General features: G+C 69.0%; 47 protein-coding genes and 1 pseudogene (1 of these 48 cut by a window edge). 17 read left to right on the top strand and 31 right to left on the bottom strand.

Going from position 1 to position 41,000, the window contains the following annotated elements; translation table 11 throughout:
* The 3 genes from H2041_RS12685 to H2041_RS12695 all read right to left on the bottom strand — a co-directional run.
* Nucleotides 1-436, bottom strand: partial view of a BON domain-containing protein gene (locus H2041_RS12685; RefSeq protein ID WP_293413156.1) — the 5' portion only. It extends 242 nt beyond the left edge of the window; 436 of the gene's 678 nt are visible here — the first part of the coding sequence; its start codon is at nucleotides 434-436; its stop codon lies off the left edge, out of view.
* A gap of 116 nt (nucleotides 437-552) precedes the next feature.
* Complete coding sequence (locus H2041_RS12690) at nucleotides 553-846, bottom strand: glutaredoxin family protein (protein ID WP_293413158.1); 294 nt, start codon at nucleotides 844-846, stop codon at nucleotides 553-555.
* Nucleotides 847-858: 12 nt separating this feature from the next.
* On the bottom strand, nucleotides 859-1,587 hold the full coding sequence (locus H2041_RS12695; protein ID WP_293413160.1) for a peroxiredoxin: 729 nt from the start codon (nucleotides 1,585-1,587) through the stop codon (nucleotides 859-861).
* Between the two features lie 188 nt (nucleotides 1,588-1,775).
* On the opposite strand from H2041_RS12695, the gene trxC reads away from it, so the two are divergent.
* Entirely contained in the window at nucleotides 1,776-2,213 is a 438-nt protein-coding gene (gene trxC, locus H2041_RS12700; protein WP_293413162.1) for a thioredoxin TrxC, read from the top strand.
* Nucleotides 2,214-2,231: 18 nt separating this feature from the next.
* Here trxC and H2041_RS12705 read toward each other — a convergent pair whose 3' ends face one another.
* Genes H2041_RS12705 through H2041_RS12715 form a run of 3 tightly spaced genes read right to left on the bottom strand, consistent with a single transcriptional unit; the run spans nucleotide 2,232 to nucleotide 5,333 of the window.
* A complete protein-coding gene (locus tag H2041_RS12705; protein WP_293413164.1) occupies nucleotides 2,232-2,531 on the bottom strand; it encodes a hypothetical protein in 300 nt (99 codons plus the stop codon).
* Between the two features lie 10 nt (nucleotides 2,532-2,541).
* Complete coding sequence (gene lon, locus H2041_RS12710; protein ID WP_293413166.1) at nucleotides 2,542-4,920, bottom strand: endopeptidase La; 2,379 nt, start codon at nucleotides 4,918-4,920, stop codon at nucleotides 2,542-2,544.
* Entirely contained in the window at nucleotides 4,917-5,333 is a 417-nt protein-coding gene (locus H2041_RS12715) for an Hsp20/alpha crystallin family protein (RefSeq protein ID WP_293387368.1), read from the bottom strand. Before H2041_RS12715 ends, lon begins: the two co-directional genes overlap by 4 nt.
* A gap of 108 nt (nucleotides 5,334-5,441) precedes the next feature.
* On the opposite strand from H2041_RS12715, the gene H2041_RS12720 reads away from it, so the two are divergent.
* Nucleotides 5,442-5,720, top strand: coding sequence for a DUF5961 family protein (locus tag H2041_RS12720; RefSeq protein WP_293387370.1), 279 nt, complete (start codon nucleotides 5,442-5,444; stop codon nucleotides 5,718-5,720).
* A gap of 52 nt (nucleotides 5,721-5,772) precedes the next feature.
* Here H2041_RS12720 and H2041_RS12725 read toward each other — a convergent pair whose 3' ends face one another.
* Nucleotides 5,773-6,666 (bottom strand): diacylglycerol kinase family protein, encoded by an 894-nt coding sequence (locus tag H2041_RS12725; protein WP_293413169.1) that lies wholly within the window; start codon nucleotides 6,664-6,666, stop codon nucleotides 5,773-5,775.
* A gap of 37 nt (nucleotides 6,667-6,703) precedes the next feature.
* Here H2041_RS12725 and H2041_RS12730 point away from each other — a divergent pair, with 37 nt between their 5' ends.
* On the top strand, nucleotides 6,704-7,156 hold the full coding sequence (locus H2041_RS12730; RefSeq protein WP_293413171.1) for a hypothetical protein: 453 nt from the start codon (nucleotides 6,704-6,706) through the stop codon (nucleotides 7,154-7,156).
* Here H2041_RS12730 and H2041_RS12735 read toward each other — a convergent pair.
* Nucleotides 7,142-7,927, bottom strand: a complete 786-nt coding sequence (locus tag H2041_RS12735; RefSeq protein WP_293413173.1) for a ZIP family metal transporter — start codon at nucleotides 7,925-7,927, stop codon at nucleotides 7,142-7,144. The genes H2041_RS12730 and H2041_RS12735 overlap by 15 nt on opposite strands.
* A gap of 117 nt (nucleotides 7,928-8,044) precedes the next feature.
* Between H2041_RS12735 and H2041_RS12740 the strand changes: the two genes are divergently transcribed.
* Genes H2041_RS12740 through H2041_RS12755 form a run of 4 tightly spaced genes read left to right on the top strand, consistent with a single transcriptional unit; the run spans nucleotide 8,045 to nucleotide 11,550 of the window.
* On the top strand, nucleotides 8,045-8,749 hold the full coding sequence (locus tag H2041_RS12740; RefSeq protein WP_293387376.1) for a 2,3-diphosphoglycerate-dependent phosphoglycerate mutase: 705 nt from the start codon (nucleotides 8,045-8,047) through the stop codon (nucleotides 8,747-8,749).
* Between the two features lie 49 nt (nucleotides 8,750-8,798).
* Nucleotides 8,799-10,133 (top strand): ATP-grasp domain-containing protein, encoded by a 1,335-nt coding sequence (locus H2041_RS12745; RefSeq protein ID WP_293413175.1) that lies wholly within the window; start codon nucleotides 8,799-8,801, stop codon nucleotides 10,131-10,133.
* 4 nt (nucleotides 10,134-10,137) lie between these two features.
* The gene (locus H2041_RS12750; RefSeq protein WP_293392245.1) at nucleotides 10,138-10,902 is read left to right on the top strand and encodes a gamma-glutamyl-gamma-aminobutyrate hydrolase family protein; all 765 of its coding nucleotides are present in this window, start codon (nucleotides 10,138-10,140) and stop codon (nucleotides 10,900-10,902) included.
* Between the two features lie 48 nt (nucleotides 10,903-10,950).
* Nucleotides 10,951-11,550 (top strand): NADPH-dependent FMN reductase, encoded by a 600-nt coding sequence (locus H2041_RS12755; protein ID WP_293392243.1) that lies wholly within the window; start codon nucleotides 10,951-10,953, stop codon nucleotides 11,548-11,550.
* Nucleotides 11,551-11,701: 151 nt separating this feature from the next.
* Here H2041_RS12755 and H2041_RS12760 read toward each other — a convergent pair whose 3' ends face one another.
* Complete coding sequence (locus H2041_RS12760) at nucleotides 11,702-12,088, bottom strand: response regulator (RefSeq protein ID WP_293392240.1); 387 nt, start codon at nucleotides 12,086-12,088, stop codon at nucleotides 11,702-11,704.
* A 484-nt stretch (nucleotides 12,089-12,572) separates the two neighbouring features.
* Between H2041_RS12760 and H2041_RS12765 the strand changes: the two genes are divergently transcribed.
* Nucleotides 12,573-13,028 carry a helix-turn-helix transcriptional regulator gene (locus tag H2041_RS12765; RefSeq protein ID WP_293392238.1) on the top strand — a complete coding sequence of 152 codons (456 nt, stop codon included), beginning with the start codon at nucleotides 12,573-12,575 and terminating at the stop codon, nucleotides 13,026-13,028.
* On the top strand, nucleotides 13,025-13,273 hold the full coding sequence (locus H2041_RS12770) for a hypothetical protein (protein WP_293392236.1): 249 nt from the start codon (nucleotides 13,025-13,027) through the stop codon (nucleotides 13,271-13,273). The genes H2041_RS12765 and H2041_RS12770 overlap by 4 nt, the downstream gene beginning before the upstream one ends.
* Here H2041_RS12770 and H2041_RS12775 read toward each other — a convergent pair.
* Together H2041_RS12775 and H2041_RS12780 are read right to left on the bottom strand one after the other, a co-directional pair.
* On the bottom strand, nucleotides 13,270-13,638 hold the full coding sequence (locus tag H2041_RS12775) for a response regulator (protein ID WP_293392233.1): 369 nt from the start codon (nucleotides 13,636-13,638) through the stop codon (nucleotides 13,270-13,272). The two genes, H2041_RS12770 and H2041_RS12775, sit on opposite strands and share 4 nt — an antisense overlap.
* Nucleotides 13,639-13,647: 9 nt before the next feature.
* Nucleotides 13,648-15,195, bottom strand: coding sequence for an RAD55 family ATPase (locus H2041_RS12780; protein WP_367133738.1), 1,548 nt, complete (start codon nucleotides 15,193-15,195; stop codon nucleotides 13,648-13,650).
* Between the two features lie 91 nt (nucleotides 15,196-15,286).
* On the opposite strand from H2041_RS12780, the gene H2041_RS12785 reads away from it, so the two are divergent.
* Complete coding sequence (locus H2041_RS12785; protein WP_293413179.1) at nucleotides 15,287-16,450, top strand: ATP-binding protein; 1,164 nt, start codon at nucleotides 15,287-15,289, stop codon at nucleotides 16,448-16,450.
* A 191-nt stretch (nucleotides 16,451-16,641) separates the two neighbouring features.
* On the opposite strand, the gene H2041_RS12790 is transcribed toward H2041_RS12785, so the two are convergent.
* Nucleotides 16,642-16,794, bottom strand: a complete 153-nt coding sequence (locus H2041_RS12790; RefSeq protein ID WP_293413181.1) for a hypothetical protein — start codon at nucleotides 16,792-16,794, stop codon at nucleotides 16,642-16,644.
* A gap of 247 nt (nucleotides 16,795-17,041) precedes the next feature.
* Between H2041_RS12790 and H2041_RS12795 the strand changes: the two genes are divergently transcribed.
* The 4 genes from H2041_RS12795 (at nucleotide 17,042) to H2041_RS12810 (ending at nucleotide 21,163) form a co-directional block, all read left to right on the top strand.
* Nucleotides 17,042-17,461 (top strand): hypothetical protein, encoded by a 420-nt coding sequence (locus H2041_RS12795; protein WP_293392225.1) that lies wholly within the window; start codon nucleotides 17,042-17,044, stop codon nucleotides 17,459-17,461.
* Between the two features lie 87 nt (nucleotides 17,462-17,548).
* The gene (locus H2041_RS12800; RefSeq protein ID WP_293392222.1) at nucleotides 17,549-18,631 is read left to right on the top strand and encodes a glycosyltransferase family 4 protein; all 1,083 of its coding nucleotides are present in this window, start codon (nucleotides 17,549-17,551) and stop codon (nucleotides 18,629-18,631) included.
* Nucleotides 18,632-18,650: 19 nt separating this feature from the next.
* Nucleotides 18,651-20,810, top strand: coding sequence for an amylo-alpha-1,6-glucosidase (locus tag H2041_RS12805; protein ID WP_293392221.1), 2,160 nt, complete (start codon nucleotides 18,651-18,653; stop codon nucleotides 20,808-20,810).
* Between the two features lie 38 nt (nucleotides 20,811-20,848).
* Nucleotides 20,849-21,163, top strand: coding sequence for a hypothetical protein (locus H2041_RS12810; RefSeq protein ID WP_293392219.1), 315 nt, complete (start codon nucleotides 20,849-20,851; stop codon nucleotides 21,161-21,163).
* Here H2041_RS12810 and H2041_RS12815 read toward each other — a convergent pair.
* A complete protein-coding gene (locus H2041_RS12815) occupies nucleotides 21,160-21,390 on the bottom strand; it encodes a hypothetical protein (RefSeq protein ID WP_293392216.1) in 231 nt (76 codons plus the stop codon). The genes H2041_RS12810 and H2041_RS12815 overlap by 4 nt on opposite strands.
* Before the next feature lie 300 nt (nucleotides 21,391-21,690).
* Between H2041_RS12815 and H2041_RS12820 the strand changes: the two genes are divergently transcribed.
* A complete protein-coding gene (locus tag H2041_RS12820; RefSeq protein WP_293413185.1) occupies nucleotides 21,691-22,266 on the top strand; it encodes an Hsp20/alpha crystallin family protein in 576 nt (191 codons plus the stop codon).
* Between the two features lie 445 nt (nucleotides 22,267-22,711).
* On the opposite strand, the gene H2041_RS12825 is transcribed toward H2041_RS12820, so the two are convergent.
* Genes H2041_RS12825 through H2041_RS12850 form a run of 6 tightly spaced genes read right to left on the bottom strand, consistent with a single transcriptional unit; the run spans nucleotide 22,712 to nucleotide 29,477 of the window.
* Entirely contained in the window at nucleotides 22,712-23,818 is a 1,107-nt protein-coding gene (locus H2041_RS12825; protein WP_293413187.1) for an LPD7 domain-containing protein, read from the bottom strand.
* Nucleotides 23,819-23,827: 9 nt separating this feature from the next.
* Complete coding sequence (locus H2041_RS12830; protein WP_293413189.1) at nucleotides 23,828-25,786, bottom strand: type IV secretory system conjugative DNA transfer family protein; 1,959 nt, start codon at nucleotides 25,784-25,786, stop codon at nucleotides 23,828-23,830.
* A complete protein-coding gene (gene virB11, locus H2041_RS12835; protein WP_293413191.1) occupies nucleotides 25,752-26,750 on the bottom strand; it encodes a P-type DNA transfer ATPase VirB11 in 999 nt (332 codons plus the stop codon). Before virB11 ends, H2041_RS12830 begins: the two co-directional genes overlap by 35 nt.
* The gene (virB10, locus tag H2041_RS12840) at nucleotides 26,747-27,973 is read right to left on the bottom strand and encodes a type IV secretion system protein VirB10 (RefSeq protein ID WP_293413193.1); all 1,227 of its coding nucleotides are present in this window, start codon (nucleotides 27,971-27,973) and stop codon (nucleotides 26,747-26,749) included. The genes virB11 and virB10 overlap by 4 nt, the downstream gene beginning before the upstream one ends.
* On the bottom strand, nucleotides 27,970-28,800 hold the full coding sequence (virB9, locus tag H2041_RS12845) for a P-type conjugative transfer protein VirB9 (RefSeq protein WP_293413195.1): 831 nt from the start codon (nucleotides 28,798-28,800) through the stop codon (nucleotides 27,970-27,972). Before virB9 ends, virB10 begins: the two co-directional genes overlap by 4 nt.
* Nucleotides 28,797-29,477: a VirB8/TrbF family protein gene (locus H2041_RS12850; RefSeq protein WP_293413197.1), complete on the bottom strand. Its 681-nt coding sequence runs from the start codon at nucleotides 29,475-29,477 to the stop codon at nucleotides 28,797-28,799. The genes virB9 and H2041_RS12850 overlap by 4 nt, the downstream gene beginning before the upstream one ends.
* 61 nt (nucleotides 29,478-29,538) lie before the next feature.
* Between H2041_RS12850 and H2041_RS12855 the strand changes: the two genes are divergently transcribed.
* Nucleotides 29,539-29,670 carry a hypothetical protein gene (locus H2041_RS12855; protein WP_269079177.1) on the top strand — a complete coding sequence of 44 codons (132 nt, stop codon included), beginning with the start codon at nucleotides 29,539-29,541 and terminating at the stop codon, nucleotides 29,668-29,670.
* A 131-nt stretch (nucleotides 29,671-29,801) separates the two neighbouring features.
* On the opposite strand, the gene H2041_RS12860 is transcribed toward H2041_RS12855, so the two are convergent.
* From H2041_RS12860 to H2041_RS12895, 9 genes are all read right to left on the bottom strand, one after another.
* On the bottom strand, nucleotides 29,802-30,740 hold the full coding sequence (locus H2041_RS12860) for a type IV secretion system protein (RefSeq protein ID WP_293413202.1): 939 nt from the start codon (nucleotides 30,738-30,740) through the stop codon (nucleotides 29,802-29,804).
* 3 nt (nucleotides 30,741-30,743) lie between these two features.
* Nucleotides 30,744-30,995 carry an EexN family lipoprotein gene (locus H2041_RS19115; RefSeq protein WP_367133751.1) on the bottom strand — a complete coding sequence of 84 codons (252 nt, stop codon included), beginning with the start codon at nucleotides 30,993-30,995 and terminating at the stop codon, nucleotides 30,744-30,746.
* Complete coding sequence (locus H2041_RS12865) at nucleotides 30,992-31,747, bottom strand: type IV secretion system protein (protein ID WP_293413204.1); 756 nt, start codon at nucleotides 31,745-31,747, stop codon at nucleotides 30,992-30,994. Before H2041_RS12865 ends, H2041_RS19115 begins: the two co-directional genes overlap by 4 nt.
* Nucleotides 31,744-34,149, bottom strand: a complete 2,406-nt coding sequence (locus H2041_RS12870; protein ID WP_293413206.1) for a VirB4 family type IV secretion/conjugal transfer ATPase — start codon at nucleotides 34,147-34,149, stop codon at nucleotides 31,744-31,746. Before H2041_RS12870 ends, H2041_RS12865 begins: the two co-directional genes overlap by 4 nt.
* Nucleotides 34,142-34,477: a type IV secretion system protein VirB3 gene (locus H2041_RS12875; protein ID WP_293413208.1), complete on the bottom strand. Its 336-nt coding sequence runs from the start codon at nucleotides 34,475-34,477 to the stop codon at nucleotides 34,142-34,144. The genes H2041_RS12870 and H2041_RS12875 overlap by 8 nt, the downstream gene beginning before the upstream one ends.
* 12 nt (nucleotides 34,478-34,489) lie before the next feature.
* Entirely contained in the window at nucleotides 34,490-34,822 is a 333-nt protein-coding gene (locus tag H2041_RS12880; protein WP_293413210.1) for a TrbC/VirB2 family protein, read from the bottom strand.
* 25 nt (nucleotides 34,823-34,847) lie between these two features.
* Nucleotides 34,848-35,519 (bottom strand): lytic transglycosylase domain-containing protein, encoded by a 672-nt coding sequence (locus H2041_RS12885; protein ID WP_293413212.1) that lies wholly within the window; start codon nucleotides 35,517-35,519, stop codon nucleotides 34,848-34,850.
* 18 nt (nucleotides 35,520-35,537) lie between these two features.
* A complete protein-coding gene (locus H2041_RS12890; RefSeq protein WP_293413214.1) occupies nucleotides 35,538-36,248 on the bottom strand; it encodes an acyl-homoserine-lactone synthase in 711 nt (236 codons plus the stop codon).
* 67 nt (nucleotides 36,249-36,315) lie between these two features.
* A complete protein-coding gene (locus tag H2041_RS12895) occupies nucleotides 36,316-37,074 on the bottom strand; it encodes a LuxR family transcriptional regulator (protein WP_293396174.1) in 759 nt (252 codons plus the stop codon).
* A gap of 138 nt (nucleotides 37,075-37,212) precedes the next feature.
* Here H2041_RS12895 and H2041_RS12900 point away from each other — a divergent pair, with 138 nt between their 5' ends.
* Nucleotides 37,213-37,713, top strand: a complete 501-nt coding sequence (locus tag H2041_RS12900) for a thermonuclease family protein (protein ID WP_293413216.1) — start codon at nucleotides 37,213-37,215, stop codon at nucleotides 37,711-37,713.
* Here H2041_RS12900 and H2041_RS12905 read toward each other — a convergent pair.
* The 3 genes and pseudogenes from H2041_RS12905 to H2041_RS12915 all read right to left on the bottom strand — a co-directional run.
* A complete protein-coding gene (locus H2041_RS12905) occupies nucleotides 37,710-38,729 on the bottom strand; it encodes a ParB/RepB/Spo0J family partition protein (RefSeq protein ID WP_293396168.1) in 1,020 nt (339 codons plus the stop codon). The two genes, H2041_RS12900 and H2041_RS12905, sit on opposite strands and share 4 nt — an antisense overlap.
* An 85-nt stretch (nucleotides 38,730-38,814) precedes the next feature.
* Nucleotides 38,815-40,020: an AAA family ATPase gene (locus H2041_RS12910; RefSeq protein ID WP_293396165.1), complete on the bottom strand. Its 1,206-nt coding sequence runs from the start codon at nucleotides 40,018-40,020 to the stop codon at nucleotides 38,815-38,817.
* Between the two features lie 720 nt (nucleotides 40,021-40,740).
* A pseudogene (locus H2041_RS12915) lies at nucleotides 40,741-41,000 on the bottom strand (replication initiation protein); the annotation flags it as partial.

The raw sequence follows: 41,000 nt of genomic DNA on the forward strand, positions 1-41,000 counted from the left end.
GCTTGATCCGGATGATGTTGGAGACCGCGACCACGCCCTTGATGTTGCGGACGGCGCGTTCAGCCCAGTCCTTCTGGTACTTCCATTCCACCTCGCCCTGGAGGCTGAGGTAGCCGTCCTTCACCACCACCTTGACGCGTTCCGAGGCGGCCGGCAGGTCACGCTTCAGCGCCTCGACCGCATCCCGCGCGATGTCGGGGTCGGGTCGGCGGTCCACCTGCGGCAGACGCACCTCGATGTCGTTGGCGACCGCCTTGACGCCCTTCACCTTCTTGGCGGCGTTTTCCGCGGCGTAGAAGTCGGCGTAGCTCTTCACGAAGCCTGCGAGGGTGACGACGCCGTCCCTCACGGCGACGGCGATGTCGTCATCCTTCAGGCCCGGCTCCCAGCTCAGCTGGGCTTCGACGTTCTTCTTGATGTCAGCATCGTTCTGCATGGTTGGCCCTCCTGCCCCGCCGCTCCGGCGGCCGGGGTTTCTCGGGCCAGCCGGGGCGGCGAAGCGTGCAATAAAGTGCACATTCACCTAATCCTGTTCTCGGGCGAGGGTTCCGCTCAGCGGTAGCCCGCCCGCATCAGCGCCCAATCGAGCTCGCGCAACGACGGCTGGACGAGGATCTGGCCGCCGACCGTGACGGTCGGGCTCGCCAGCCGGCCGCCGGCCAGCCACTCGAGCTGGGTCCTCGCCTGCGGGGCTGCGTCCCAATCGACGAAGCGGTAGGGCACGCCCGCCCGGTCCAGATGCCGACGCACCATCATGGTGACGCCGCACCAGCGGCTTCCATAGACGACGACCTCGCCGGCGACCGCGCCGCGGGAGGCGAAGGGACTGTAACCCGCACCTAACATGGCCGCCTCCCCTTAAGCCGCCTTGCGGGCCGCAAGCCCGTCCAGGACCTCGAAGAGTTCGTAGATGTCCGGAACGTGCTGCAGCTTCGGCGAGACATGGGCGTAGCGGATCACGCCGTCCGCATCGACCAGGTAGAGCGCGCGCTCGGAGAACCCATCTCCATCGCGCCAGACCTGATAGCGCCGCGCCACCTCGCCCTTGGGGTTGAAGTCCGCCAGCAGCGGGAAGGTGACGCCCCGCACCGCCGCCCACGCGCCGTGGCTGTAAAGGCTGTCGACCGAGACGCCGACCACTTCGACGTTGCGGCTGCGGAACTCGTCGAGCTCCTGCTGATAGAGGTCGAGCTGCCGGCTGCAGCCCGGGCTCCAGTCGAGCGGGTAGAAGACCAGCAGCACGTTTCGGCCGCGGAAATCGGAGAGCCGGACCACCTGGCCGTTCGCGTCCGGCAAGGCGAAGTCCGGAGCAGGCTCGCCGACCTTCAGCGGCGTGCTGACCGCACCGCCCTCCATGGCCGGGGCGTGCTGGTGCAGATCGGCCACGTCCTGCAAGGTGCGGCCGCCGGCGATCTGCGGCGCGGCGGCCGCGCCGCCACGCCAGACCTCCTGGATCATGCCGTGCAGCAGCGATAGCGCCTGCGTCTGCGCACCCTCGGGCAGCTGCGGCGCCAGGGCGGCGAAATCCTGTTCGAGTTGATCAAGTCGGGTCGGCTGAGCCTGAAGAGGACCCGCATGCGTGTCCATGGCTGTGCTCCCTTGATTGAAGCTGTCCTTTTCCAATGGGTGGATCGTCCGCGGCCGTGGGACCGCGGCTCAGGCGTGAGTTAGGGCGGCCCCTCAACCGCACAAGCCGCTCCGTTCGCCTCTGGCGCCGCGCGCCGCGAGGCCCAAATTGGCCTTCGTCAGAGCAGCAGATCCAAGGAGTCGCCTCGATGGCTGAGAAGCGCCGCGTGGTCTGTCCCGATTGCGACAGCACGAACAACGTGCCCGCCGACCGTCCGGCCGACGCCGCCAAGTGCGGGCGCTGTCACGCCAAGCTCTTCCCCCACGCGCCGATCGCGCTGAGCGGCGAGCGCGCGCGCAAGCACCTGCAGAACTCGGACGTGCCGGTGATCGTCGATTTCTGGGCGCCGTGGTGCGGGCCCTGCCGGGCCATGGCGCCGATCTTCGAGCGGGCCGCCCAGGCGCTGGAGCCGCGGGCGCGGTTCGTGAAGATCAATGTCGATGAGAACCCGGAGCTGGCGGCGCAGTACGGCGTGCAGGGCATCCCCGCCCTCTTCGCCTTTCAGAAGGGCCAGGTCGCGGCGCGGCAGTCCGGCGTCGCCGACGTGAACACCCTGAAGAGCTGGGTGGACCGGCTGGCGGCCTGACCGGCGCGGTCGAGAGACTCAGATCAGCCGCGGCGCCGCGCCGGGGAAGAAGGGCCGCACGAGGATGGATTCGTGCTGCACATAGATGGTGGGCACCTGGTGCTGCGCGGCCAGCTCCTGGGCGGCGTTCAGCGCCGTCTCCAGGCTGGCATAGCCAGGGCCTCCCGGCGGAATCCGTCGGCCGACCTTCGGCTCCAGCGCCGGACTGACGTCGATGAAGTATTCGAAGACGCGGGGACGGCTCAGGCGCGTCACGACCAGGAACTCCCCCTCATCGGGCAGGGTGTCGCCGGCCACCAGCTTCACGACTTCGGCCACCTTCGTCCTCCTAATCGACGGCCCGCACCGAGGGCTTCTTCGCCTGCGGCGGCCGGTCCAACGCCGCCTCGATGGCGTCTTCGATCCGCTCCAGCCAGACCAGCTCCAGCTGCTCGCGGGTCTCCTGCGGAATGTCCCGCTCGTCAGGGCGGTTGCGCGCCGGCAGCAGCACGCGGCGCACGCCTGCGGTGGCGGCCGCGACCACCTTCTCCTTGATGCCGCCGACGGGCAGCACCAGGCCGCGGAGGCTGATCTCGCCGGTCATGGCGGTGTCGCTGCGCACGGTGCGATCAGTGAGGAGGGAGATCAGGGCCATGGTCATGGCGACGCCGGCGCTCGGCCCATCCTTGGGCGTCGCCCCCGCCGGGACATGGACGTGGATGTCGCTGTCCTTGAACAGCGAAGGATCCAAGCCAAGCGCTTCGGCGCGGCTCTTGACGAGGCTGAGGGCCGTCTGGGCGCTTTCGCGCATCACCTCGCCGAGCTGGCCGGTGAGGATCAGACGCCCCTCCCCCGGCGTGCGGGTCGCTTCGATGAACAGGATCTCGCCGCCGACCGGCGTCCAGGCGAGCCCCGTGGCGACCCCCGGCACGCTGGTGCGCATGGCCACCTCGTTCTCCACCCGCGGGGCGCCGAGGATCGGCTCGAGGTCGTCAGGGGTGATCCGGACCGGATCGGCCTGGCCTTCGGCGAAGCGGACGGCGACGTGGCGCAGCACGCGCCCGATCTCGTGCTCCAGGGACCGCACCCCCGCCTCGCGGGTGTAGCGGGCGATCAGCCGCTCCAGGGCGGCGCGGTCGATCTCCACCTGGTCGGCCTTTAGGCCGTTCGCCTCCAGCTGGCGGCGGACGAGGAAGCGCTCGGCGATCTGAAGCTTTTCGCCCGCCGTGTAGCCGGAGAGCTGGATGATCTCCATGCGGTCCCGCAGCGGCCCCGGGATGGTGTCGAGCATGTTGGCCGTGGTGAGGAAGACGACCCGGCTGAGGTCGAACGGCACGGCGAGATAGTTGTCGCGGAAGCTCGCGTTCTGCTCCGGATCGAGAACCTCCAGAAGGGCGGCGGACGGATCGCCGTGCAGCCCCGCGCTCATCTTGTCGATCTCGTCCAGCATCATCACGCAGTCGCGGCGGCCGGCCTTGCGGATCGCCTGGATGATGTTGCCCGGCAGGGCGCCGACATAGGTGCGACGGTGGCCCCGGATCTCGGACTCGTCGTGCACCCCGCCCAGGCTCACCCGCACGAACGGCCGGTGCATGGCGCGCGCGATCGACTGGCCGAGCGAGGTCTTGCCCACGCCCGGCGGGCCGACGAAGCAGAGGATCGGCGCCTTGCCTTCCGGCGCGAGCCGCCGGACCGCCAGATGCTCGACGATCCGCTGCTTGATCTTCTCCAGCCCGAAGTGGTCCTCGTCGAGGATGCGGCGCGCCTCGGCCAAGTCGAGCGGGACGGGTTCGGGCGCTTTCCAGGGCAGCTCGACGAGCCACTCCAGATAGGTGCGCACCATGCCGTACTCGGCCGCGGCCTCGGGGGTGCGGGCGAGACGGCGCAGCTCCTTGCGGGCCTGCTGCACCACTTCGTCCGGCATGCCGGCCGCCTCGATCGCGCTCTCCAGCTCCACCAGCTCTTCGCGATCATCGGTCTCGCCAAGCTCCCGCTGGATGGCGGCCATCTGCTCGCGCAGCAGGGTCTGACGCTGACGCTCGCCGAGCGACTCGCGGGTCCGTTGGGCGATCTCACTGGTGAGGCGCAGGACCTCCAGCCGCTTCGCCAGGAAGGTCGAGACCCTGTCCAGCCGCGCCTGCAGGTCCACGGTCTCCAGGATCTCCTGCTTCTCCGGCGGCTGCAGGTCGAGATAGGCGGCCACGAGGTCGGCGAGCGCAGCCGCGGAGCTGGCGCCCTCGACCGCGCTCACCAGTTCGGCGGGCGGCGATTGCGGCAGGAGCTGCAGCGCTTCCAAGGCCTGGCTGCGCAGATGCAGGAACCTGGCCTCGATCTCGGGCCCGGCCGCCTCCGGCTCGGTGACCCGTCGGCCCCGGGCGGCGATGAAGGGATAGCCCTCCAGCCATTCGGTGATCTCGAACCGCTCGACGCCCTGGCAGGCGACGTGGGGCGCCCCGTCCGGCCCGGTCACATAGCGAAGGACGTTGGCGAGCGTCCCCATCCGGTGCAGCGACCGCGGTCCTGGGTCGGGCGCCTGAAGGTCCTGCTGCAGGACCAGCACCAGCGGGTGCTGTTCGCGCAGGGCGTGCTGGGCGGCCGCCACGGCGCTCGGGCGATCGAGCACGATCGGGAAGACGATCCCGGGAAAGATGACGTTGGACACGGGCACGACGACGACCGCGTCCTCCGGGAAGTCGCGCACGCCGCTGCTGGAGGGATCGCCGCTCATCGGGCCTGGCCTGTCTTGTGCAGCGTCACCGTGAGACAGCCGTGCTCGGCCTGCCAGTCGATGCGGCCGTAGCGGCCGGCCGGCAGCGGGACCCGACGGGCGAACTGGCCCTGCGGCAATTCCAGGCGGTGGATCATCGCCCGCCGCATCGCAGGCGAAGGGTCCCGCCGGCCCGTGATCACCAGGGCGCCGCCCTCATCGATGAAGACCTGCACGCCCTCCGGGTCGACGCCCGGGAGGGCGGCGATGATCTGCACCTCGCCGGCCGTCTCCAGGAGGTCGACCGGCGGCTCCCAGCACGGCGCCCGCGTCGCCGCGGCCGGGCGGAAAACCTGCCGGTGCAGCTGGTCGGCGCGCGCCAGCATCTGCAAAGCGTCGGACCACATCCAGTCGCGCGAGTTTCGGTTGGCCATTTCCCCTGCACTCCCGGCGCATGAACGCCGTCCGCCGTGGCGCCGGTTCCGTGGAAACGGCGCAAGGCGACGCGCGTTCTGCCCGCGCCCTATGGTCGTGATCCGCCGATGAACCGCGTTTCGCCGTCGCATCGCCAACCGGAACCTTGTGCGAGCCCTGCGCCGGGTCGCTTCTACGCCTATGCGACGGACGAGGGCCCCTGCTCCGGCCACAAGGTCCCGGAGGCGGAGAGCTTCACCGATGCGGCGATCGGCTTCCTCGAGTGCTGGGGACCAGACGACGACACAGGCCAGGAGGAGGTCTCCGTAACCGTCATCGACTGCGAGACCGGCGCCCAGGAGTGTTTCAGGATCGCGGTGGCGACCGGCGCGATGAGACCCTGCTGAGGGCGAGCGTTCTTGGGCCTGCGTCCAGTGGCTGGACGTCGGGCGCCCGCCGTCATCCGGGCCGGTCGCCCGGCGTGAGCGCCAGGAAAGCCTCCGGCACGAGCTCGACCCGCAGCGGTCCTTCGAAGATGAACCGCTCGCCGTCCAGCAAGGCGGGCACGGGGCCGGCGCCCAGCACCTCGACCGTCTGGGCCATGGCGCAGCGGACGTCCGGATCGGCGCGCCAGTCCCGGAACGCTGCGGCGAGCACCAGGCGCAAGGCGTCGAGCGGCCCTTCGGGGTGGACCACGGCGGCTTCCAGGCGAGCCTCGGAGGGGGCGAGCCGGGGCGAGGCCAGCGGGCAAAGGACGGCGACCGCCTCCCCCCGCGCCTCGTCGGCGTCGTCCCACAGGCAGATGAGCTCGCGATCGAAGGCGCTGCGCAGAGCCGCCAGGCCCTTGCGGGCCGCCAGGGCGAACTCTCCGTAGCGGACCGCCTCCCGCGCCTCCTGCAGCAGGGACGGCCCGCCGAAGAGCGCCGCGGCGAAGAATCGCTGGCCGGCGACCCGAGCCCCGTTGACCGGGCAGAGCTGAGGCGCGGCCAGCACGTCGTTGATCGCCTGACGCCAGGTCCGGGCGCCGTAGAGCGCGCGCGGCAGCACGTTCATGGTGCCGCCCGGGAGCGGCATCAGCACGGGTCCCGAGGGCTCGCAGCGTTCGGCCGCCGTGCGCACGGTGCCGTCGCCGCCCAGGACGATGAGCACGTCGGGCTTGCCGGCCAGGACCCGGTCCAGCGCCCGGCAAAGATCCGCGCCCAGTCCGCACCAGACCTCCGCCGGCGCAAGGCCGTGCGCCTGCAGGTGCGCGCGCAGCGCCTCGCCGGTCACCCGGCTGCAGCGGCCGCTCGCGGCGTTGACCACGGCCGCGATCTTGGCGGCCTTCAGGTCGAGGACAGGGTTCGGACTCAAGCGCATCGCTGCGGGAAACGGGCGTCCCCGGCCTCTGTTGCAGCGCCGGATCGGCTGGGCCGCTGAAGCGTTACCGCGCGGCGAAAGGAGCTACGCCATGGCCATGGCCGAAGATCGAAAACCAACCCGTTCCAAGGTCAAGGAGACCGGCCGAACCAGCCGGCTGGCGGACGAGGGGCGCGCGATCGCCGAACGCGCCGGCGTCGCGGCGCGAACGCGGGCGGCGGAAGCGGGCCAGGCGACGATGCAAGGCGCCCAGGCCGCAGCCGCCTATGCGCGTCGCCATCCGGTGAAGACGACGCTCGTGACTGCGGGCCTCCTCGCCGGCGCGGGCGTGCTCGCCAACCCGGCCGCGCGGCTGGCCGCGCTTCGCGGAGCCGCAGCGCTCTGGCGATTCGCCCGGCCGAGCGTCACCCGCTCAGCGGCGGCGAAGATCGCCACCATGGGAGCCGCCAGGCTGCGCGACGCCCGGGGATCAGCCGCCCGCTAGCCAGGCGTCGATCACCACCATCAGGATCAGTCCCGCCATCAGCGATCCCGTGGCCACGGCCTGGTGTCCCTTGGCGTGGGTCTCCGGGATGATCTCGGCGCTGACCACCCACACCATGGCGCCGGCCGCGAAGGCCAAGGCCGCCGGCAGCAATCCGTCGATCCACGACACCAGGGCGATGCCGATGAAGCCGCTGACCGGCTCCAGCAGCCCGGTCAGAAGCGCCACCGCAAAGGCGACCTTGCGCGGATAGTTGATGCTGGCCAGGGCGGCGGCGACGGCGAGGCCCTCGGGCAGGTTCTGCACGCCGATGCCCAGGGCCGCGCTCGTGCCGTTGGCGACGTCGGGGCCGCCGAAGCTCACGCCAAGGGCCAGTCCTTCGGGGATGTTGTGCAGGGCTATGGCGATGACGATCAGCCAGATTCGCTGCAGGGACTCGGCGGGTACGCCTTCGATCCTGATCACGAAGTGCTCGTGCGGCGCGAAGCGGTTCACGAGCTGCACGGCCATCGCGCCCAGCGCCAGCCCCAGCACCACCTCGGCGTGGCCGATCGTGGCGCCGAGCGGGTGCTGCGGCGCGAGCTCCAGCGCCGGGGAGATCAGCGAGCGGAAGGCCGCGGTCAGCATGACGCCCGCGGCGAACCCCAAGAACGCCGACTGCACGCGGTCCGAAAGCGTGCGGATAAAGAAGACCGGCAGGGCCCCGACGCCGGTCGCCACGCCCGCCGCCGTGCTTCCCGCCAGGCCGGTCAGCACGAGCGGCCAATCCATGACGCCTCACGATCCGAGAAAGTCGTCGCCATAACGAGAGAAGCGCCGAACGGTGCCTTGGAACCGCATGTGCGCCAACGTGTTGGGCGGGCGGTTTCCCGAAGCCCGAGCTTCGCCATGCGCCGCCTCGTCCTCCTCCGCCACGGCCAGAGCCAGTGGAACGCCGCCAACCGGTTCACCGGCTGGGCCGACGTCGACCTGACGTCTGAGGGCGAAGCCCAGGCCGAGGCCGCCGGCCGGCTGCTCCGCGCGCAAGGCTTGGAGCTCGAGACGGCGTTCTCCTCGGTGCTCACCCGGGCGATCCGGACCCTGTGGATCGTGCTGCAGGCGGGCGGCCAGGCCTTCGTCCCCGAGCACAAGACGTGGCGGCTCAACGAGCGCCACTACGGCGCCTTGACGGGCCTGAAGAAGGACGAGGCCGCGGAACGGTTCGGCGCCGAACAGATCGCCCGCTGGCGCCGCGGCTATTCGGACCGGCCGCCGCCCATGGGGGAATCTGACCATCAGGCGCTGGCGCGGGACCGCCGCTACCGCGGCGTCCCCGCGCCGCGCACGGAGAGCCTGCAAGATGTCCAGGCGCGGTTGAAGCCCTGGCGCGCCCAGCTCGACAGCGCCCTCTCGGCCGGACCGGTCCTGGTGGTGGCCCACGGCAACAGCCTTCGCGCCCTGCTGAGCGACCTCCTGCGCCTTGCGCCCGAGGAGGTCCGGCGGCTCGAAATCCCCCTCGCCAATCCCCTCGTGGCGGAGCTCGACCATGCAAGAGGGACGAGCGCCCTGGCCTACCTGGATGCGAGCCGGGCCGCTGCGCTGCCACCCGCCTGAGGGCCGCTTGCGCGACCGGCGCCTCGAACCATCTTTACCCTGGAAGGACATGGACGCCACGCACGCACAGCTGAAGTCAGGACGGGTGATCGTCACCTACGGGCGCAGCCTCATGGCCCTGACGATCGCCCATTCCCTCGGACGTCGCGGCGTCGAGGTGATCGGCTGCGACGACGTCGGCCTGACCGCGGTGTCCTTCTCCCGTTTCGCCAAGAAGCACTTCACCCACGCGCCGGCGGCCAAGGATCCCGATCGGTTCATCGACGAGCTGGAGGCGGCGATCATCCGGCACAAGCCGAAGGACGGCCGACCTTATGTGCTGATCCCCTGTTTCCAGGAGACGCGGATCATCGCCCGCCACGCCGAGCGGCTGTCGCGGCACATCCAGGTGGCCGCTCCGGCGATCGAGGCGATCGCGGCCGTCGACCCGAAGGACGCGCTGATGCGCACGGCCCATGAGCTGGGCCTGAATGCGCCGCGGACCTGGACCGACGAGACGCTCCGGACCGGCGCGCCCCGTCCGGCGCAGTATCCCCTCGTGGCCAAGCCGGTGCGCGGCGTGGGCGGGCGCGGCGTCCGGCGCCTGACGGACGCCGAGGCGCTGGATGAGCTGCTGTCGAGCCCGACGGAGCCGCTGCTCATCCAGGATTACATTCCGGGCCAGGACTTCTGCCTGACCGCGCTCTACGACCAGGGACGCCGGCTGGCGAGCGCGGCCTATCGCAACCTCTCGCAGTTCCCGCGCGGCGCGGGGGCCGGCGTGTTGCGCGAGACCGTCGACGACAGCCCCTTCCTGGCGACGGCCGACAGCCTCTTCGGCCGGCTTGGCTGGACCGGCGTGGTGGAGGTGGATTTCCGCTGGGACGGGGTCGCCGAACCCTTCCTCATCGAGGTGAACCCGCGCTTCTGGGCGGGGCTGTTCCATACGGTCGAGTCCGGCGTCGACTTCCCCTGGATGCTCTACGAGCTGGCGGTCACCGGCCGGGTCATCACGCCTGCCGCGCCCAAGCTCGGCCAGCGGACCAAGGTGGGCGGCCTTCACCTCCTCTCCGCGATCCAGGAGGTCGCCGACTCCGACGAGGGCTTTGCGGGCCTGCGCGACGCCTGGGGCCAGTCGGTCCACCTCTTCCAGAGCGGACGGCTGCTCGACGCCTCCCGCGAGCTCGCGCGCGGGTTCGGGTCCGGTCTGGATCTCGGCCGCGCCGCCCAGCGGCTTAGGGAGTCGCTCCGCACCGCCCAGAACGCGCCGAACGAGCTCTTCCGCTCGGACGATCCGCTGGTCAGCCTGGGCGCCCTCTTCGTCGTCGCCTCCCTGATCCGGCACGGCAAGCTGCCGCCTGAGCTGAAGTACGACGCCGACGCGCGCGGCCTCGTGGTGGAGTGAGCCGGTGGACCCCCGCCCGACCATCGGCGTCACCCGGCCTTCCGTCGGCGACCTCCTGTCCTTCCTCGCGATCGCCCTCGCTATCCGGCTCGCCGGCGGCCGCGCCGTGCGGCTGGAATCGAGCGGATGGGAGCAAGTGCGGCTCGACGGCCTCGTGCTCAGCGGCGGCTCGGACGTCTTTCCAGGCCGCTTCCAGACCCGGCCGAAGGCCGATTACAGCTACGACCATCCGCGCGAGCAGATGGAGCTCGCCCTCCTCGAGCGGGCGCTGGCCGAAGACCTGCCGACCCTGGGCATCTGCCGCGGGGCCCAGCTGATGAATGTCGCCGCCGGCGGCTCCCTGCACATGGACGTGGCCGAGCGGTTCCATCCCACGCCCTATCCGCAGCACTGGCTGCGGCAGATCCATTTCCGCAAGCAGGTGTCCGTCACCCCCGGCACGCAGCTGCACGCCGTCCTGGGCTGCGAGCGGCTCTGGGTGAACTCGATCCACAGCCAGGCCGTCGACCGCCTCGGCAAGGGCCTGACGGTCAGCGCCCGGGAAGAGAACGGCCTGCCGCAGGCGATCGAGCGCAGCGACCGCGACTTCTGCATCGGGGTGCAGTTCCACCCCGAGCTGCTGCTGCATCGGCGGGTCTTCCGGCGCCTCTTCAAGGCCCTGGTCCTGTCGGCCAGGGCTTACCGCGCCCAGCGGCACGGCGCCGGCGCGGCCGTGAGCGTGCCGGCGGGCTGGCGCGGCGGTCGGCGAGACCTACATCGCTCGGCGTGACGCAAGGCCGGCCCGGCCGGCCCTGAACCAAGCGAAAGAGGTGATGCCTTGGACAAGCCAAAGATCGGCCTCATCGTCGGGTCCGTCCGCGAGAACCGCTTCGCCGACAAGGCCGCGGCCTGGATTTCGGAGCTCGCCGCGCGGCGCGACGACCTGGCCTTCGAGACCGTCGACCTGAAAGACTACGCCCTTCCCTTCTTCTCCGACGCCCTGTCGCCGGCCTATGGGCCTTCGCCGCATCGAGAGTCGCGCCGCTGGCGGGCCAAGATGGCGGAGCTGGACGGCTACCTGATCACGGCGGCCGAATACAATCGCGGCCCGACCGGCGTCCTGAAGAACGCCCTGGACCACGCCTACCGGGAGTACAACCGCAAACCCGTCGCCTTCGTCGGCTACGGCAGCGTCGGCGGCGCCCGGGCGGTGGAGCAACTGCGGCTGATCGCGATCGAGCTGCAGATGGCGCCCATCCGGCACGCCGTGCACATCGGCGGCGGCGACTTCTATGCCGCGATCAAGGGCGAGAAGACGCTGAAGGACATGCCGCACCTGGAGAAGATGGCCGACGCCATGTTCGACGACCTGGCCTGGTGGGCGCGGGCCCTGAAACGGAGCCGCGAGGAATCGGGCGCGGCCTCGCAAGCGGCCTGACCCCCGTCCAATGCTCGGCCCGGGGGGGCCGGGGCCGAGCACCGGACTGGAGTGTCCGCCAGCGGTCGCCGTCGGGTAAGGCGCCGCCGAAGACCAGATTAGTCACGGGCGGCCGATGGACACAATCGACCTCAGGGGAGGCTCGCTGAGGTCAGCGTCCGGCGCGCCCCGGTCCGCCGAGCTCCGTCTGCAACACTTCCAGCAACAGGGTGGGGGCGAAAGGCTTGGCCAGCATCTGGCTGTTGGGAACGCCCCGGTCGGGCCAGGCGTAGGCGCTCCCCCCGCTCATGTAGATCACCGGCAGGGCAGGGTCGCGTTCGCGGGCGTGGGCCGCCACCTCCCAGCCGGAGCACCCGGCGCCGAGGTCGATATCGGTCACCAGGGCCGCGACCTTCTGGACGTCGAGCGCGTCGATCGCCTCGCGGCCCGTCGCAGCCAGGCGCAGCGCAAAGCCGCTGTCCTCCAGGACGGCTTCGATCAGGTCTCTCACCAGGCTTTCGTCCTCGGCGACAAGGACAATGGGGGACTCGTCAAACACGCGCGCTGCTCCGCCTGGCGGGAGCGCTTGCGTCTCTCAGCCCGTCGCGGCCGGATGAGCGACGGATGTCGCCAAGCGTACGCGCCCGGGGCTTGAACGTCGAAAACCTGTCACACCAACCCGTGTTCAAATCTTTCGAGACCGCGCGATGGCCAAAGCTGCGCCGACACTTAAGGCCTAGCTCCGGGGCAGACGGCCGCGTGTATTGCCGATCCCTGGCGCGATCAGCCGTGGCCGCTTCATTCAGGTGAGCAAGTTGTGGCGTGGCGACTCTACTTCATCGATCCAAAGCTGCGGCGGATGTGCTTTGCAGCCTCTGGTACATGGGCAGAACCTGCGATATGGCTTGCGTGTTCCGTGGCGGATAAGTGCGCCGCACGGGCGAACTGCGCTCTGCGCAGAGCAGCGCGGGACCGCCCCCCGCCCGTGCTGCAGCGATTGACACTTCGTCCGGCGAAAAGCCGGCTAGTATGAGGGGATGACTATGGCGCGCGGAGAGGGGCCGGACCCCATAGACGTGCATGTGGGCCTGCGGGTGCGGCTGCGGCGCAAGGCCCTGGGCTACAGCCAGGAGCGGTTGGCCGAAGCGCTCGACCTCACCTTCCAGCAGGTCCAGAAGTATGAGCGCGGCGCCAACCGCATCAGCGCCTCGACGCTCTACCGCATCGCCCAGGTGCTGGAGGTTCCGGTCGGCTATTTTTTCGACGGCCTCCATGATCCGGCGACGCCGTCCGGCGAAGCCTACGCGGCCGCCTACGACAACGTGCTGCAAGGCCTGCTGCTGGAGCCGAACGGACCGGCGCTCGCCGAGGCCTTCCTGAGCATCCGCCGGCGCAGCACCCGCAAGAGCATCACCGACCTGGTGCAGGCGATCGCGGCCAACGACGATGGCGAGGGCTCGGCCGGCGGCGCCTTCACAGAAGGCTCGGCCGCGGAATGAGGCGGCGCGACGGTCTCCTCATCGCGCCGATCCTCCTGGTGGGCGTGTTGCTGGCGAGCCTGATCGTCAGTCCCAGGCCGCTTTCCGAGCCGATGCTCTGGGCGGTGACGGCCCTCTCCGGCGCCGCGATCCTCGCCTATGCAGGCCTTGCCTGGCGTTCGCGCGGCCAGGTGGCGGACGAGGCGCGCGGCGGTCGGCCTTTCGAGCGCCGATCGCGGGGTTCCCCGAATGACGGCGACGCCTAGCCTGCGTCCTTGCCGAGCGCCTTCCCCACGACCTCCACCAGGTCATCGATCCGGAACGGCTTCTGCAGGAAGACCTCGTAGCGGTCGAACCGGGCGCGCAGCGCGGTCTCGGGGACGGCGCTCATCATGATGATCGGCACGTGGGCGAGATCATCCATCGCCTTCACCTGAGCTGCGAAGGTCGGGCCGTCCATGATGGGCATCATGAAGTCGCTGATGATCAGGTCCGGCTTCTCCTGGCCGAGACGCTCCAGCGCCTGGGCCCCGTGCGCGGCCTTGAGGACCCGGTAGCCCTCGTCCTCGAGCGCGGTCAGGATCAGGTCCGCCACGCCGAATTCATCCTCGACCACGAGAACCGTCTTCACGAGGCCGCCTCACGCTCTTGGCGGCAACGGCGCCGGACGCGGTTCACTCGCCGATTCATGGGCGAAGCCGGTCATCAGGGCCTCGGCGCCGACGAACGGCTGGCCGATGTGGATGCCGCTGTCGTCGATCGTATACTCCCGAAGGGCGGGATCGAAGTCGCTGTCGCGCATCTTCACGATGGCGAGGATCCGCGCCATGCGGGACTGCCGCTCGACGAACCGCATGTAGAGCAGGTTCTCAACCAGGCTAGAGATGTTGTCGATCGGCACTTCCACCTGGGCGCCGAACAGGTCGCGCGTCTCCATGGTGTAGAGGGTCGTCACGCCCAGGACCCGCAGCTCGTTGGCGAGGGCGGCGAAGAAGCGCGAGATCCGCGACGGCTCCGAGGCGGCCGCGATGAAACCTCCGAGCCCATCCACCAGCAGCCGCTTCACCTTGCGCCGGCGCACGGCGTCGACCAGCCGATGGCCCAGCGCGTCGAACACCGGCTCGGTCGGCGCCTGCCACAGGATCTCGACGGCGCCGCTCGCGGTGAGGGCGTCGAGGTCGACGCCGATCCGTTTGGCCTTCACCTTCAGGCGCGGCGGCGTCTCGTAGAAGCCGAACAGAAGGCCCGGTTCTTCGGGCGTGCTCGCGCCGATGAACTGAATGCCGATCGTCGTCTTGCCCGCGCCGGAGGGGCCGATCACCGCCGAGGTGGAGGTGGTGCGAAGACCGCCGCCGATCACCGCATCCAGCGACGGCGCACCCGTGGTGTAGCGGTCCTCGCCGACGTCGTCGTGCCGGCTGGGCGTGGCGTAGAGCGCCTCGAAACGCGGATGGACGTGATAGCCGTCGCTGTCGATCGAGTAGGCGTGGCGACCCTCCAGGAAGGCGCTGGAGCGCAGCTTCACGACTTCGAGGTAGCGTTCGGTGCGATCGCCCGAAGGCCTGCGCACCATCTGCACGATCCCGTCCACCATGGTCCGCTCCGGGCGGCTGGCGCGGCCGTCGTCATTGGTCAGCAGGAAGGTCGTGCAGCCGGCGGCGGCGACCTGGCCCTGCAGGTCGTGGATGAACTTCTTGAAGTCGCGCTCGCTCGAGGCGGAGGCCTGGGTGGCGAGGAAGCCGTCCAGCACCAGCATGGTCGCCTTGCGGCCCTTGATCTCCCGGCGCAGCAGGTTGAGCAGGCCCGGCAGGCCGTCCTCCTCCAGCGTCGTAAAGCCGCTCACATAGACGATCTGGTCGGATACGGCGGCCTGGTCGAAGAAGCTCAAAGTGCCGAGCTGCTGCAGCAGGCGCGAGTGGCTTTCGGCCAGGAGGGTCACGTACAGGACCCGGCCACCGCCCTCGATATGCTTGTAGCAGATCTGATTGGCGAGGATCGTCTTGCCCGAACCGGGATCGCCCTGGACGATATACACGCCGCCTTCGACGAAGCCGCCGTTCAAGACAGTATCCAGCCCCGGCACTCCGCTGGCCGTACGTGGCACTGTTTCTGGCGCCTGCGCCTCTCCCATCCCTTGCCCCATAGAACTGCACCCCAACTGAGCGGCGGACATTGCGTTCCGCCGCATCCGCCTGCAAGGTTTTCTGGCCGACCTCGAGGGAAGCCGGCCGGGCGGAGGACGGGCCTCAGCGTGTGAGCTTATCCGGACGAGGCAAGCGGTGGGAGAGCTTCGGGCTCAGCCATGCGGTCCGGCCGCTGTGGTGGTGGAGAACGCCACCCTGGCGGCGGGGCTCTCCTGCGCGCCGATTCCGGTCACCCTGCTGGACGCCACCGCGCCGGGACGGCCGATCGTCTACTGCAATGAGGCCTTCTGCCAGCTGACCGGCTACCCGATCGAGGACGTCATCGGGCGGGGCCTCAATCTTCTCAGCCTGCCGGCCGACGAGGGCCGCGACCTCGACGCCGTGGTGTCGCTCGCCATGCCGAAGCGAGAGCTACAGATGCGGCGGCGCGACGGGCGGCCGTTCTGGAATGCGTTGTCGGCTGGCCCCGTCCGCGACGAAGCCGGGCGCGTCACCCATGTCGTGGTCACCCACACCGACATCACCGAACATCGCCAGCGCGACGAGGCGCTCCAGAGCGCCCTCACCCACGCCGAGCGGGCGAACTGGGCCAAGAGCCGCCTGATCGCCGTCGCCGGCCACGACCTGCGCCAGCCGTTGCAGACCATCGTCGCCGCCCTCGACCTCCTGCGACGTGAAACGGACCTGAGCGCCCGTGGCCGCCGGCTGTTGGGCCATGCGGAGATCGCCGCCGTCGACCTCGACGAGGAGCTCAAGGCGCTGGCCCAGGTCTCCGAGGTCAAACAGGACCTGGCGCCGGTGATCGAGGATTTTGCGCTGGACGAGATCCTGGACGGCGTCATCGCGGCCTGGCGGCCGCGCGCGGAGCATAAGGGGCTGAGCCTGCGCACCGCCTGCACCCACGTGGCGGTCCGCAGCGACCGAGCCATGCTGCGGACCATCCTGCGCAACCTGGTCGGCAACGCGGTCAAGTACACCTTCGAGGGCGGCGTGCTGATCGGCGTTCGCCGCCGCGGCGGGGGTCTCGCCATCGAGGTCTGGGACACCGGCGCCGGCGTTCCGCCGCATATGCTCGAACGCATTTTCGAAGCCTTCGAGCGCGCCGATTCGACCGGCAACGAGGGTCTCGGGCTCGGGCTCTGGATCGTCCAGAAGACCGCCCAGTTGCTCGGCCACACCATAGAGGTGCGCTCGGTCGCCGGCCGGGGATCGTGCTTCAGCATCCGCCTGGAGCGCGGCGATCCGGCCGCAGCGCGAGAGAACGCCGGCGCCGCCCAGGTGGGCGGCCTCGAACCCTAGGTTCCAAGGCCGCCCGGAACGCCGGGGCGTTGGGGGCTGGGGGGCGTCCCGGCTTACCCTAAGACCGTCGCGGGGCCGGAGCCAAGTCTCCGCGCGTGGGCGCCGTCGGAGGCTCACACCGTCTCGGCCGCGCCCGCCGCAACCGGCCGGCATCAGAGGTTCAGGGCGGCCCGAAGGCCGCCCCTCCCCTGTCAGACGGGGTCCACGTCGGCCCGCAGACCGCCGTGCTGGTCCAAGAGGATGGTCGCCTGCTCGGCGGCCTCCTGCTGGTTACCGTTGAAGTGCTCCTCATGGAGCTTGTCGGCGCCGTCGTGGCGGTCGCCCAGGATCGTGATCTTCCACATGGGATGACCTCCTTGTCGTTGCGGCCAGGGTGAGGCGGCCCTGGGCGCAGGGTTGATGGTGAAGCCTCCGTCTATTTAGCCAGCGGCGCAGGCTGATCGGGGGCGGCGACCTGCTATTGCGCCGGCTGTGTCGCTGAGGCCACACCTCGGCGCCCTGACCCCCAATCGCGCTCTTGTGCGCGTCCGGCGCCGCCATAGATCACCGGGTGGCCGGCCCCGCCGGCCGAACTCAGTCGAGGTTGCGGAGATGATCACGACGGTGGCGCCCTCGGCCCGCCGGCGACGGAACCGGCGTGCGGCCCAGATCGGTCTGACCCTGGCGGGGGTGCTCCTCGCCGTAGGCGCCGTGCCGGCCGGCCAGTCGGTCCTGCAGGACCCGCTCGTCTGCTTCGTCGATGATCAAGGACGCAAGATCCGGATCGGCGAGACGGTGCGCGATCGGAACGGGCGCGAGATCGGGTGGATCTCGGCCAGCCAGTGCGCGTCGGACGCGCCGCCCGGTAAGCTGCGCGTCGTTCCCAGCGTCTATGGCGCTGTGGATCCGGTCGAGGTGGACGCCTCGGTCCTGATGAGCGCCGACAAGGGCGTCGTCCTGGCGCTTTCGGCCGACGAGCTCCACCGCACCTTCCAATACGCGCGCACCGACGGCCGCGAGGCCCCCAGCTGACGGGAACAGCTTGGCCGTGAAGCGCGTTGCGCGCGCGCAACTCCGGGGGCGGGCTGCGCCCCCTTCTCAGAAGAAGGGATTAACCGCATGAAGATTGCTCAGGTCGCTCCCCTCTACGAGGCGGTCCCGCCGCGGCTGTACGGCGGGACGGAGCGTGTGGTGGCTCACCTGACCGACGCGCTGGTGGCGCTCGGCCACGAGGTGACCCTGTTCGCCAGCGCCGAGGCGCAGACCCGCGCCCGGCTCGTGCCGGTGCGCGATCAGGCGATCCGCCTCGACCCGGCCCCGCTGAAGTCCGACGTCGCCGCGCACCTGGCGCAGCTCGCCGAGGTGAAGCGGCGCGCCGACGACTTCGACGTCATCCACTTCCACACCGACCTGCTGCACTTCCCGATCTTCGCCGACCTGGCGGAGAAGACGGTCACGACCCTGCACGGGCGCCTCGACCTAAAGGACCTGCCGGAGGCCTACCGCCGCTGGCCGGCCTTCCCGCTGGTCTCGATCAGCGACGACCAGCGCAAGCCGTTGCCCTTCGCCAACTGGATCGGGACCGTGCACCACGGCTTCCCGCCGGAGCACTACACCTTCCACCTGCGCAGCGAGGGCTATCTGGCCTTCCTGGGCCGCATCTCGCCGGAGAAGCGCCCGGACCGGGCGATCGAGATCGCGCGCCGCGCCGGCAAGCGGCTGAAGATCGCCGCCAAGGTGGACGCCGCCGACCGCGCCTACTTCAACGAGGTCATCGAGCCGCTGATCCGCGACGAGCCCCTGGTGGAGTTCATCGGCGAGATCGGCGATGCGGAGAAATCCGCCTTCCTGGGCGGGGCCGACGCCCTGCTCTTCCCCATCGACTGGCCGGAGCCCTTCGGCCTGGTGATGATCGAGGCCATGGCCTGCGGCACGCCGGTCATCGCCTGGAACTGCGGCTCGGTTCCGGAGGTGGTGGAGCCCGGCGTCACCGGCTTCATCGTCGAGGACTTGGACGGGGCGGTGGCCGCCGTCGGCCGGATCGGCGAACTGCGGCGCACCGGGGTGCGCGCACGTTTCGAGACCCGCTTCTCCGCCCTCACCATGGCGCGCCACTACGCCGCGCTTTACGCCGGCCTGCGCCAGCCCGAGCCTGGACCGGTCTCGCGCGCGGCGGCTCAAGTGAAAGCCGTCGCCGCGTGAGGAAGCTGGGGGACGAAGCATGGACGACCTGGCGCTTGCGCCGGAGGCGCATTTCGAGGCGGCGAGCGAGCGCGAGCGGCGCGCGCCCGACCGCCTCTTCACCCTCAAGGAAGGCGACGTCTTCCTGGTCTGCGACGCGTTCGGCGACATCCACGGGGTCGCCGACGGGCTCTTCCAAAACGACACGCGGCAGCTCTCCCGCCTGACCCTGCGGCTCGACGGGAGCGCCCCTGCCCTGCTGAGCAGCGCCGTGGGTCGGGACAACGTCATCTTCACCGCCAACGCCACCAATCGGCCGCTCACGCCCATTGGCGCGGTCACGACGCCGGAAGGCGTGGTGCACCTGGAGCGCAAGCGGCTGATCTGGGACGGGCGGCTCTTCGAGCGGATCCGGTGCGTCAACTACGGGGACGCTCCGGCCACGCTGCCGCTCGACTTCAGCTTCGACGCCGACTTCAAGGACATGTTCGAGGTTCGCGGCCAGACGCGCGCGCACCGCGGCCATCGTGCCTCGCCCACGGTCCTGCCGATGGGCGTCAAGTTTCAGTACGAAGGACTCGACGGGAACCGCCGCGACTGCGTCATCGCGTTCTCGGAGCGGCCGACGCACCTCGACGCCCACCACGCCAGCATCCGCCTGGAGCTCGATCCGCGGACGCCGAAGGACGTCTACCTCGAGGTGGGGCCGGAGGGGGGACCGCCGCCCGCCGCGCGACGCTTCCGGCGCGCGAGCCTGCTGGCCAAGGCCGCGATGCGGCGGCGCCTGCGCCGCGGCGGCCGGGTCCATACCTCGGGGCGGCTGTTCAACGCCTGGCTCGACAAGTCGCGGGCCGACCTGGCGCTGCTCACCACGGATCTCGCCACCGGTCCCTACCCCTACGCCGGCATCCCTTGGTTCTCCACGACCTTCGGCCGCGATGCGATCATCACAGCCTGGCAGCTGCTCTGGCTCGATCCGAGCCTTGCCAAGGGCGTGCTGGCCTACCTCGCGGCGACCCAGGCCGACGAGCACTCGAGCTTCCGCGACGCGGCGCCGGGCAAGATCCTGCACGAGGCCCGACGCGGCGAGATGGCCGCACAAGGCGAGGTGCCGTTCGGCCGCTACTATGGCGGCGTCGACACCACCTGCCTGTTCGTCGCTCTGGCGGCGGCTTACGCGGAGCGGACCGGCGACCGCGCCTTCCTGGACCAGATCTGGCCTGCGCTCCTGGCCGCCACCGGCTGGATGGACAGCTTCGCCAAGTCGGACCCGCTGGGCCTCATCCGTTACGCGCGCGGGGCCGACACGGGCCTCTTGAACCAGGGCTGGAAGGACAGCCACGACTCCATCTTCCATGCGGACGGCCGAACCCCCGATGGGCCGATCGCCCTGGTCGAGGTGCAAGGCTACGCCTACGCCGCCTACTGCGGGATGGCGCGGCTCGCGGCCACGCGGTTCGACCGCGACCACGCCGAGGGATGGCGTCGCCGGGCCGAGCAGATCCGCGAGGCGGTGGAATCGCGGTTCTGGATGCCAGAGGCCGGCTTCTACGGCATCGCCCTCGACGGCGAGAACCAGCTCTGCCGGGTGAAGGCCTCCAACGCCGGACACCTACTGTTCGTCGGCCTGCCCTCGCCCGAGCGCGCCCAGGCGGTGATGCGAACCCTTCTGGGCCCAGGCTTCACCAACGGGTGGGGGCTTCGCACCCTGGCCAGCGACCAGCCCCGCTACAACCCCATGTCCTACCACAACGGCTCGGTCTGGCCGCACGACACCGCGCTCTGCGCCATAGGCTTCCGGCGCTATGGCGGCGCCGACGCCGTGCCGCGCCTGCTCTCGGCGCTGTTCGAGGCGGCGGTGCACTTCGACATGCGGCTGCCCGAGCTCTTCTGCGGCTTCCCGCGCCATGCCGGCGAGCCGCCGGTCGCCTATCCCGTCGCCTGCCTGCCGCAGGCCTGGGCCGCGGCGTCCGTGTTCGGCGTCCTGCAGGCCTGCCTGGGCCTGCACGTGGACGGCTGGCGTGACGAGCTCCACGTGCGCTCGCCACGACTGCCCTTGGGCATCGGCGAGCTCCGGCTCGAGAACCTGCCGGTCGGCGACCGTCGCCTCGACCTGGTGTTCCGCGAGGCCGGCGGGCGGGTGATGGTCCTCCCCGGCCGCAACGAAGAACAAGGCGTTCCGTTGATCACCCACACCTGACGGACAGGCGAGAGGGACCCACCAGAGCGAGCGGAGACATGCGCGTCAGAGTTTGGATCGAGGGCCCGGACGGGCCCGCCCGGGACTTCGAGCTCGTGAGCCCGCCACGCGTCGGCGAACGCATCTGCATCGCCACGTCGCACGGGCTCGAGGAGGGCGTGGTGGAGACGATCACCTGGCAGCTGCAGGCCGTCGAACCCACGACCACGGAACTGCTCCTCGAAGGCGAACCGCCTGGCTCCGTCAGCCTCGTCCAGGTCGTCTGCCGCCGACCGACGGAGGCCCTGCACCGGGTGTTGGCCGCCTCCGCCGACGCCGAGCAGGCGTCTCTTCCCTCTCCGTCGTCCAATTAGGAGCGGTCCTCCGGCCACGGCGCGCTCAGCACTTCGTGCCAGCTCATGTCGGGCGCCTTGCCCTGGAAGTTGACGAAGCCGACGCAGCCCAGGCGTTTGCAGCGCTCCTTGCGGTTCCAGAGGCTGAAGTCCGCGCCCTTCACACGCGCGATCAGCCTCAGGTTCACGCGGAAGAGCAGGCCGCACGCTTCACACTTGGAGTGTACGTCCCAGCCTAACCGGATCATGTCCCCCACGCTCTCGCAACGCCGCCGACGCATCGCGATCGGTATGCGATCCGGATTCCGACTCCCCATGCTCCACTCCTGACCCGTGGGAACAGAAGCAGAACGAGCAAGGATTGGAAAGGTGACCGGCGGGTCCGGCTCGGCCTTGACCCGGCCGTGCATTTTATTGCTCGTCCGCTGCAACTCGCCGGGCAGACCAGCGCTTCTCCAGACGAGCTGTGGCGAGCAGCTCGCTCATGGAACCGCGTGTCGCTGGCGCCTGATCCAGCGACCTTCGCTCTGGCCAATGGAGACGCCCAGATGTCGCAATCCCTCACCCCGTTCGGAGGCGCCGATCCTCTGCTTTCGCTTCATCGCGAGATGAACCGCCTGTTCGACGATGTCTTCCGCGGCTCGCGCAGCTTCGCGCCGCCCACGAGCCAGGGCGGCGGCGTGGCGGCCACCTTCAACGCCAGCATGGACGTCTCCGAAACCGACAAGGAAGTGCGCGTCTGTGTGGAGCTGCCGGGCGTCGACGAGAAGGATATCGACGTCTCGCTGGAGAACGACCAGCTCACCATCCGTGGCGAGAAGAAGTTCCAGCAGGAGAAGGGTGACGAGAAGACCAACTACCATTTCGTGGAGCGTGGCTATGGCCGCTTCCAACGCGCCCTCCGTCTGCCCTTCCAGGCCAATCCTGATGAGGTGAAGGCGACCTTCCACAACGGCGTGCTGACCGTCACCGTGCCGAAGAGCGCCGAGCAGAGCCGTTCACGGCGGATCCAGATTCAAGGCTCGAGCGGTCAGTCGTCGTCTTCGGCCCAAGGCCAGGACCAACAAACCGCGGCTGGCCCGGCGAGCGGGCAGGAAGGCTCCGGCCAAGGCGCCACGCACTAAGCAGTCACCGGCCATGGGGCGGGGCTCGCGTCCCTCTGCTAAGCGCAACTTGGTGGGGCGGAGATAAAGGTCATCGGCTTCTCCGCCCTGCTATTGCACGGATCTTCTTCGATCAGTCGCAGGACTGGCGCCGAACCACCTCAGGGGCATAGGATTGGAGTCGCCGTCGGCGACGGAGGTTCGGATGGTCGGTCAGATCGCTCGATGGATTGTGTGGCTGCTCATCGCGAGCTTCGCGGTTAGCTATGCGCCTGTCCTGCTCCGTCTCGATCGCGAAGCACTCGCTACGGTCGGCGTCTTCGCCCTATGCGTCATTAGTGTCGTGTTGGTCGGGAGGATTGTCTACTCTCGAGGGAGAGGCGACGGTGAGGAGCAAGATGAGTTCCTGCTCTGGCGCCAGAACGCCGATCGTTTCCGAGACTGATCGCCAAAGGCGCCAGCACACCTATCTTCGCCGGACCCTCTCTGGTCCTTCGGCGCTGCGATCTCCCTCCGACGCGACCTGCTGCCGTTCGCGTTGAGCCTTCAACTTTGGCTCCTGGAAGCGTGCGCCGTCCTCCATTCGCTCGGCCGCCTTGAATCGGGCTCGATCGACGACCCGCGCGGCAGCATCAGGATCCAGGCGCTGGCGGGCCACGCTGGCCACCACGCCCAGGGTAGCTTGCGCCGCCTTTAGGGCAGGATCGCGCGCAGCCTCCGCTGGATTACTCTCGCGGAGGCGCGCCGCTTCTACAGTCCAGCGGTTTCGCTGATGCGCCTCGCCGCTGCGGTCCGACACGCGGTCGACGCCCTCCCGACGAAGGGTGATCTCGTCCCCGACCTTCGCGCCTGAGCGCGAAATCGCCATCGGCAGGGTCACGCCCCAGATCTGCACCGGCTTGCCCTCCGCCGGTTGGATGCGCACGAACGGAGCGGGCGCGGCCCCCTGGCGGCCGCGGAATGGCGCACGTCCGATCTCCAGGAGTCGACCACGAACGCCGGCGTCGTAGTCGACGCGATCCTGAGGCCGAGCGGGCGATGGGCGTGAGCGCTCGTCCGTCCGCTCGCGACGAGGCGCGGGCCCTAAGGAGCCCTTCTCTCGCGCTTCGGACCGCCGCTCGAGCTCCTGAAAATCACGCTGGTTGGGCCGGAAGCCGCGCACCTCCAGGCCCCGGCTCTGGGCCTCCAGCCACACCTCACGCTTGAAGTCCTCGGCGCCGCGCACCTGGATCGCTTGCCAGCCGCGATGCTCGGCAATGTCTACCATGTCTCGGATGGTGTTCGGGTTGGTCTCGGACGTGGAGAGCCGCGCGCCGGCGTCACGGAAGGCCGGCTTCGGCGCATTATACTCGGCATAGAAGGCTAGGGCGCGGGCCGTCGATTGCGTGAAGTAGCGCTTGCTGAGCGCCTCGGGCACGTCCCCCTTTTCGGTCGAGATCGGCCGATCCGGCGTCCCCTTCAGCGTCTCACGCGTGGGCGCCACATCGCCCTCGGTCGCGCGGCGTTCCCGCGACCGGCGCGGCGCCTCGGGCTCCCGCAGGTCCTTTCCGGCGTCGTCTGCCGCCTCCGACATAATCGCCTCCTATCGCGCCACGAGCTCGTCACGGCCGTCGTGCGCATGCTCGCGGTGAACGTCGATCTTGAACTCATCCTCGAGCGCCCGGTCGAGCGCGGCGCGATCGATGTAGGCCTCAGCCCAGCGCGCCACCTCCTCTTCGCTGGCGCGCTCAGGGGGCGCGTCCATGTCCACGGCCTCCAGCGCCAGGCTGATCATTTCGGGCGTCAGCAGTTCCTCGCCGGCGGCTTCGGCTTCCGTGAGCGGACGCGAGGCGGGTTCGATTGCGCCCTCAGGGGGCGTCGGTGCTGGGGCCGGATGAACGGTGACTGGACGCGCCGGCGGCGTGGGGGCCGGCGACACGCGGTGGGTGAAGTCGCCTTCGGCGAAGTAGCGAAGCTTCTTGCCGCGGACGGGGGGCATGCCCGCGCGAAGGACGATAAGGCGATCCGGCGGCAACTGCATGAGCTCCTGGGGCAGCATCAGCGCCCGCCGTTGCTCAGAATCCGTCGTGGTCCGCCGGCCGCCGGCGAGGAGCATTGTGGGCCGGCTTCGCGACTGTGATCCGGTCGTGTAGTAGCCCAATCGGTCGCTGAGCTCCTGGGCCACCTTCAGCTCCTTCGGGGCGAAGACCACCTCCACGCCGCAGTTCGAGATGATCTCCTCGGCGATGTCGTGCCCGTACTCGGCGCGCAGCTGCGACGGGCTCTGCAGGACGGCGAGGAACCTCAGGCCGTAGCCGGCCACGAAGGAGAAGCCGCGGGCGATCACCGGCGCCGCGCCCAGTCTCGCGAACTCGTCGAGCAGGACGAGGATTTGGCGGGGCTCTCGATCCTGCCGCGGCAGATGACGGGTGTTGAGGTCGACCAGCTGCTGGAAGAGCAGGTTATACAGCGGCTGAACGCGGGCCAGGTTGTCCGGCGAAGCCCCGAGGTAGAGGGTGGTCGGCACGTCCCTGAGTCGCCGCAGATCAAAGTCGCTCTCGCTCGTCGCGGCGTCCACCAGGGGGTTGAGCCAGAGGTTGAGCCGCGAGGTGAGCGTTTGGCGCACCGAGGCGAAGGTATTCTCGGAGGCCGCGCAGAAGTCCGTCAGCGCGTTTACGCAGCCTGCTGACAGCGGTCGGTTCTGCGCCGCCCGGTCGGCGATGATGTTGGGAAAGCGGGTGCGGGGATTGCCGACGGTGAGCTGGCGGTAGATCTCGCCGATCGTGAACGGCAGCTCCGGCGTCTCAGCGATGTATGCCCCGACGCCGACGAAGCCTGTGCGCGAGGCTTCAGCCCAGAAGGGATCGGTCCGTTCGGGGGCGGTGAACAGCATGCCCGCGATCTTCTGCAGCTCGTCGAGGACTTCGATCGGCGAGCTGCGGTCGATGTAGGCCAGCGGATTGAAGCGGGCCGTGCGGCCGTCCGCGGCGAGGGGATCGAACAGATGCACGGCCTGGCCGTGGGCGGCGCGGAAGCCGGCCGAGGAGTCGTAGTTCTCTCGCTTGATGTCGAGCACCACGGCCGAGCCAGGCCAATCGAGCAGGTTGGGAATGACCACGCCCACGCCCTTGCCTGTCCGCGTCGGCGCGTAGAGCAGGACGTGCTCGGCGCCGCCAAAGCGAAGGTAGGAGCCGCCAGCCCGGCCGAGCAGCAGACCGCGGCGCGCCCGCAGTCCCGCCTGGCGCAAATCCCCCTCCCCCGCCCATCGGGCGGCGCCGTGCAGCGGTCGCCGGACCTGGAGCGCGGCCGCGAGCGCCAGCATCGCCACGAAGAGGAAGGAGCCGACCGCGCCGATCTTCAGCCAGCGCACCACCTCCGGATCGCCCCGGTAATACCAGAGCCAGCGCGGCAGAACGGCGAGATCGACGTTCGAGGAGAGCTGACCGAGCCCGCCGAGGGTGATCAGCATCCACAAGGTTATCCACAGGCCGGCGAGCAGCGCCGCGCCCAGGCTGAGAAGCCAGGCCTTAGCGGCGGGGGTCGCGCTTGCGAAGGGGGTCATAATAGACCTCCGTCATGCGGAAGCGGCCGGCCTGCCGCTTCATCTGGACCACGATGTCCACCAGCAGGAGGAGAAGCGTTCGAATGTCCGCCCGTGAAAGGTCGCGGCCGCCTTCCGACTCCTTCACCAGAAGCGTGAGCTGCTCAAACGCGAGCTGGGCGGAATCGGCGTGCACCGTGGTGATCGACCCCGGATGGCCTGAGTTGACGTTGCGCAGGTAGAAGAAGGCCGTGCCGTCCCGCAGCTCCTGAAGCAGGATGCGATCCGGCCGCATGCGCAGGGCGCTTTCGAGCAGCTGCTTGGCGCCGACGCGCGCAAGCCCCTGGCCGTCCTTGGCGTAGATCAGGTGAACGACGTTGCGGTGCGGCACCGAAAGCTCGCGCGCGTCCTCGATCGTCAGCAGCCGCTCGCCCTCGGGGATCAGCTTGATGAGGGTCTTCGAGAAGGTGGTCTTGCCGGAGCCGGTCGCGCCGCTGATCAGGATGTTCTTGCGCGCGCGGACCGCCAGCTCGAAGAACTCCGGCCACTTCCCTGCGTCGCGCAGCGCCATCAGCTCCGTCTCTTCGGGCGCGAGGTCCTCCGTCGCCGATTTCGCGCCTTCGAACAGACCAGAGGCGACCAGGTCCTGCATCCCGAACTCGGCCGCGGAAGGCTTGCGGATGGTGAAGGAGATGCTCTCGGCCGCCGGCGGCAGGACGATCTGGCAGCGCTCGCCGCCGGGCAGCACGGTCGAGCAGACCGGTTCCGAAGCGGTGACGTCCTGGTTGGTGAAGGCCGCCGCGGTCGTGGCCAAGGTCGACAGCCACGCTGGCGTCAGCTCCGGCGCCTCATGCCAGCGCCAGCCGCCTGGCCCCTCGATCCCGACCTCCCCGGGCCGGTTGATGACCAGCTCGGTGACGTCGGGAGCGTCCAGCAGCCGCGCCAACGGCGTCAGGTGATGGCGAAGGACCGCCGTGTCGCTCATCGCAGGGCGAGCCCGTAGACGTCGGCGAAGTTCAGATCCTGGGCGACAAAGATCGACACCTCCTCGCCCTGGTTTTTCCGCAGCCGCGGCGGAATGCCGATCGAGTTCTGCAGGGCGATGCTGGCGGTCTCGCTGGGCACGTCCATGGTGGTGTTGAACCGGCCGCGGCCGGCGCTCTGGGCCGCGATATTGGCCGCATCGTCGATGATCGAGAGCAGCAGCGCCCCGCCGAAACGCTCCCAGAAGAAGGTGTCGACCTTGCCGTCGAACCCAGCCCGGCCGAGACCGTCGGCCGCCGGCGAAGCCAGACTGACGGCCACCCCGTTCGGGGTCACCGCGCGGGTCCAGAGCACGAACAGCCGCTTCTGACCCTGGCGGATGCCGCCTCGGTACTCGCCGAGCACCTTGGTGCCCTTCTCCATCAGCACGACGCGTCCGTTGTCCGAGTAGACGTCGCGGGGAACGAGGCAGGTGGCGTAGCCCGGCACCGAGCTGTCCAGGGCGGTCTGCAGAACGCACGGAATGCTCGATCCGGCAGTGATAAGGAAGTTGCGGTCGGGGAGCATCTCGGCGCGCGCCTGCGCGACACCGGCCGTACGCCTCAGCTTGTCGAGCTCACTAGCTTCGCGGGCGCCCTCCCCGGCCGCGGCGGCGGGCCCGCTGAAGCCGGCCAGGCCCCGATTGGCCGAGTAGGCGATGATGGGGGCGCGCCGGGCCGCTTCCGCCAGCTGGCGCCTCTGGTCGGCCGCGCTTGGGCCGGCCGCCGCCTGGGTCGGCTGCATCGGCGGCACACCCCCGCCGTCGCCGCCTGCGGTAAGCGTTCCATCGGGATTGAGCACTGGCGCATTGGGATCGTGCGCCGCCTTCGCCAGCAGCGGCGAGTCCGCATCCGGCCCTTCGTAGTTCACGACCTGGCGCGCTGGCGTCTTCTCCAGGGGCGAGTCGTCAGGCTTGGCGTCGCCGCGATCCCAGGTGGCGACGATGAGCAGGCCGGCAGCCGCCACCATCCCGACCATTCCGAGGACCTTGCCCTGGGTGCCGGCAGCGAAGCGGCGGCCGACCGGGGATATGCCGCGCTCGGAGGCGGGCTCGTCGTTCGCAGCACGGTGCAGAATATCTTCGGGCGGCGGCTCCGGCGCGCCCTCGCCGTAGCGGGCCGCGAGGTCGTCGGGCAGGCGCGGCCGGCGCGGCGGCTCTCCCGACGTCGCGAGGGTGTCGGTCATCGGGTGCCTCCCTGGGACTGAGTGCGCTTGACGATGGGGGAGCCGGTGGCCGTGCCGTAGTTCACCCCGTAGGGCTGAACCGCCTCGTTGTAGATGCAGAGGACTTCGCGGCCGCGGCGGAGCCGGAGCTGGGGTGAGACTCCGTGGATGACGACGAACTCCCCGCGGACATCGAAGGGCACCAGCGCCTCAGAGCCGTCCGGAGAGACTGTGTAGATGGTCGGCATCTCCCGCTGACCCGGGAAGCGCAGCACCGTGAACTGACCGTTGTCGCTGACCTCGGAGGGCTGGATCTTCGAGGAGCCCTGGACTGTGTAGTTGAGGTTGCGAACGCCGGTCGTGACGCCGATGTCGAGCGCGGTCTGGACCGCGCCGCGCTGCGCCGCCAGCGCCTGGCGGACCCGCTCTTCCTCGGGATACCGAAAACGGACCTGGAAATAGGTATCGGGCGTGCTGGCGGAAATCGGACCCGAGCGGGTGCGGAGCTCGAAGGTGTAGTTGCGGGTCTCGCCGGCGCGCTTGGTCGTGACGATCAGATTGGTGGCGCCCGTCTTCTCACGGGGCTTCACGAACAGGATGTTTGTCTCGGCCGCGACCTCCCAGCCCACGGTGTCGCCGAGGGCCACGTGCAGGATCTCCTCCTGCGGGCTGAAGATGATCTGGGTCGCGGTCCTGAAGGCGCCGACGACCTGGTAGACTTGCCACGGATCGTAATCGACGACCTTGATCCGCGGATCGGCGGTGCCGGGCCGGGGCGTCTGCGCCGCCAGGGCGGGCGCTCCGACCAGCGCGATGGCCAGCACCCCTGAGAGCAGAAGCGCCTTCATCGCGGGATCTCCGGATCGGCGCGATAGCTCTCGACCTGGAAGCCAAGCGGATTGCGGAGCCGGTCCGACTCCAGCATCGGCGCCTTGGTGTAGCTGAAGGTTACGGTCGCGATCCAATCGCTCTCCGTGGTGGCGGTGGCCTGGCGCACGGTGCGGTGGAAGCGGACGTTCGCCACCCGATCGTTGATGAAACTGATGTTGCGGATCTGGACGTCGGCGAGGCCTGTCGGGCCGTACACGGCCTGAGGGCTCTGAGGGTTCGTCGGCCGCGCGGCAGCCGCCCAGCGTTCCTGTTCGTCAGGCGTTGAGAGGATCGAGACGAACCGGAAGTTCTCTTCCGCGGCCGGCGCGATCCAGCCCTCTCGGGCGCGGACGTACTGGGCGAGGAAGTACTTGTCGACGGCCTCGTTGTACTGGGTCGGCTTCGTCCCGTTGAGCGCGGTCATGACGTCCACCGCGCCCGTCGTCTGGTTCACGCGGACCACGAAGGGGGAGACCGACTTCAGCGGCGCAAGCGCTGTCACGGCAGCGATTGCGGCGACAGCGGTGGCGGTGGCGATGCCGGCCATGATCCATGCGAAACGGCGCGATCGCTCGGCGGCCAACGCCCGGTCCTGATCCCAGGAGCGCGCTTCTCGGAAATAGGCCTGCAGGTCGTTTGCGGGGACGCCAGTCATGATAATTCAGCAGCTCGGGTAGGAGGGAAGCGAGGACAGCCGTTGGGGCTTGGCGGGCTTGTTGTTCGACGCAGCCGGCTTCGGCGGCGCGCCGTTTGGCACGGTGTTCATCACCGGCGGCTTGCCCGGACTGGTGTCGGGCTGGGCGGTGACGGTCGCCGGCATAGGTGAGCCGGGCAGCACCGAGCCGTGAGGATTCGCGGGGCGCCGGTCCTTCCCATTGCACACCCGCGGCTTATCGCGGGCTACTGCGCTTGTTGTGCTGGAAGCTGCGAGGAGCAGTGCGGCACACACAACGAGGTACTTGGAAGTCATGGGATGTTCCTAAGCTGCGCGTCGGGAGTTGTTTGACGAGCTTCGGCTGACGGACCCGCCACTTCCGCCGCCCCACCTCGGCAGCGAGGGCGCGCTAATCTTGGAGGCCGCTCGCGTTGCCCACACTCCAGATCGACCGAAGTCTCGGATTCCAGCGGCCGCGCCACCTGCAATACCGGTAGCGATGTTAGGGACCTGGAAGAAGAAGATCGCCGCTAGAACACTATAGACGGAGAACACAAGACCCGCGACTTTGGGATCTGCTTGAGCGGTAATCATACCCCATTGGTTTTGCACCAACGCGAGAACGAGCTGGAAGACAGCGATTATGAGCGCAAAGACGAGCAGATAGTTCACGCCTTGCGACACCCAACCCCAGAAGTACTTCCGCGTCGCTTCGAACGGTATGCACGCGATGAAAATCGGCCCGACCGCGACGAGTAGCGCCAGAGCCACCTTTGCAAGCATCGTGATGCCGAACCCAAGTCCGGCCGCGAGGGCGGTCACGCCGTAGATGAGCAGCGCCACTATCCAGGGGACAGGGTCCATCATGTTGGCGCTCTTGCTGCAGCTTTCTGCTAGCTCGAACCCGCGCCCAAGGAAGTCGTCGAAGGCTTGGCCGATCGTCTGGACGTTTCCTCCACTGATTGCTCGAGCCAAGGAGTTCGGCAGATCGTGGAAGAGTGGCTCAGTTACCCAGTCCGAATACGCAACCGTCGTAGCGACTGTGTAGACGAAGGCGAGCTTTATCATCCGACCAACGCCCTCCATTATGGGCTCGTTGATCATTCCGCGAAGCACAGCCAGGCCGTAGATAACCACGTAAAGCAGAAGTGCGGCGCGTAGTGGTCCATCCACCTCAGCTATGACGTCACTCAGACGTTGATTTAGAAACTGGTCTAATTGACCATCGACGTAGTCGTAGGCTGGATCGAACACCCCGGCCATGGATCACCTATCTTGCCGCGGGTCTGACCCTTGATTGGTCGGTTGCTGCATGCTCCGCCATACGGATTGAGCAGCTTCGTGACGTGCATTGGCTTCAGCCGCTTGAGCGTTCTGGCACTCCGGACCGCGATGCGCTCCTCGCTTGCAGTCTTCTAAGACTTCTTTCGCAACGGCGGGGTTCTCCGCAAAGTAGGTTGCTGACCGTTCACACCCGCAGAGCATCGTCGTGAGAACTAGGAGCGCCAACGGCCTCATTTTGAGTACAGGCTCCGCCAGAAGGCTTGGGCTTCATCGTGCCGCTTGGCCGAGGCCTCCCTTAGCCTTTGCGCCTCCAGCCGTTCATCTGCCGCCTGCATGATGGCAACTCCCTGAAGTCGCATTTGATCGTTTTGGATCATGGCCGTCTCAGCATCGATACGCGCCTGGAGATCGAGTACGGCGCGGGCATTGGGTGCGGTGCTGAGGGCTTCACGAAGCTGTTCGAGGCCTTGCAGACGTTGATCCGCGGTTTGGGTGACGCGCTCGCCCACCGCCATGTCACGCGCTGCCCGGACACCTGCCTTCTCCAACGTGTCGCGATAGAATTGTTCGGCCGGACTGATCCCCGCGCTGTCAGTCGGCGAATAGATGCGGTTGGAGTCCCGGATGGTGGTCGCGCGTGAGGCAAGCGACCCGAGGTCCTGCAGATCGCCGCTCATCAGCCGTCTGGCGTCAGAAAGCTCAGCGGGCAGCAGGGTGCGCACGGCAGGCGTGTTCAGGAGCCCGCCGATGCTGTTGACGTTCGAGATCTGGTTGAGGCTGTCGTAAAGCCGCTGGCCTTGCCCGATGATCTCAGTGCCCTGGCGGACCTGCTCCTGGAGTTGGGAGAGCTGCGCCTGCGCCTCCCGGATCTGGTCGAGCATTTTGGCGTAGGCGCCTGGATCCGTGACCACCATCTCGGCCCGGACGGGCGCGGCCGCTGTGACGACGAGCAGCGCGGTCGCAGTCAGTAGGATTGGACGCCTCATCGCAGGCTCCTTCGTTCGATGTGGAAGATCGGCTCCCAGACAGCGGGGTCGTCGCCGTGGCGGGCCCGGATGCGGTCGAGGAGTTCGACGGTTTCGGTGCGTCCGCTGAGAATGGCGAGCTCGTCATCGAGGCCGTTTAGGTTCAGCTCCACGACCACGGAGTTGTGACCCTGCTTGACCAGGAACTGGCGCGACTCCGGCGCCAATTCCTCCCGGATCAGCCGGAACTCCTCGTTTGTGAGACCGAAGCCCTCGACGTAGTCCTTGGCCGAGCCATAGGGGTTCGGCAGGTAGATCTTCGTCGCGCACATCTCCACGATGGTGGGCGCGATGGGCGACTTCAGCACGTCCGAAGGGCTCTGCGTCCCGAACACCATCATCGCGTTGCGCTTGCGGTAGGTCTTCAGGCCGTCCTGAGCCAGGCCGCGGAAGGCCTCGTCCCCAAGCGCCTTCCAGAACTCGTCGACATCCACCACCAGGCGGCGGCCGTCCGCGAGCGCGTCAATGCGGTGGAAGAGGTACATCATGATCGGCGTGCGGACCTCCGGGTTGTCGAGGAAGTCCGTCATGTCGAAGCCGAGGAACCGACCCTCGAGGCTCATCTCGTCGGCCTCGTTGTCGAGCACCCAGCCCAGCGGCCCCGTGCGGGTCCAGCGCTCCAGCCGTGCACCGATCCCCTCGGGGTCGCGCTGGCCCAGGAGCTGCCTCAGCGCCTGCAAGGAGCGTTCGGCCTGCGGCAGGGGCGCCAGGGCCTGGATGCCGTCGTCGATGCGCCGCTCCTCCTGCACGGAGAGCGGCCGGTCGGCCGGCGTCACGAGCTTGCGGACAAGCTGGCCCAGGAAGAGGAGGTTCGCGGGCGTATACTCGAGCGCCTTGAACGGCGCGAAGCCTGTGGGCGCGGCGTTCCGAAGGGGCAGGTAGGCCCCGCCGCAGGCCCGCACGAAGATCTCCGCGCCGCGGTCCTTGTCGATGAAGATCTGCTGGGCCCCGAGCTTCTCCATCTGGGCCAGCATGAAGTTCTGGACGACGGTCTTGCCGCTCCCCGTCGGCCCGCAGATGAAGGTGTGACCGATGTCGCCGGTGTGGAAGTTGAAGTAGAACGGCGACATGGCCGAGGTGCGGAGCAGCGCCACCGGCGCGCCCCAGTGGTTCCCGCTCCGGCGACCCGCCGGATAGGTGTGGAACGGCGCCAGGGCGGCGAAATTCCGCGAGGTGATGGCGGCCGGACGCGTGCGGTAGCTGAACGCTCCGGGGAACTGCGACCAGAACGCGCCCTCGAGCGCCAGGTCCTCGCGGGCCACGAGCACGCCGGAGTCGGCGAGCGTGGCCCGGGCGAGCGACATGTGGTCCTGAAGACGCTTCGGCGTCTCGCCATAGACCAGCAGCGAGAACTGGTGATCCCCCATGACGAAGCGGTTGCTGACCAGCTCGTCGATGGCCTCACTGAGCCCTTCGATCTGCGAGGCCGCCCGGTCGCCGGCCCGGACCATCTGGTTCTGACGCCGCTCCATCACCGCCTTGGCCGCGGGCTTGGAGAGGAAGCTGAAGGACTGGGTGGCCACGAACGGGTACTTGGCCTTCAGGAGCTCGTCCCAGAGGCCCGGTCGGGTCGTGGCGGGGTATTCCTTGACCCCGAACATGCCCGCGAACCGCTGCTCTCCGGGCTCGCGGATCTCCAGGCTCTCGCGGCCGATGATCACCCGGCTGGAATAGATCGCGCGCCCGAGGTGTCCGCTCACCAGCGGCATCGGCTGATGGCGGCCGGTGAGCAGCAGGTGGATGAGCTCCATGGGCTCGGAGAAGGCGAGGCCCCGGCGCTCGTAGAGGCCGAGCGGCTGGGCGCCGTAGCGGGCCAGGTACTGCTCGAGGTCCCTCCCCTTCTCCTGCAGCCGCTCGATCGCTTCCGGCTGCACCTCGGCCCCGGCCTTCCGCGCCCGCTTCAAGCGCGCGACGATCCCCGTCAGCCGTTCGCTGGGGCCGAAGCCAGGGTGCAGCACAAGGGTGACGTAGAGCTCGTTGACGAAGAGGCGGGTGCGCGAGATCCGCTCGCGGTAGGCGTGGTCGAGCCGGCGGGCGAAGGGCGAGCGGAAGTCGCCCTCTGGGTAGCCGCTGTCGAGGCGACGGACGAGGTGCGTCCACACGGCTAGGCGGTCGTCGGCCAGGTTGCGCCAGGCCCCGTTGAGCTTGGCGTGCCAATCGTTGAGGTCGCGGGTGTCGGCGGTCTCGAACGACACGCCATCGAGCCGGAAGGACATCATCAGCGCGCGGGTGTCCAAGGCGATGATGGTGTGGGTCACGTGCCGGGCGTAAGGCAGCTGCCGGCCGAGCGCCTGCTCCCGGCCGATCACGCGCTGCGGCGCCCGAACGACTTCGGTGACGAGACCTTGGCTGCCGTCAGCCATGGGCGACCTCCTCCGGACGGTAGCGGCGGCGCACGGGGAGCGGCGCGATCGAGCTGCCGCCCCACCAGCCGGCGTTGCGGGCGCGGGCCTTCGTGTCGAACCAGATGAACAGCACTCGGAAGGCGTTGTGGTCGTTCTTGACGATCGCCCGGAACAGGAAGTGCAGCACGACGCCGCTGAGCAGGTAGAGGGGCGTGCCGCCGGCCAGGAAGATCAGCCCGGTGAGGATCATGTTGACGCTCATGGCCTCCAGCGGCACGCCAAGCAGCATCGCCGGGCGGGTGCAGGCCAGGAACAGCATGTCTTCGGTGAGCGGCTCGTCCGGCATCGTGCGCGTTCCCTAGGCGACCGCCCCGCCGGTGATCTGCCCCACGACCCAGGCGGCGCTGAACACGACGACGATCCCGAGGATGACCACGCCGGCGCGGCGGATATCGAGCAGGCCGAACATGACGCTGAAGCCCAGCAGCACCACGGCGATGATCGCGATGAGCCGCGCGATGTTGCCCGTCAGCAGGTCCACGATGTTCTGCAGGAACCCCTCGACGTTGTTGCCCGCGGTCTGGGCCAGCGCCGGCTCGACCAGGGCGAGGCTCAGGAGGCCCGCCAGCAGGCTGAGGACGGCGTAACGCCTGAGGGCTCCGCCGCCGGTGGAAGCGGACAAGGATTGCATGGGTGATCTCCCTTTCTCGATCACGTCAGCGTCCCCCCTGAGACGCTGTGAAAACCAGCCGATCGCCGCCGCCTTGGCGGCCAAAGATGTCCCAGCTCGGCGGGGGCGGCGGCTCGGCCTGCAGACGAACCGGGGCGTCCTCGATGGCCATGGCTTCGGCAACGGAGGCCTCGGCAGCGGGCGGTTCGCGGGGCGGAGGGGCTGCCCCCGTGACGGCGATCGCCGGCACGACGGTCTTGGCCGAGGCCTCCACCTTGGCCACATAGCCGTTCCGGAAGCCTCGACCGACATCGCCGGTGTTGTAGAGGGACAGGGCGACGCGCAGCGCGCCTTGAGGATCGCTCGAGCGGCGCGAGGCCAGGGCGTAGTTCTCCGTCAGGACACGGCCGGCCGCGGCCAGGTTGGCGCAAGGCTCGAACGCGTCCTCGATCGATAGCTTCAGCCAACCGAGGTTCTTGCTGTTGATCTGGCCGAGCCCGAGATCGAAGTTGGCGCCGCTCTCCAGGAGGGTTCGCGCCATCCGCACCGCCTCGGCCTTGGTGCGGGGCTGGCGGGCCAGCTTGACGCCGCTGTTGACGTTGATGGCCAGGGGATTGAACCGGCTCTCGGTCCGGACCACGGACAACAGGGTCTCGGGCGCGACGCCAGGGGCGCATTGCTGCGCCAGAGCCAGGGCCGCGGATAGCTCGATGAGCATCGGACCCCTCCCCTCGCCTCAGGCGGCCAGCCGCGTGGCGGTGGGGGCTGGGGGCCCCTCCGCCGGCTGGGCCTCGAGCAGCTGCTCCAGCATCCAGACCGGCACCGAGATGCGGCCCCGGGCGGGCGCCTCGAGGGACACCGGGTCCCGCACGCTGAAGAGCGCCCGCGTGCGCTCCAGGAGATCCTCCTCGACCGGCCAGACGACGCCGACCGCCTGGCCCTGCCCATAGGGCTGGGGAAGGCCCAGCGGTTCAGGCGCCCAGCCGAGCTCCACGAGCTGGCCCAGGAACTTGGTGTCGCAGTAGGTGAGATAGGTCTCGACGAAGCGGCTGCGCGCGAACTCCAGGGCGGCCAAAATCAGCGCCCGGCGGGCGCGGACGAGAGCTTTCGGACGCGCTATGGTGCCGGGGCACCAGCGGGTCCACTCCCACACGCCCGGACCGCGGGGCGCCGCGCCGCGGGTGATCGACTGCGGCCAGCATTCGGTCAGCATGCAGCGCCGCCAGGTTGGCAGCAGGCGCAGGCTGCCCTGGACGTCGCCGCCTTCCATCGCCAGCAGGTAGACGGCCGAGGCGTCATCGAACTGGTCGCGCTCCAGGCCGTCCTTGCGCGCGAGCTCGGTCCATCCCAGCCCGCCGACGAACACCTCGTGCCGCTGCCGGTGCATCTGATCGAGCTCGCGGCTATAGCGATCGCGGTTGGCGGCGGTGACGATGTGGACCTTCATCGGCGGACCTCTGCTTGGGTTCAGCCGATGGTTGTTCGAGGGCCGTCACGGGGACGACCCCGCAAGTCTACGGGGTTGTCCGTTCCAGCAACCCGAGCAATAGGGCCTGCGCCACAGCCTGCATCCGGGTGTGCACGCCAAGCTTCTTGCACGCCGTGGCCAGATGTTCGTCGACCGTACGGGCGGAAAGGCTCAGGATTTGGCCGATCACATAGGAGCTCTTGCCCTCGCGCGCCCAGCGCAAGCACTCGATCTGGCGAGCGCTAAGCTTAGCCTTATTGGGTTCGGCGTCCTTCTTCGACTGACTGAGCTTGCGCGCCAGGGAGCCGTAGTAGATCGACAGGAGGTGCAGCGCCGCGCGGGTGTCCGGAGCGTCCGAGGCCATGCGCTCGCCCATCATCAGCACCGCCGAGACCGAGCCGTCGACATGGTGCAGCGGGGTCATCAGCCCTTCGTTGAGACCGAACGAGCGCGCCTCCTCCATGACCCGCGCCTCCTCGGGCTTCAGAGCGCCGCGGCGCGCCGGCAGGTCGCTCCAGAACAGCGGCTCGGTCGAGCGCAGCATTTCGCGCACGATGGGATCGCGCGCGGCATGGCCCTCAGCCTGGTAGTGCGCGTACCAGCTGGGATGGGTGCGTCCGAAGGTGACCTCGACCTGACGGTCCCTGAGGGGGTCGGCGATCTGGACGCCGACGAATACGTCGACGCCCAGGGGGCCCAAGGTCCGTTCGAACACGGCCTCCAGCTCGGGTATGCTGTCGATCTGCTGTGCGTCGTTGATTGTGTCGAAGGCTTTGCGAGCGATATCTTGCTCAAACGGCAGCACGGACGAGCTCCTTCGCCGACGCACGCGGCGCGAAGAAAGCCTCCAACCCCATCGGCTGTGCCGATGAACAAGATGTACCTTGGGTTGCGACGGGGCCGCAATACGCCAGGATGGTAAATGTTGAGAATGATTCCCAAGTTGGGCGGTCGGCGCCGTTCCGGTCCAGCGGGCGGGCTGCTGTTCCTGGTCAGCTTCGCGCTTCTCGCCGTCTGGATCGGGCCGCAGCTCACCCGTGACATCTCCGCGGCGGCCCCCTCCCCTCCCCCGCTGGCCGGCGCAGGGCGGCCGATCGACGGCGACACCTTCGCCCTCGGCGCCGCGCGGATCAGACTTTGGGGGATCGACGCCCCGGAAGCCGACACCCGGCTTGGCCGCGACGCTACACGGCTGATGGCAACGGTGCTCGCGCAGGGTCCAGTGAGCTGCGAAGACACCGGCGGGCGTTCGCATGACCGGATCGTCGCCCGTTGTGACGACGCCTCCGGCCGCGACTTGGCCGAACGCATGGTCGCCGCGGGCCTGGCGGTGGACTGGCCCAAGTTCTCGCGCGGCCGATATGCGGCTGCCGAAGCCCAGGCCCGGCGGGCCGGCCTCGGCGTTCATGCGCCTTCGCCGGACGAGGCGTTCCCTGCCGGCTAGGGCGAAGCGGCCGGCCAGTGCTGCTCGAGCACCTGGCGAAGCGCCGCTTCCGCCTCCTCGCGGGTCGCTCCGGCCGTGGGGAGCAGCGTCAGGCTGACCTCCTTGCGCTTGCGGGCGTCGATCCGCAGCACAGGCGCGCCGGACGGCGTGCGCACCAGGTTGTCGGCGGCCGATCCTGACTTCTTGGGGGATCCTGACTTCTTGGGGGCGTCGGCGGCCTGGGCGAGCCGGCGGATCACGTCCTGCGGCGAGAGCCCCTCCGCTGCCCCCGACGCCAAGCCGCGCGACGCCTCCAGAACGCGGTCGCGGCGGTCGTCCGGCTTCAGCAGCGGCTTCAGCAAGGTGATGTGCTTGATCTTCAGGGCGTGCGGGTCGGGAAAGGCCGAGATGAGCTCAGCGGGCAAGCGCGCCAGATCGAGGTATCGACTGAGCCAGGCCTCGGACACATTGAGGCGCTGGGCCATCGCCTTCTGGCGGCCGTCGTAGTGGCGATCGAGCGCCCGCAGGTAGTCACGCGCCCGCTCGATGTCACTGAGGTCGTCCCGGGCCCGGTTCTCGAGGTCGGAGACCCGGAAGGCCTCCTCGTCGGTCATCTCGCGGATCTCCACGAGGAACCGGAAGTCCGGGTAGTTGTGGGCCCGCAGCCAGCTCACCGACCAGTGCCTGCGAGCCCCGCAGATCACCTCGTAGTCGTAGGCCGGATCGTCCTTCACGCGCCGGACGATCGCGGGGATCTCCTGGCGGTTTTGCGCCTTGAGGCTCTCGATCAGGTCCGCGCAGCGGGTCTCGTCGAGCTTCGCATAGTCGCGGTTATGCTCGGCCCAGATCCGGCAGCGGGCGGGATCGACCTGTTCCAGGGTGCGGGCCACGACCGCGCCGGAGGCGAGCTCGGCCAACCGATTGGCGCGGCCGGTGAGCACGCCGATGCCGACCCGGCCCTGCGGCTCAGGCGCCGGCGCGTCGATATCGTCCAAGGCCCCGGCGAGGCCGGCGGCGAACCCTCGGTTCTTGCTCATGGCAGTCCCCTCCCCGGCGCAATTGCACCGGTGCAATTTCCTATTTGCCGCGCCGGCCTGGCCATGTGGCCTTCCCGCTCAGCCCTCATGCCAGCCCCTCCTTGCGGAGGCGCGCGGCGTGGCTCGGCCAGGTCGAGCGGATATCCACCAGGATCTCTTCATTGACCCCGTTGAGGTAGGTGAGGCACCGATCGCGGACGGCCTTGCTGGTCATGGGGTTGTTGAGCTCGTAGACCGTCATCAGGCGGGCTGTGACGTTATCGATCTCCGCAGAGTCCTTCAGTGGCGTGCGGATCATCACGTGACCGAACACCTGCCGCATCAGGGCGATCAGCTCCTTCTGCATCGACTTGGTCTCGTCGGCCTTGGAGGCTACCACGCGAATGAAGCTCAGCGACGGCGCGAGATCGCGGGTCGCCAGCTCCTGCATGGTCTCATCCAGCATCGCCAGGAAGGCGGCGGTCGAGGAGAAGTCCATGACCGTGGGCGGCACCGGTACGACCAAGGCGTTCGCGGCGCGTAGGACCGAGAGCGAGATGGCGCCGAGCGCCGGCGGCGGATCCAGTATGACCACGTCAAACCGGTCGGCCACCGAGGCAATACCCTGGGCCAGGCGGTCGAGCAGCCGCCCGCCGCCCCGCGCCATGCGCGCCGCGAGCTCGTACTCCGACTGGAAGAGCCGCAGGTTCGCTGGGATGATCTCGAGGCCGTCGAAGTGGGTCTTCTTCAGGGCGTAGTCGAGCGACTGCATCTCCTCGTAGCGAAGGAACGGATAGAGGGTCTCCTCCTCGCTGAGGTCGAGGTCCGGGACATAGCCGAACAGGGTGGTGGCTGAGGCCTGGCTGTCGCAGTCGATCAGGGCGACCCTATAGCCTTGGATGGCCAGGTACTGCGCCAGGTGGACCGAAATCGTCGACTTGCCGACGCCGCCCTTGAAGTTCTGGACGGCGACGATCGCGCAGGGATCTTCGGGCTTTCGCCAGGGGCGGGTGTTGAACGCGCCCCGCATATCGTTGACCTGCGCCAGGGTGTAGCCGACACGCCGATTGGTCTCCGTCCGGGGCGGCTCCGGCAGGCGGCCGTCCTTCTCGGCTTCGCGGATGGCCGCCGGGGTTCGGCCCACGAGCGCGGCCGCCTCCCCGATCGTGAAAGTCGGCTCTCGCCGGGCGCCGGCGCGGGCGGCGCGGGCGGCGTCCCGGAGGTTCGAGACGACGGCCGAGGCGCGGCGCGCCATCTGGCCGACCGGTCCGGCCATCGGGGTCACAGCGGCTTCCGCCAGATTGGTCGACATGGGATGGCCTCCTCGCCACTTTCGATTTTCTGCGCATCGGACGCTAGAAAGCGAAAGCTGCCGGCAAGATGGTGTATTTTCGCTTGGTAAACCGGTCGTTAACGCTGACCGGGAAGAAAAACCCGATTCTCGACCTCTGACGAGGCGCCAACCTGACCTGATGGGGGCCGAGAGGACGCTGCGCTAGCGAAAAATCCGTGTCGATCCTCCCCCGTCGCCCTGGGTAGCGCGATTCCTCCGCGAGACGCCTCTTCCCATCCTGACCGCGCGGGGGCGCAGGTTGCGGGCTGCCCTGGACGCCCTCCCGCGGTGAGCACTGGCCTTCCGGGGCTCGAGCGCTTGCACACGCCGTGACGAGCCGGACCGGGACATGCGAGCCTGCCGGCGGGTGCACGGCCTCTGACGAGTCGAAATTGCACCGGTGCAAGACGCCGTCGTCCGCCAAGCGCCTGCGCGCTCATCTGCTTCCGTACGGGGTCGCGGCACATCGCATCCATCCTGACCGACTGGGGGGTCAGATCGCGAATCCCGGGGGCGATTGCACCGGTGCAATTGCGCCCGGGAGCCCCTCGTGTCTGCGCTTTGGCGTTGGCCGAGTCGTGCTGTGAAGCTTCGGCTTCATGCAGGACACTCGCCGGCCGCTGATCCGCCGACCCTGCACCCCATCAGCGGCGCCTACAGCGCCTCATCCAACGAAATTGCACCCGTGCAATTCTGTCCCTAGGGCCGGCCGCGGCGCGCTGCGAAGGCCTGGCAGAAACCGGTCCAGGACTTCATCAACTTGGCGCCGGAAAGCTTGGCGAGCCGCTCGCCCATCTGCTCTCGGTAGGAGCCGGCGATCAGGTCGATATCCCAGCCGCCGCCATGAGCCTGCGCGATCTGGGCGAACTCCTTGGACCAGCGGATGGAACCTTCCGGGAAGACGCTCGACGGGGAGGCTGCGGTGGCCGCGGGGGCGGCGAGCTTGCGCGGCGGGGAGG

The sequence above is a fragment of the Phenylobacterium sp. genome (assembly GCF_013911965.1).
Taxonomy (GTDB): domain Bacteria; phylum Pseudomonadota; class Alphaproteobacteria; order Caulobacterales; family Caulobacteraceae; genus Phenylobacterium.

Bases quoted from the DNA above. Each gene is read 5' to 3' on its own strand.
- H2041_RS12695 (WP_293413160.1), bottom strand. From the start codon at position 1,587: ATGGACACGCATGCGGGTCCTCTTCAGGCTCAGCCGACCCGACTTGAT.
- H2041_RS12905 (WP_293396168.1), bottom strand. From the start codon at position 38,729: ATGAGCAAGAACCGAGGGTTCGCCGCCGGCCTCGCCGGGGCCTTGGAC.
- H2041_RS12815 (WP_293392216.1), bottom strand. From the start codon at position 21,390: ATGATCCGGTTAGGCTGGGACGTACACTCCAAGTGTGAAGCGTGCGGC.
- H2041_RS12790 (WP_293413181.1), bottom strand. From the start codon at position 16,794: ATGTGGAAGATCACGATCCTGGGCGACCGCCACGACGGCGCCGACAAG.
- H2041_RS12875 (WP_293413208.1), bottom strand. From the start codon at position 34,477: ATGCCGGACGAGCCGCTCACCGAAGACATGCTGTTCCTGGCCTGCACC.
- H2041_RS19115 (WP_367133751.1), bottom strand. From the start codon at position 30,995: ATGAGGCCGTTGGCGCTCCTAGTTCTCACGACGATGCTCTGCGGGTGT.
- H2041_RS12830 (WP_293413189.1), bottom strand. From the start codon at position 25,786: ATGACCCCCTTCGCAAGCGCGACCCCCGCCGCTAAGGCCTGGCTTCTC.
- H2041_RS12890 (WP_293413214.1), bottom strand. From the start codon at position 36,248: ATGAAGGTCCACATCGTCACCGCCGCCAACCGCGATCGCTATAGCCGC.
- H2041_RS12910 (WP_293396165.1), bottom strand. From the start codon at position 40,020: ATGTCGACCAATCTGGCGGAAGCCGCTGTGACCCCGATGGCCGGACCG.
- H2041_RS12885 (WP_293413212.1), bottom strand. From the start codon at position 35,519: ATGCTCATCGAGCTATCCGCGGCCCTGGCTCTGGCGCAGCAATGCGCC.
- H2041_RS12850 (WP_293413197.1), bottom strand. From the start codon at position 29,477: ATGACTGGCGTCCCCGCAAACGACCTGCAGGCCTATTTCCGAGAAGCG.
- H2041_RS12715 (WP_293387368.1), bottom strand. From the start codon at position 5,333: ATGGCCAACCGAAACTCGCGCGACTGGATGTGGTCCGACGCTTTGCAG.
- H2041_RS12690 (WP_293413158.1), bottom strand. From the start codon at position 846: ATGTTAGGTGCGGGTTACAGTCCCTTCGCCTCCCGCGGCGCGGTCGCC.
- H2041_RS12825 (WP_293413187.1), bottom strand. From the start codon at position 23,818: ATGTCGGAGGCGGCAGACGACGCCGGAAAGGACCTGCGGGAGCCCGAG.
- H2041_RS12870 (WP_293413206.1), bottom strand. From the start codon at position 34,149: ATGGCTGACGGCAGCCAAGGTCTCGTCACCGAAGTCGTTCGGGCGCCG.
- H2041_RS12765 (WP_293392238.1), top strand. From the start codon at position 12,573: ATGGCGCGCGGAGAGGGGCCGGACCCCATAGACGTGCATGTGGGCCTG.
- H2041_RS12795 (WP_293392225.1), top strand. From the start codon at position 17,042: ATGATCACGACGGTGGCGCCCTCGGCCCGCCGGCGACGGAACCGGCGT.
- lon (WP_293413166.1), bottom strand. From the start codon at position 4,920: ATGAGCGGCGATCCCTCCAGCAGCGGCGTGCGCGACTTCCCGGAGGAC.
- H2041_RS12810 (WP_293392219.1), top strand. From the start codon at position 20,849: ATGCGCGTCAGAGTTTGGATCGAGGGCCCGGACGGGCCCGCCCGGGAC.
- H2041_RS12860 (WP_293413202.1), bottom strand. From the start codon at position 30,740: ATGGCCGGGGTGTTCGATCCAGCCTACGACTACGTCGATGGTCAATTA.
- H2041_RS12740 (WP_293387376.1), top strand. From the start codon at position 8,045: ATGCGCCGCCTCGTCCTCCTCCGCCACGGCCAGAGCCAGTGGAACGCC.
- H2041_RS12865 (WP_293413204.1), bottom strand. From the start codon at position 31,747: ATGAGGCGTCCAATCCTACTGACTGCGACCGCGCTGCTCGTCGTCACA.
- trxC (WP_293413162.1), top strand. From the start codon at position 1,776: ATGGCTGAGAAGCGCCGCGTGGTCTGTCCCGATTGCGACAGCACGAAC.
- H2041_RS12745 (WP_293413175.1), top strand. From the start codon at position 8,799: ATGGACGCCACGCACGCACAGCTGAAGTCAGGACGGGTGATCGTCACC.
- virB10 (WP_293413193.1), bottom strand. From the start codon at position 27,973: ATGACCGACACCCTCGCGACGTCGGGAGAGCCGCCGCGCCGGCCGCGC.
- H2041_RS12780 (WP_367133738.1), bottom strand. From the start codon at position 15,195: ATGCGGCGGAACGCAATGTCCGCCGCTCAGTTGGGGTGCAGTTCTATG.
- H2041_RS12770 (WP_293392236.1), top strand. From the start codon at position 13,025: ATGAGGCGGCGCGACGGTCTCCTCATCGCGCCGATCCTCCTGGTGGGC.
- H2041_RS12735 (WP_293413173.1), bottom strand. From the start codon at position 7,927: ATGGATTGGCCGCTCGTGCTGACCGGCCTGGCGGGAAGCACGGCGGCG.
- H2041_RS12820 (WP_293413185.1), top strand. From the start codon at position 21,691: ATGTCGCAATCCCTCACCCCGTTCGGAGGCGCCGATCCTCTGCTTTCG.
- H2041_RS12880 (WP_293413210.1), bottom strand. From the start codon at position 34,822: ATGCAATCCTTGTCCGCTTCCACCGGCGGCGGAGCCCTCAGGCGTTAC.
- H2041_RS12805 (WP_293392221.1), top strand. From the start codon at position 18,651: ATGGACGACCTGGCGCTTGCGCCGGAGGCGCATTTCGAGGCGGCGAGC.
- virB9 (WP_293413195.1), bottom strand. From the start codon at position 28,800: ATGAAGGCGCTTCTGCTCTCAGGGGTGCTGGCCATCGCGCTGGTCGGA.
- H2041_RS12800 (WP_293392222.1), top strand. From the start codon at position 17,549: ATGAAGATTGCTCAGGTCGCTCCCCTCTACGAGGCGGTCCCGCCGCGG.
- H2041_RS12720 (WP_293387370.1), top strand. From the start codon at position 5,442: ATGAACCGCGTTTCGCCGTCGCATCGCCAACCGGAACCTTGTGCGAGC.
- virB11 (WP_293413191.1), bottom strand. From the start codon at position 26,750: ATGAGCGACACGGCGGTCCTTCGCCATCACCTGACGCCGTTGGCGCGG.